The 57671-nt window shown below is 34.4% G+C and carries 48 protein-coding genes and 2 tRNA genes (1 of these 50 running past the window's edge); 26 read left to right on the top strand and 24 right to left on the bottom strand.

Annotated features, from left to right (window positions below):
* The 3 genes from dusB to PLJ10_06450 all read left to right on the top strand — a co-directional run.
* A protein-coding gene (dusB, locus tag PLJ10_06460) for a tRNA dihydrouridine synthase DusB (GenBank protein HOK09288.1) crosses the window boundary here: on the top strand, positions 1 to 798 show its 3' portion. It extends 201 nt beyond the left edge of the window; only the last 798 of its 999 coding nucleotides appear in the window; its start codon lies beyond the left edge, outside the window; it ends in the stop codon at positions 796 to 798.
* Between the two features lie 10 nt (positions 799 to 808).
* Positions 809 to 1489 carry an L-ribulose-5-phosphate 4-epimerase AraD gene (gene araD, locus PLJ10_06455; GenBank protein ID HOK09287.1) on the top strand — a complete coding sequence of 227 codons (681 nt, stop codon included), beginning with the start codon at positions 809 to 811 and terminating at the stop codon, positions 1487 to 1489.
* A gap of 80 nt (positions 1490 to 1569) precedes the next feature.
* Positions 1570 to 2349: an alpha/beta hydrolase gene (locus tag PLJ10_06450; GenBank protein ID HOK09286.1), complete on the top strand. Its 780-nt coding sequence runs from the start codon at positions 1570 to 1572 to the stop codon at positions 2347 to 2349.
* A gap of 11 nt (positions 2350 to 2360) precedes the next feature.
* Here the strand turns inward: PLJ10_06450 and PLJ10_06445 are convergent, their stop codons facing one another.
* Entirely contained in the window at positions 2361 to 2942 is a 582-nt protein-coding gene (locus PLJ10_06445) for an ATP:cob(I)alamin adenosyltransferase (protein ID HOK09285.1), read from the bottom strand.
* 14 nt (positions 2943 to 2956) lie between these two features.
* On the bottom strand, positions 2957 to 3724 hold the full coding sequence (locus PLJ10_06440; protein HOK09284.1) for an exodeoxyribonuclease III: 768 nt from the start codon (positions 3722 to 3724) through the stop codon (positions 2957 to 2959).
* Positions 3725 to 3896: 172 nt separating this feature from the next.
* Between PLJ10_06440 and PLJ10_06435 the strand changes: the two genes are divergently transcribed.
* Positions 3897 to 3970 (top strand) — tRNA-Met (locus PLJ10_06435).
* A 40-nt stretch (positions 3971 to 4010) separates the two neighbouring features.
* Positions 4011 to 4991 carry an aldo/keto reductase gene (locus PLJ10_06430; protein ID HOK09283.1) on the top strand — a complete coding sequence of 327 codons (981 nt, stop codon included), beginning with the start codon at positions 4011 to 4013 and terminating at the stop codon, positions 4989 to 4991.
* A gap of 24 nt (positions 4992 to 5015) precedes the next feature.
* Here the strand turns inward: PLJ10_06430 and PLJ10_06425 are convergent, their stop codons facing one another.
* On the bottom strand, positions 5016 to 5696 hold the full coding sequence (locus PLJ10_06425) for a hypothetical protein (GenBank protein ID HOK09282.1): 681 nt from the start codon (positions 5694 to 5696) through the stop codon (positions 5016 to 5018).
* 104 nt (positions 5697 to 5800) lie between these two features.
* On the opposite strand from PLJ10_06425, the gene ruvX reads away from it, so the two are divergent.
* Together ruvX and mltG are read left to right on the top strand one after the other, a co-directional pair.
* A complete protein-coding gene (gene ruvX, locus PLJ10_06420) occupies positions 5801 to 6229 on the top strand; it encodes a Holliday junction resolvase RuvX (protein ID HOK09281.1) in 429 nt (142 codons plus the stop codon).
* Between the two features lie 13 nt (positions 6230 to 6242).
* Positions 6243 to 7313, top strand: a complete 1071-nt coding sequence (gene mltG / locus PLJ10_06415) for an endolytic transglycosylase MltG (GenBank protein ID HOK09280.1) — start codon at positions 6243 to 6245, stop codon at positions 7311 to 7313.
* A gap of 2 nt (positions 7314 to 7315) precedes the next feature.
* Here the strand turns inward: mltG and PLJ10_06410 are convergent, their stop codons facing one another.
* Entirely contained in the window at positions 7316 to 13018 is a 5703-nt protein-coding gene (locus tag PLJ10_06410) for a DUF5011 domain-containing protein (GenBank protein ID HOK09279.1), read from the bottom strand.
* Positions 13019 to 13193: 175 nt separating this feature from the next.
* Positions 13194 to 14906 (bottom strand): glutamine--tRNA ligase/YqeY domain fusion protein, encoded by a 1713-nt coding sequence (locus PLJ10_06405; GenBank protein HOK09278.1) that lies wholly within the window; start codon positions 14904 to 14906, stop codon positions 13194 to 13196.
* A gap of 246 nt (positions 14907 to 15152) precedes the next feature.
* On the opposite strand from PLJ10_06405, the gene PLJ10_06400 reads away from it, so the two are divergent.
* From PLJ10_06400 to PLJ10_06385, 4 genes are read left to right on the top strand one after another with little or no spacing between them, the layout of a single operon-like run.
* A complete protein-coding gene (locus tag PLJ10_06400) occupies positions 15153 to 15344 on the top strand; it encodes a twin-arginine translocase TatA/TatE family subunit (protein HOK09277.1) in 192 nt (63 codons plus the stop codon).
* A gap of 24 nt (positions 15345 to 15368) precedes the next feature.
* Entirely contained in the window at positions 15369 to 15632 is a 264-nt protein-coding gene (locus PLJ10_06395; GenBank protein HOK09276.1) for a Trm112 family protein, read from the top strand.
* 13 nt (positions 15633 to 15645) lie between these two features.
* Complete coding sequence (locus PLJ10_06390) at positions 15646 to 16359, top strand: DUF502 domain-containing protein (protein HOK09275.1); 714 nt, start codon at positions 15646 to 15648, stop codon at positions 16357 to 16359.
* On the top strand, positions 16346 to 17017 hold the full coding sequence (locus tag PLJ10_06385; protein ID HOK09274.1) for a DUF502 domain-containing protein: 672 nt from the start codon (positions 16346 to 16348) through the stop codon (positions 17015 to 17017). Before PLJ10_06390 ends, PLJ10_06385 begins: the two co-directional genes overlap by 14 nt.
* A 12-nt stretch (positions 17018 to 17029) precedes the next feature.
* On the opposite strand, the gene tsaE is transcribed toward PLJ10_06385, so the two are convergent.
* Genes tsaE through amrB form a run of 4 tightly spaced genes read right to left on the bottom strand, consistent with a single transcriptional unit; the run spans position 17030 to position 20954 of the window.
* Positions 17030 to 17527 carry a tRNA (adenosine(37)-N6)-threonylcarbamoyltransferase complex ATPase subunit type 1 TsaE gene (gene tsaE / locus PLJ10_06380; GenBank protein HOK09273.1) on the bottom strand — a complete coding sequence of 166 codons (498 nt, stop codon included), beginning with the start codon at positions 17525 to 17527 and terminating at the stop codon, positions 17030 to 17032.
* Positions 17508 to 18956, bottom strand: a complete 1449-nt coding sequence (gene glgA / locus PLJ10_06375; GenBank protein ID HOK09272.1) for a glycogen synthase GlgA — start codon at positions 18954 to 18956, stop codon at positions 17508 to 17510. Before glgA ends, tsaE begins: the two co-directional genes overlap by 20 nt.
* A gap of 17 nt (positions 18957 to 18973) precedes the next feature.
* Positions 18974 to 20077, bottom strand: a complete 1104-nt coding sequence (locus PLJ10_06370; protein HOK09271.1) for a Nif3-like dinuclear metal center hexameric protein — start codon at positions 20075 to 20077, stop codon at positions 18974 to 18976.
* 52 nt (positions 20078 to 20129) lie between these two features.
* The gene (amrB, locus tag PLJ10_06365) at positions 20130 to 20954 is read right to left on the bottom strand and encodes an AmmeMemoRadiSam system protein B (GenBank protein HOK09270.1); all 825 of its coding nucleotides are present in this window, start codon (positions 20952 to 20954) and stop codon (positions 20130 to 20132) included.
* Positions 20955 to 21054: 100 nt separating this feature from the next.
* On the opposite strand from amrB, the gene PLJ10_06360 reads away from it, so the two are divergent.
* Genes PLJ10_06360 through PLJ10_06345 form a run of 4 tightly spaced genes read left to right on the top strand, consistent with a single transcriptional unit; the run spans position 21055 to position 25689 of the window.
* Entirely contained in the window at positions 21055 to 21582 is a 528-nt protein-coding gene (locus PLJ10_06360; GenBank protein ID HOK09269.1) for an ankyrin repeat domain-containing protein, read from the top strand.
* Positions 21572 to 22036, top strand: a complete 465-nt coding sequence (gene rnhA / locus PLJ10_06355; protein ID HOK09268.1) for a ribonuclease HI — start codon at positions 21572 to 21574, stop codon at positions 22034 to 22036. The genes PLJ10_06360 and rnhA overlap by 11 nt, the downstream gene beginning before the upstream one ends.
* 22 nt (positions 22037 to 22058) lie before the next feature.
* Positions 22059 to 24827: an ATP-binding protein gene (locus PLJ10_06350; protein ID HOK09267.1), complete on the top strand. Its 2769-nt coding sequence runs from the start codon at positions 22059 to 22061 to the stop codon at positions 24825 to 24827.
* A 4-nt stretch (positions 24828 to 24831) separates the two neighbouring features.
* Entirely contained in the window at positions 24832 to 25689 is an 858-nt protein-coding gene (locus tag PLJ10_06345) for a serine hydrolase (GenBank protein HOK09266.1), read from the top strand.
* A 9-nt stretch (positions 25690 to 25698) separates the two neighbouring features.
* Here PLJ10_06345 and PLJ10_06340 read toward each other — a convergent pair whose 3' ends face one another.
* The 8 genes from PLJ10_06340 to PLJ10_06305 form a co-directional block, all read right to left on the bottom strand.
* Positions 25699 to 29115 carry an SBBP repeat-containing protein gene (locus PLJ10_06340; GenBank protein ID HOK09265.1) on the bottom strand — a complete coding sequence of 1139 codons (3417 nt, stop codon included), beginning with the start codon at positions 29113 to 29115 and terminating at the stop codon, positions 25699 to 25701.
* On the bottom strand, positions 29097 to 30197 hold the full coding sequence (locus PLJ10_06335; protein ID HOK09264.1) for a formylglycine-generating enzyme family protein: 1101 nt from the start codon (positions 30195 to 30197) through the stop codon (positions 29097 to 29099). Before PLJ10_06335 ends, PLJ10_06340 begins: the two co-directional genes overlap by 19 nt.
* Positions 30198 to 30290: 93 nt before the next feature.
* Positions 30291 to 31451, bottom strand: a complete 1161-nt coding sequence (locus PLJ10_06330) for a hypothetical protein (protein ID HOK09263.1) — start codon at positions 31449 to 31451, stop codon at positions 30291 to 30293.
* A gap of 72 nt (positions 31452 to 31523) precedes the next feature.
* Positions 31524 to 32186, bottom strand: coding sequence for a ribulose-phosphate 3-epimerase (gene rpe, locus PLJ10_06325; protein HOK09262.1), 663 nt, complete (start codon positions 32184 to 32186; stop codon positions 31524 to 31526).
* Positions 32187 to 32211: 25 nt separating this feature from the next.
* Positions 32212 to 33198: a PASTA domain-containing protein gene (locus PLJ10_06320; protein ID HOK09261.1), complete on the bottom strand. Its 987-nt coding sequence runs from the start codon at positions 33196 to 33198 to the stop codon at positions 32212 to 32214.
* Positions 33199 to 33257: 59 nt separating this feature from the next.
* The gene (gene rsmB / locus PLJ10_06315) at positions 33258 to 34592 is read right to left on the bottom strand and encodes a 16S rRNA (cytosine(967)-C(5))-methyltransferase RsmB (GenBank protein HOK09260.1); all 1335 of its coding nucleotides are present in this window, start codon (positions 34590 to 34592) and stop codon (positions 33258 to 33260) included.
* Positions 34593 to 35543 carry a methionyl-tRNA formyltransferase gene (gene fmt / locus PLJ10_06310; GenBank protein HOK09259.1) on the bottom strand — a complete coding sequence of 317 codons (951 nt, stop codon included), beginning with the start codon at positions 35541 to 35543 and terminating at the stop codon, positions 34593 to 34595.
* On the bottom strand, positions 35543 to 35881 hold the full coding sequence (locus PLJ10_06305) for a YbaB/EbfC family nucleoid-associated protein (protein ID HOK09258.1): 339 nt from the start codon (positions 35879 to 35881) through the stop codon (positions 35543 to 35545). Before PLJ10_06305 ends, fmt begins: the two co-directional genes overlap by 1 nt.
* A 365-nt stretch (positions 35882 to 36246) precedes the next feature.
* On the opposite strand from PLJ10_06305, the gene PLJ10_06300 reads away from it, so the two are divergent.
* The 9 genes from PLJ10_06300 to PLJ10_06260 all read left to right on the top strand — a co-directional run bounded on the left by PLJ10_06300 (position 36247) and on the right by PLJ10_06260 (position 44606).
* Entirely contained in the window at positions 36247 to 38019 is a 1773-nt protein-coding gene (locus tag PLJ10_06300; GenBank protein HOK09257.1) for an NAD(P)H-dependent oxidoreductase subunit E, read from the top strand.
* Complete coding sequence (locus tag PLJ10_06295) at positions 38019 to 38735, top strand: 2Fe-2S iron-sulfur cluster-binding protein (GenBank protein ID HOK09256.1); 717 nt, start codon at positions 38019 to 38021, stop codon at positions 38733 to 38735. Before PLJ10_06300 ends, PLJ10_06295 begins: the two co-directional genes overlap by 1 nt.
* Before the next feature lie 19 nt (positions 38736 to 38754).
* Entirely contained in the window at positions 38755 to 39303 is a 549-nt protein-coding gene (locus PLJ10_06290) for an NADP oxidoreductase (protein HOK09255.1), read from the top strand.
* A 17-nt stretch (positions 39304 to 39320) separates the two neighbouring features.
* On the top strand, positions 39321 to 40766 hold the full coding sequence (locus PLJ10_06285) for a Ni/Fe hydrogenase subunit alpha (protein ID HOK09254.1): 1446 nt from the start codon (positions 39321 to 39323) through the stop codon (positions 40764 to 40766).
* Positions 40747 to 41241: a hydrogenase maturation protease gene (locus tag PLJ10_06280; protein ID HOK09253.1), complete on the top strand. Its 495-nt coding sequence runs from the start codon at positions 40747 to 40749 to the stop codon at positions 41239 to 41241. The genes PLJ10_06285 and PLJ10_06280 overlap by 20 nt, the downstream gene beginning before the upstream one ends.
* Positions 41210 to 41587 (top strand): response regulator, encoded by a 378-nt coding sequence (locus tag PLJ10_06275; protein ID HOK09252.1) that lies wholly within the window; start codon positions 41210 to 41212, stop codon positions 41585 to 41587. Before PLJ10_06280 ends, PLJ10_06275 begins: the two co-directional genes overlap by 32 nt.
* A gap of 95 nt (positions 41588 to 41682) precedes the next feature.
* The gene (locus PLJ10_06270; GenBank protein ID HOK09251.1) at positions 41683 to 43119 is read left to right on the top strand and encodes a HAMP domain-containing sensor histidine kinase; all 1437 of its coding nucleotides are present in this window, start codon (positions 41683 to 41685) and stop codon (positions 43117 to 43119) included.
* Between the two features lie 140 nt (positions 43120 to 43259).
* Positions 43260 to 43733 carry a hypothetical protein gene (locus tag PLJ10_06265; protein HOK09250.1) on the top strand — a complete coding sequence of 158 codons (474 nt, stop codon included), beginning with the start codon at positions 43260 to 43262 and terminating at the stop codon, positions 43731 to 43733.
* Positions 43734 to 43802: 69 nt separating this feature from the next.
* Positions 43803 to 44606 (top strand): inositol monophosphatase, encoded by an 804-nt coding sequence (locus PLJ10_06260; GenBank protein ID HOK09249.1) that lies wholly within the window; start codon positions 43803 to 43805, stop codon positions 44604 to 44606.
* Between the two features lie 49 nt (positions 44607 to 44655).
* On the opposite strand, the gene PLJ10_06255 is transcribed toward PLJ10_06260, so the two are convergent.
* From PLJ10_06255 to PLJ10_06225, 7 genes are all read right to left on the bottom strand, one after another.
* Positions 44656 to 45735, bottom strand: coding sequence for a hypothetical protein (locus PLJ10_06255; protein HOK09248.1), 1080 nt, complete (start codon positions 45733 to 45735; stop codon positions 44656 to 44658).
* A gap of 9 nt (positions 45736 to 45744) precedes the next feature.
* Positions 45745 to 46926 (bottom strand): MBOAT family O-acyltransferase, encoded by a 1182-nt coding sequence (locus tag PLJ10_06250; GenBank protein ID HOK09247.1) that lies wholly within the window; start codon positions 46924 to 46926, stop codon positions 45745 to 45747.
* A gap of 309 nt (positions 46927 to 47235) precedes the next feature.
* The gene (locus tag PLJ10_06245) at positions 47236 to 49020 is read right to left on the bottom strand and encodes a glycosyl hydrolase family 28-related protein (protein ID HOK09246.1); all 1785 of its coding nucleotides are present in this window, start codon (positions 49018 to 49020) and stop codon (positions 47236 to 47238) included.
* A 132-nt stretch (positions 49021 to 49152) separates the two neighbouring features.
* Complete coding sequence (leuS, locus tag PLJ10_06240; protein ID HOK09245.1) at positions 49153 to 51681, bottom strand: leucine--tRNA ligase; 2529 nt, start codon at positions 51679 to 51681, stop codon at positions 49153 to 49155.
* 120 nt (positions 51682 to 51801) lie between these two features.
* Positions 51802 to 54180: an endopeptidase La gene (gene lon, locus PLJ10_06235; protein ID HOK09244.1), complete on the bottom strand. Its 2379-nt coding sequence runs from the start codon at positions 54178 to 54180 to the stop codon at positions 51802 to 51804.
* Positions 54181 to 54273: 93 nt separating this feature from the next.
* Entirely contained in the window at positions 54274 to 55551 is a 1278-nt protein-coding gene (gene clpX / locus PLJ10_06230) for an ATP-dependent Clp protease ATP-binding subunit ClpX (protein HOK09243.1), read from the bottom strand.
* 149 nt (positions 55552 to 55700) lie between these two features.
* Positions 55701 to 55777 (bottom strand) — tRNA-Arg (locus PLJ10_06225).
* Positions 55778 to 55977: 200 nt separating this feature from the next.
* On the opposite strand from PLJ10_06225, the gene PLJ10_06220 reads away from it, so the two are divergent.
* Complete coding sequence (locus PLJ10_06220; protein HOK09242.1) at positions 55978 to 57252, top strand: AGE family epimerase/isomerase; 1275 nt, start codon at positions 55978 to 55980, stop codon at positions 57250 to 57252.
* A gap of 60 nt (positions 57253 to 57312) precedes the next feature.
* The coding region (locus tag PLJ10_06215) for a hypothetical protein (protein HOK09241.1) at positions 57313 to 57671 on the top strand (359 nt) is incomplete at its 3' end.

Here is a 57671-nt window from a genome sequence, read left to right as displayed (position 1 = left end):
GGTATTCAGTTATACGGTAATGCGGAATCATCAATGGCAAATGCGACCAGAACCGCCGAAAGTTTTAATCCAGATTTTATAGATATTAATGCAGGTTGTTGGGTAAAAAAGATAGTAAATAGGGGAGATGGTGCAGGATTGTTAAAAGACCTAAAAAAATTAAAACGGGTTTTGTCTGAGGTAAAGTCAAATACGGGATTGCCTGTTACCTTAAAAACACGGTTGGGTTGGGATGATAGTAATATTAATATCTTTGATGTTTTAGAAATTGCTTATACAATAGGTATTGATTTTATTACAGTACATTTAAGGACGAGACAACAAGGGTTAAAGGGGGATGTGGATTGGTCCTGGATACCTAAAATAAAAGAAAGAACGAGAATTCCTTTTGTTGCTAATGGAGATATAAAAACTCCACAGGATGTTGAAAAATGCTTCGAATTAGGTGCGGATGGAGTTATGATAGGAAGGGCTGCTATTGGTAATCCCTTTTTATTTAAACGATGTAAATTGTATTTGAAAAAAGGAGAATATTTGCCAGAACCAAATATTAAAGAACGAATACAGTGGTGCCTGATACATTTTAGAAAACATATTGAGTATTATGGTGAACAAAGAGGTGTTCCCATATTTAGAAAGTTTTATAATGGCTATTTGCATGGTTATCCTTATATAGGAAAAATACGCACAGAAATTATGAATCTTAAAGATGCACAAAAAATAGAAGACGTATTAATATCAGTTATGGAAAATCCAGAGAAGGCCAGTGGTATGGTTCTTTCTGATACAAATGAATAAAGGAAATGTTATGTTAGAACGATTAAAAAAGGAAGTATTTGAAGCAAATTTGCAATTGGTTCAGGAAAAACTTGTCATTTTAACATGGGGCAATGCCAGCGGAATAGATAGGGAACGTAATTTGGTAGTAATCAAGCCAAGTGGTGTGCCGTATTATAAATTAAAAGTGAGGGATATGGTTGTTGTGGATATGGAAGGAAAAACTATTGAAGGGGATTTAAAACCATCTGTGGATTTGCCTATTCATCTGGCTATATATAGAAATATCCCCAATGTGGGTGGAGTTGTCCACACTCATTCCCATTTTGCAACATGTTGGGCACAAGCAAGAAAACCAATTCCGTGCTTGGGAACTACACATGCAGATTATTTTTTTGGAGATATTCCACTAACTGAATTGCCCAATACGGAAGATTACGAAACTTCTATTGGAGAACAGGTTGTGAAATGCACTTTGCAACATGGTGTGGAAAGATGTAAGGCAGTTCTTGTCCCTGGACATGGACCTTTTGTCTGGGGAGAAAATGTAGAGAAAGCAGTTGAAACAGCCTTTGTTCTTGAACAGTTAGCAGAAATGGCGTACCATACAGTCATGATAAACAATGGGGATATAACAAAATTAGAGGACGAATATTTAAATAAGCATTATGAACGAAAGTGGGGAAAAGATGCGTATTATGGTCAGAAATAATGTTTTATATCGTTTATTAAATGAAATTGATTAAATACAAATATTTATATTTATTTATAATACTATTTATTGTTTTTATTATGTATACATTTTCGTTATTTGCTAAATATATCTTTCCAAATATACTTTATCAAAGAACATCTTATATTTATAGAACGCCTGCTTACTATAACTGGAAATATGAAGATATATTTGCTACTGTTGATAAAGGAAAAACACACGGTTGGTATATCCCTGTTGAAGGTTCAAAAGGGATTGTTCTTTTCTCTCATGGAAATGCAGGGAATATTGCAGACCGATTGGAATCGGTAGGTATTTTTCGCAAGTTAGGTTTAAGCGTTTTAGTGTATGATTATGGTGGATATGGTCAGTCAACAGGAAAACCTTCAGAAGAGAGATGTTGTAACGATGCATTAGCAATGTGGAGGTATTTAATAGAAAAAAAGGGATATTCACCAAGGAATATAATTCTTTTTGGCCGTTCTTTAGGTGGTGCGGTAACGGCAGATTTAGCGACGAAGGTAGGTTGTGCGGGGGTAATCCTTGAAAGTACGTTCCTTTCAACAATTGATGTGGCGAAAGATGTCTTTTCATGGTTTCCAGAGCGGTTTGCGAAGAGGAATGAGTTTTGTACGAAAAAGAAAGTGAAAAACATTAAATCTCCTGTTTTAGTTATACATAGTCCACAGGATACTATTATCAAGTATTATCACGGTAAAAAAATATTTGAATTATTGGAATGTGAGAAGGAATTTTTGGAGATTACAGGTGACCATAATGAGGGGTTTATTATAACGGGAGATAAATATATCAATGGGTTGAAAAATTTTGTAGAAAAAGTATTAAATTCATCGGTGTAAGAACAGGTTTTCTACTGGATAAGTGTATAGTCCACAGTATTGAAATTGTCGTTATCCAAAATTCGTGCAATGATAAACAAAAAATCACTCAAACGATTATAAAAAGGTACAAATACTTCATTAATTGTCTCGGGTTGATTTTTCTTTAAAGTAATCAATCTACGTTCAAATTCTCTTGCTACTGTGGTTACTATATCTGCATAAGCAGAAATAGGATTGTTAGCGGATGCAATAAACTTTCTTGGTAATTGAAGTTGTTCTTCCAATTGTGCTTGCCATTGTTCTAATTGATTTAAGTGTTTTTGACTTAATCGAGGATGGTTGGATGGAACTAATACACCAGAAGGGTCGGATATTTGTGTTCCAGTTATGAAACAGCAATGAATAAGCCATAAAAGTGTCTCAGAAAGGAATATTTTATGTGGATTGTCTGATTGTAAAATTTGCAATCTAAGATATGATAAGTTAACACGGAGACTGTCTAAAGAACCGAGACATTCAATGATTTCCGAATCCTTTAAAACCCAATGTCCATCAGGTAATTTTGTTTTTCCCTTGTCTCCTTGTTTTGTTGTAACGTAAGATTTTTTCATATTAAACCAACCTTTTATATAATCTCAACACCTATGGGACAATGGTCAGAGCCGAGAACATCAGATAATATCCATGACCGTTTAATTTGTTTCTTAAATGCTTCATTTACCACATGATAGTCAATTCTCCAACCGATATTCCGAGCTCTGGCATTTGTTCGATACGACCACCATGTATAATGTCCTCCTTCTTTGCAAAACATCCGAAATGTATCTACAAAACCTGCATTCAAGAATTTTGTCATGGCTTCCCTTTCTTCAGGATAGTATCCAGCATGATTTTCATTTTCTTTAGGTCGGGCAAGGTCAATTTCTGTGTGTGCTATATTAAAGTCTCCACATACGAGGATATTTTTCCTCTTCTTTTTAACGAAATTAAGGAGTGTTTTTTGTAATTTATCAATAAATTCAAGTTTGTAAGGAAGTCGTTTTTTTTCCTCTTGACTGTTAGGCCAGTATGAATTGAAGAGAATGAAATTACTGAACTCAGCTATTTGGAGTCTACCTTCATTTGTAAAGTCGGGGTCATCAATTTCTATTATTTGGATGGGTTTATTTTTACTGAAAAAAGCAGTTCCACTATAACCGGGTTTTTTTGCACAACTCCAATACGTGTGATAATGTGATGGTATAGGGAGAGTATTGTCATTTATATCAGAAGGTTTTAATTTGGTTTCCTGCAAGCAAATAATATCTGGCGATACTTTTTCAAGCCATTCAATAAATCCTTTTTTCAAGATGGAACGGAATCCGTTAATATTCCAAGAAAGTACAACTGTCATGTATTTACTCCTAAATTGTTAGTAAATTTACAATTAGTATAAGAAAAAAAATTGTAATAAAACGACTTTAAATTAACATTATCATTGGACACAATAAACATGTTGGTGAGAGTAGATATCTCTTGAACTGTTGTATAATAAAAAGCGTATTTGTTATAATTATATTCCTTACGGCGGCGTAGCTCAGTTGGTTAGAGCAGCGGAATCATAATCCGCGTGTCCGGGGTTCGAATCCCTGCGCCGCCACTTTCTCTTTATATAAGGTTATTATAAGGGAGATGGTTTTATGAACTATGTTCCATTAGGAAAATCAGGCTTGAAAGTTTCAGAAATATGTTTGGGGACAATGACATTTGGTAATGAGGCAGATAAAGAAGTTAGTTTCAAAATTATGGATTGTGCTTATGATATAGGTATAAACTTTTTTGATACTGCTCACAATTACAATAAAGGGGAAACAGAAAAGATTGTAGGTGAATGGATAGGTGACAAGCGTAAAGATATTATTATTGCTTCAAAGGTATTTTTCCCATCACAAAAAGGGATAAATAATGAAGGATTATCAAAAAAGAATATTATCCAATCTGTAGAAGAGTCTTTACGAAGATTGAAGACAGAATACCTTGATATACTTTATCTTCATCATTGGGATGAGGACACATCTATAGAGTATTCTTTAGAAGCGGTACATACATTGATTATGCAGGGGAAAGTTCTTTATACGGGCATTTCTAACTTCTCTGCATGGCAAATAATGAAGGCAATTGCAGTAGCAAGAGAATATCATTATGCGCCTGTTGTTTGTATACAACCTATGTACAGTCTTCTTAAACGGCAAGTAGAAGTGGAAATCTTGCCGTTGGCTAAACATGAAAACCTTGCAGTTGTTCCTTATAATGTTCTGGGTGCTGGCATGTTGACGGGAAAATATCTGAAGGGAGGTAAAGGCAGATTAGATGAGAATAAGATGTATCAGAAAAGATATGAGAATCCAATTTATGTAGAAATAACCAAGAGATTTGTTGAATATGCAGAGAAAAAGGGACTTTCTCCCGCTGTTCTTGCTGGGGCTTGGGTTAAAAGCCATCCATGTGTTACATCAATATTAGTTGGGGCAAGGACATTAGAGCAGTTTAAAGAAGTTGTAGGATGTGTTAATGTAAAGATAACAGAGGAGGAATGGACAGACATTTCTAATTTATCATATATACCACCTTCGGCGACAGATAGAGAGCCTCTGGAGATTTATAGAGTAAGAGGCTGGTAGGTAACAAGAAGAAGTGAGATGATTCTAATCGAATTGGGAAAGAAAAGGTTGAATTCTCTTTACCAGAAACTCTCTCATATCTTGCAAGTTTTCTAAAATTAGATGGATATTTTGATTTGTTACTATAGTTCTTCCGAAGATGCCACGAACTTCTACAAACAGTTCCTTTTTACTATGTCGAAAAGACTCAATAAGCACGTGGTAAATGCCTGGTGTGTCATTTGATTCAGGAAAAATCAATTTTACCCCGACAGCTGTGGTAGGTCTGCCAAAGTGGTCAATTATTAATTCTTGTTTTTGATTTAATAATTTTTCTAAGATTAAAATTTTTGAGTCCTCATATCTTGTCAGAGCATAGGTTGACCTTAGTGTCCCTGTATGAGCAAGGAAGACAGGTTGATTTCTTGCTGATAGGATACGAGGTGAAAGTTCTTTAACCTTATTTAAGAATTCATCAAAGGTAATAGATGCCCATTCTTCAATGATTAATGTGCGGTCGATGAGAAATAAGACAATGGATTGACTTCGATTCCCACGAGTTGAATAAAATCGTGTTTGCATCGGAAAACTGAAATCGATGCTGTCGTAAGAAACAGATGTTCCCACTAAGTCATAATAAAGTCGTTGTAATTGTTCTTTATTGATGGGAGTTGGATTGTGAATTAATTCGATGGAAAAATGAATAGGCCGATCTTCCTGATGCATATTATTCTCCAAAACATATTATAATTTATACTTTAATACAACAAGGATAGATAATTATAGGAAAAATAGAGTATAAATTGAAATAACAAAATAGGATTAAAATATTGAAAGAAGGTAGAGTATTAGCAATTGATTATGGAGAAGTAAGAGTAGGTGTTGCTATTAGCGACCCGTTGCGGATTTTTGCTTTTCCACTTTTAGTTATTGATTTAAGGAAAACGGAAGATTGTATAAAAGAGATACAAAAAATAGTTATAGATAAGGATATCAAAAAAATAATTATAGGATTACCATTACAATTAGATGGGAAAGAAGGGATACAATCTGGAAAAGTACGAGAATTTTATAGAGAGATAAAAGAAAATATACAGAATGTAGATATTGAACTTGTGGATGAACGATTGACGACCACATCAGCACAAAAAACGTTAACAAACATTGGCCTGAGCATAAAAAAACAACGGGGTGTAGTTGATAAGATTGCAGCGGCAAAGTTGTTAGAAATGTATCTTGAACGTGAAAAAAGAAGGTAGTAGTGTATAAAACATGCCAAAACATTTAAAGAAAAGAAATTGGCTGACAATTTTATGTTTATTATTGGCAATGTTTGTTTTTTTAATTTTTATTTCTGCTGGTATTAGTTTAAGTCTATATATTTATATGGTGAGAGATGCTGTCCCTGGTGAGCAAGTGGAAATAACTATTCCAAAGGGAAGTACAGCCAGAAATGTGGCTACTATATTGAAAGAGAATAATTTAATCCCACACGAAATATTTTTTTTGATTTTTTTGAAGTTAGAGGGTGAAGATAAGAATATTAAGTATGGGATTTATTCTATTCCCAATGGTGTTTCTATTCGCCAAATATATGAATTGATAAAAAAAGGGCCAGTTAGACCTATTTATGTTTATAAAATAACTGTCCCAGAAGGATTGACGAATAAGCAGATAGCAGATATAACACCCAATCCAGAGGAGTTTTTAAATCTTGTAAATTCAAGTGAATATGCAAAAGAGAAAGGAATACCTGGACCGACTGTTGAGGGTTTTTTAATGCCTGGAACATATATGTTTGAGGAAGTTCCAAGTATGAGAGAATTGGCAGATGCAATGATGAAGCAATTTAATAAAAATTGGGATAAATTATGTGAGGAATATAAAATTAATGTATCAGAAGAAGAAAGATATAAAACAATTATAATTGCATCATTAGTTGAAGAAGAGTCTAAGATAGATGACGAGAGACCATTGATTGCTCAGGTAATATATAACAGGTTAAAGAAGGGAATGTTGCTTCAAATAGACGCTACTCTTCAGTATGCAAATCAAAAGTATGGTGAATTACTTACAGAACAAGATAAATTAATAGATTCTCCATATAATACATACAAATATAAAGGGTTACCACCTACACCAATATGTAATCCAGGAATTCAAAGTATTCGGGCAGTTATATCACCTACGGATGGGGATTATTTATATTTTGTATCAAATGGTGATAATAGGACACATACGTTTAGCAAAACAATAGATGAACATATTACCGCCGTTAAAAATTATAAAAAGGAACTAAAAAATAATAATTCTTCAAACGTTGATAATAAGGGACAAAAGTAAGATTATAATCGTTTATTTTTCTTAGGTCGATACATTCCAAGCATTGAAATCGCTAAACTTATTATCGCTATTTCTGAAATGGAAGTTTTGTTGCCCTTTTGATTACAACCGCATTTTTTTACAGGTTTGGTTGGTTCTCCTTCATTTGTTTGTCCTTCGTTTGTACCATCATTAGAGCCATCATGTGTTCCGTCAACGGCACCTTCATTTGAGCCATCAACAGAGCCATCAGGAGAGCCATCATGAGTTCCGTCATTGGAACCTTCTTGTGTTGTTACAGGTTTTAGTGCAACAGACTCGGATTTTATATTTCCCGCTGGTACAGTTGTGGTTAATGAATGGTTTTGGAAACTGGGGGCAGTGATGGTAACATTGTATGTCCCTTCTGGAATAGAACTGAAGGTGTATACACCATTTGTATTTTGGGAGAGTGGTGGATATACAGAAGGACTCAATGAGATAGTAGCATTTTGTATAGATTGTTTATTTGAAGCATTCCAAACAACAAATGAAAGTGAAGAAGCTACAAGAGCAGAGCCTTTCTTTAATGCATAATTAATTTTGACATTTCCTTCAACTAATGAAGTTGTATCCTCTGTTCCCCAATCATTATTGTCCGCTATGATTGGAGTTGACCTTTCATTAATAATTGCTTTACCGGATTCTAACTCAAAAGTATTCCAGCCTGTATTAGGGTCATTAATATCACCTAAAGAGTTGGAAGGATTGGAACTGCCTTGATTATCCTTAATGTAGATACATGTGGGTGAAACAGTATCTATACTATCCGATGTCCTAAAGATGCATCGACGAATAATAGGTATACTGTCTCCTATTTGGATACCTATTTTTAGATTTTCAAAGGTGCATTGCTCAATAACTGTGTAATAAGGTTTATCTCCGTCTACAGATATTCCTATTTCTGTACCTGTTCCCAAGAAACGGACATTTTTAATGTGCATTATGTTATTTCCACAATTGAGAAGAATGTAATCCTGTTGTGATGGAGAGGGAGGTCTAATATCAATAGAAAAAACATCTGAGTTTTCAGCACCATTTATTGTCCCAAATATAGTGGGTTTTTCTCCAGAACCAGAAATAGTGATACCACGTAAGACCGTATTGGATTTCAAATTTATAATTTCATGATAATCCCCAGGTAGAAGAATAATCGCTATTTTCATAGTGGTTTGTGGAGTATTTGAAATTGCATAATTTATAGTTTTCCATGGTTTCATTAAAGAGCCATTGTTAGTATTAATATCATCATTTCCATCCGGTGAAACATAATAGGAAGTCCATGGAGAATTTGAATCTATAGGATTTGTCTTCTGTAAATATTCTTCTAAATTGGTATATCCATCTAAATCTGCGTCCTCTTCTGCATCAGGGCGAGAAGGATTAAGTGTATAGTTAATTTCAAAGTCGTCAGACATTCCGTCTTCGTCCGAATCAATTTTTTGGTCAGAAGTCCCGTAACAATTTTCTATGCATAAGCTAATGCCATCACCATCATTATCAATCGAATTTTCTGGAGAGTTGATACATCCACTTTCGCATTGGTTTAATGGGGTAGTATCACAGTCAACAACAACTATCCTTTGAACTGAAGAAGAGTTCCCCATTGTGTCAGTCGCTTCATAGGTAATAGTATATGTGCCCGTTTGTGAGGTATTTACAGTCCCAGTAACTTTTACAGGAGCAACGTCAGATATAGAATCAGAAGTTACATATCCAGGGTCGTTCCATACAGTATTGCAAGGCAACGTGATTTTAGAGCTTCCGATAAGAGTAATATTGGGCCCATCACAATCAACAACAACTGTCCTTTGAACAGTAATATGATTTCTTGATTCATCAAATGCAGTATAGGTCAGAACGTAGATGCCACTTTGTGAAAGATTTACTTCACCTTCATTTGTTACATCAACGGTTGATGAACATGAATCGCTTGCATCGTATCCCAGCTCTGTCCATACTGAGTTGCAAGGCAAAACTATTGTAGTATCACCAATGAGATTTATTTGTGGTGGTGTTGTATCTATTACTTGTACAGTTCGCGTCGCTGTTGCAGAAGTATATTCTTCGGTACCGTCTATACTATAGACGATTGTATATGAGCCAGGGTTATTAATATTCACGTTATTGTCAACTTTGATTTTGTCAGTAATGTCATTTCCAGATGGGTCTTTAGCCGTTGCTCCTGGATCATTGAAATTATTAATACCACATTCTAATACTACTTCAGGAGGACCGATAAGAGTTATTTGTGGTTCTCCAGTTGAAGAAATAACAATAACAGTTCTTGTGACTTTTATTATTTCACCTTGATTGTAGGGATTTATAATTGAATATGTAACTATATATTCTCCAGGTATACTCGGATTTATATTTGTACTATCTACATCTACGAGATCCGTTATATCAGTATTGCAACCATCTTTAGCTTCGAAACCAGGTTCTGTATAAGGTTCATTTACATTTAGATATAATGGATTATCGCCATAAAGCACAATTTTTGGAGGTGGAGCTGGAAATATTTCGAAGGCACCAGCATCAGGTTTACATTCCCCAAGATTTATACGGGGCATACGACGAATATCTTCATTAATTGCTCCGTATTCAATAGTTAATGAAATTGGGTCTCCAAGATTTACGGCAGGAGAGTCTAAAGTCAGATTTAAATCCCCAGGAGATGTTTCAGATGGATACTCCATAAAAAGAGGTTCTGTTTCAATGATATTAATTGAAGGGGGAGGAGATGCAATTTTATCAAAGTTTTGTATTATTGAATTTCTAAGTAAAAGATATTCAATATTAATGGTTTCGTCGTAATTTATTTGTGGTATATTATTTCCATTATATGCCCAAATAATTGAGTTTAAAATTTCCAATGCTGAGGTAGAACCTTGTATATCAACAGTACTAATGTCACCACTGGAAGTTTTGAAGTTATCAGCCAATGTGCAATGAGTTAATTGAAGACTTGATTCGTTTGCAAAAATGGCAGACCCATTTCCCGAACAAGAATTTTTAGAGAAAACACAGTTTGTAAAACTCACTGAAGAGTTATCTATATAAACTGCACCTCCGTTTCCGTAAGCGGTGTTAGTATAAAACTGAGAACAAGAGATATAAACCGATGAATTAGTTATGGTTAATGCTCCTCCATCACCAATTATATTATTTCCATTTTCAAAAATAAGCCCATATATAGCAATATCATAAGCCGAAGTAATATTAAGAATTGGAGTTCCTACGTTTCCTGAGGCTTTGGTCGGAAGAATAATTAATTTTGTTGGATTTAGCCAAGGATTAACATTATTAACATTTGTTTCAGTTCCTGAAAAACCACCTCGGATGATAATATTGGATAAATCAGTTATTGAAACCCTTTCATTATATTCACCTGCTTTAATCCAAATCTCATCATAATTGTTGGCTGAATTAATTGCATCTGTAATAGTATGGAAACCTGTCTCCCAAGAATTTCCATCGGGTGTGGAACTGTTAGGATTTACATAAATAATTTTGCCTGGGATATTAAACGCAGATAGATATTGGGTTGGTAGGGTTGGTAGATGTTCAGATTCGATGGAATGGCATCCCTGTAATGGAAAGTCTGTTGATTCTGTTATTCCAACAATACAGATATGAGTATCGCTTGCAGTTCCTATTGAGAGTGCAGTGTCGCTTAAACTACCGCCTAAAAATGTTCCCCATGTTGGAGTAATTGTAGAATTAGAACTATTCCATTGCAATCTCCAAATCATTGCGTCATAATAATTATTGTATAACCCATTATTTAGTAAAGTATTGAATGGATTTGAAGTGAAGGTAGGATTATCCCATGAAAAATTTTCAAAATTACTATTGGTATAACCTGCAATGAAAAATTCATTGTAAAACTTATCTGGTGTTTTTATATCAGTTAATATATCTGTTCCATTACCGAACACATAGTATGTACCAACAACTTTTTGTGTTAAATCAGGATTTATTACAGTTAGGAAGGGATGCGTTTGGTTATCTATCTTTTCAGGGACGGCTGACTTTGGGTTGGGTATATCATTAGAGTATGTATTACCTGCTAAACAAAGGGTATCATAGTAAATTAGAATACCTCCTTCTAAGATGTCGTCATACGAACCTCCAAAAAAGAAAGAGGATAACAAATTAACATTTGGATTAGTTGTTTCGGTTAAATATGAATAATGCTGAACAAAAATATCTTTTCCCTGAATTTGAGATTCAGGTATCGCTGGTGTAAAAACTGGATAGCCTATAGATGTGTTGCCACAAAGGTATACATATTCTGAGTTTGCTTCAATATCTTTGACTTCGAGTTCACCTGCATTTAACTTTGTCATATATTTACATTCTAATGGGTTTAGAGTCATTATTCCCCAAAAGCCATCAGCGGAAAGGACTTCTTTTGTTCCTGTTTGTGTAGAATTAACTAATTGTAAATCTGTAGAGCTTGTGTTTCCCGCAAAGAACAAGTAATTTTCGTTGATTGTTATATCCTCAATCGAATCATATCCTGTTCCGCCAATGAGTGTAGAAAATGTTATTTTTAAGTCTTTATCAAGTATAGTTAAGAAACCATCAAATTCGCCTGAAGTACCATTTATATTCAAATTGGTATTAAAAGGGGGAATAGAATTGCTGATGGGAAAGTTTGTTGAATTTGTTTTTCCAGCAACAATAATATGATTGTTTATAAAATCAGAGTGATGATTTATTGCATTTATATAATCATTGCTGTTCCCATTTAAAAATGTAATATCATGTGCCTTCCCTATAGTCGGTGATAACTTACATAAGAACACAGCAATATCAATACCTTCCGTTTTAGGTAATTCAGCAGATACACCAATTATTGAAATATCAGTAGTACTATTATAGTAATCTAAATATACTCTATTGAATAGTGATTGTGGTTTATTAGCATTGGGTACAAACATATAAGTGGAAAGTGTGAGAATTGGGTCTATCACCAGTTCTAAATTTTGGTCATATTTTTCAACAATAATCTGATATGTATTTCTACCTATATTGGAAAAGTAGGCGTTTTGTAAAGATGAGGTTTCTATGTTTTTATATGAAGATTGATAAATCTTAGGGATACTAAAACTAATTGTGTAACCAGTGTCGTTTGTTATAGTTAGATTATTATCTAAATATGTAATTACATTTCCCCCTTTAATTTCCCATGTTATTTGATTTAAGTCAGCTTGGGGGTTCACAATAAAATCGAATTCTAACTTTTTATTTTGGAAATAAAACTCAAGGTCAATTCCATCATACACATTCGGGGTGCAAATTTTTTCATAAGCACAACTATCAACTATCCACGTTTCAGGTTGATTTCCAGAGTAACAATTGTATTTAATGTCAGTTGGTTTACTCCCATAAATAATATCTGCATGACTGTTTAAGAATATTATTTCAATAGGGTCTGTAAACTTATTTTTTGATGAATCCCATATCCATATTTTCAAATTATCTTTTGAAATTTCAAAGTATTGATTATTAGAGAAAGCAAAATAACGATGAAAATTTTCTGATGGGAGAAAGTAATTATCAAGGATGGAGTTATCGGTTATATTTTGATAATTAATAGCAAAAGAAAAGAGAGGGAAAAGAAGTAAGATTATTGTCTGGTAAATTCCTATTAAAATCCATTTTCTTTTTGTACCCATGTTATATTCCATCATCAATTTTTATACCCTAATTATATCTTATTTCAAACAGTTTTTGTATACTATTATAATTATGCCACAAAATAAAATTATTTTCACTAAAAATTTTAAGGATAGATAATATTTAAATATACTATCTATCCTTAATTTTACCATAAAAAGTATAAAATAGGTATTATTTTTCTAATTTAGATTTAATTTTAGCCCATTCATCTTTAAGGGTAACTATTCTGTTAAATACCATCATTTCTGGTGTTGTGTCTGGGTCGACAGAGAAATATCCCTGTCGTTCAAATTGTATTTTATCACCAATTTTTAGTTTTTTTAGTTCAGGTTCTAACTTACAATTTGTCATTACAGTTAATGAATTAGGGTTTATATTGCTTCTCCAATCTAAACCTTCTGGGACATCGTTAGGGTCGGGTTTTAAGAAAAGATGGTCATATAATCGAATTTCTGCGTTAAAGGCATGATGTGCAGATACCCAATGTAAAGTTGCTTTTACTTTTCTACCGTCTGGTGCATTGCCTCCCTTTGTATTTGGGTCATAAGTACAATGTAATTCAATAATATTTCCATTTTTATCTTTTATTACATCTGTGCATTTTATAAAATAAGCATATCTTAATCGTACTTCTTTGCCAGGCGCCAATCTATAAAATTTAGGGTGTGGATTTTCCATAAAATCATCTTGTTCAATGTATATCACTTTTGAAAATGGAACTTTTCTTGTCCCCGCTGTGGGGTCTTCTGGATTATTTATTGCATCCATTTCTTCGACAAGATCATCAGGATAATTGTCAATAACTACCTTTAGAGGTTTTAATACAGCCATATATCTATTTGCTTTTTTGTTTAAGTCCTCGCGGATACAATATTCAAGTAATGCTATATCTACAGTATTATCTGCTTTAGCAACACCAATCAATTTGCAAAACTGGCGAATGGATTCTGGTGTATATCCTCTTCTTCTTAAACCTGATATTGTGGGCATTCTCGGGTCATCCCAACCCCGCACATATCCTTCACGCACAAGTTCAAGGAGTCTTCTTTTACTCATAACGGTATATGTAAGGTTTAGTCTGGCAAATTCAATTTGACGTGGAGCATATATGCCTAATTCTTTTATAAACCAGTCATAAAGAGGTCGATGGTCTTCAAACTCCAGAGTGCAAATGGAATGCGTAATTCCTTCGATGGAATCTGATTGTCCATGTGCAAAATCATACATAGGATAAATACACCATTTGTCTCCTGTTCGTGGATGTGTTGCCCGTATAATACGATACATTACGGGGTCACGCATATTTAAATTGGGCGAAGCCATGTCAATTTTCGCACGGAGTGTCCTTGAACCATCTGGAAATTCTCCTGCTCTCATTCTCTGGAAAAGGTCTAAATTTTCCTCAATAGACCTATTGCGATATGGGCTTTCTTTTCCTGGTTCGGTTAATGTCCCTCGGTAAGCCCTTACTTCTTCAGGAGATAAATCGCAAACATAAGCTTTTCCTTTTTTAATTAAATCGATTGCCCATTCATAAAGCTGTTCAAAATAATCTGATGCGTAATATTCGTGTTTCCCCCAGTCAAAACCTAACCATTTTACATCTTCACGAATAGCATCAATGTATTCTTGTTCTTCTTTTAGTGGGTTGGTATCGTCATATCGCAAATGACATCTGCCTTTGTATTCTTCTGCAAGTCCAAAATTTAGGCATATTGATTTAGCATGACCAATATGAAGATACCCATTGGGTTCAGGTGGAAAACGTGTAACAACACCTTTATATCTTCCTGTTTTTAAGTCTTCATCAATAATTTGGTGGATAAAATCTTTACCACCACTTTCTTTATTTTCTTCATTATTTGTATATGAATTATCGGACATAAAAAATACTCCATTAGTTATTTTTTGATTTTCTGTGACGGAAAGTGTGATATTAGAACAGAACTTGGTATATATTATCTCTTTTTACAACAATATTTCTCAACTACATAATTTATTTGAGATGTAAATTTATCTCAAAAACACACCGTTATAATTAGAAACTAAAAGGGAGTTAAGAGTATAATAATATATAGATGTAAATGGTCATATAAGAAAATATAAATTTTTATTAGAAAGGAAACATATATGTGGACACCAGGAATGGGTGAGTTATTTATAATCCTTATTATAGTTCTTGTCTTGTTCGGTGGAAATAAGATAGCTGGATTAGGACGTTCTTTAGGGACAGCCATTGCAGAGTTTAAAGATGCAGTAAAAGGAGGAGAGGAAACAAAAAAGGAAAGTATAGAAGAGAACAAGAAAGAGGAAAAATCATAAATTGTGAGTTTTGGGAGAAGAACTATGATTTCTGAAGAATTACTGAAAATTTTGGTTTGTCCTGAGACAAAGCAACCATTAAGTTTAGTTGATGATGATTTGTTGAAGAAGATTAATAAAGCAATTCATCAGGGAAAAGTAGTGAATAGGGATGGAAATCCAGTAAATGAAAGCTTAGATGGTGGTTTAATTAGAGAAGACAAAAAAATTGTATATCCAATAATTAAAGATTTACCTTTCTTAAGAATTGGTGATGGAATTGAGTTAGAAAAGAATCGTATATCCTAATAGACTAATTTTTATGACCCTGCCCCAAAAATCAAAATCTGTTATATTGCTAAGAAAGATTATCAATAGTTTTAAAATTTCTATAATCAATCGTATTTTTACGGGCTTAATAGTTATAATTCCTTTGGGCGTTACCTTTTATGTAGTGCAGTTTCTTTATTTTTTGTTATCTAACAAATTAGGCCCGCTTACAAAAAAAGTTTTTTACAATGTCCCTGAATATTTCGTTCCAGGTATTTCGTTAATACTTATAATATTGGGGATTTTCTTTTTAGGTCTATTGACTAATATGTATGTTGGGCGGAAACTCTTTTATTTGTTTGAAAGCATTTTGGAGCGGATACCATTTATAAAAACGATATATAATGCTACAAAACAAATTGTAGCAGTATTCACGAAAACAAAAGAAGAAAAAGATAAGTCAGGACCTGCAATATTTATTGATTTTCCCTTTCCAGGTGTGAAAAACATAGCATTGGTTACAAACAATATTGAGATTGAAGGTTTAGGTTCTTTTACGACCGTATTTGTTCCGACAACACCAAACCCAACGAGTGGATATTTTGAGTTAGTTCCTCAAGATAGTGTAAGTGGTGAAGTAGAAATCCCAATGGATGAAATTGTGACGATGATCCTGTCGGGAGGAGTTGTAACTCCAGAGATATTAAAAGCGAAATCGGATACAACCCAAGAGATTCAGAAAATAGATGAGTATGATGCAGAGTGACATACAAATAAAGAAGAAAAGGCTCCCTAAAATTATTGGGAGGATAAGGCGGTATTTTTTAGCTGGAATATTAGCAATAGTTCCATTAGGTTTAACATTCTTAATTTTAAGATTTATATATTATTTTACTGTAGGCAGGGTTACACCTTATGTAAATCAATGGTTTCCAGAGTATCCGCATTATTTAATTGCACCTATTTCAATTATATTAATTTTCATATTTGTTTATTTAGTTGGTTTGTTTTCAAGCTTCTTCTTGGTTCGCCAGTTTTTAAATCTATTTGAGATGATTATTAAGAGAATACCGTTTGTAAAAACTATCTATAAATCGGCGAAACAAATGACAGTAAGTTTTATAGAACAGTTTTCATCAAATTATACACGTTCTATCGTTATTATACCTTTCCCTCATGATAATATTTATACAATGGGACTTTTGTTGGGGAAAATCAAATTGCCTGAAGGAAGAGAATATTATAGGGTGTTTATTCCTACTACACCAAATATTAGTGTTGGTATTTTACAGTTTTATCCTTTGGAAAAAATTTATAAGTGTCCTATTACTATGGAACAAGCTATTGAAATCATTGTTTCTTCAGGTGCATCTATTCCTGTTAAACTTTCGGTACAACCTCTCCAGAAAGAACAAAAACATTAAAATAATAGTTTGTTACTTTTCTAAAAAGTAAGACGGTAGATGTTGGAGTAAGTTATTTATAAAATCATGATGTGAATGATATATATCTATTTTCCGTTTATCATTTTCTATATGATAAAAATACATAAAGATGGTTTCAGGGGGAATAATATTTATTATCCTGTCTGCCCATTCTATGAGACAAACTAAATTATCACTTAACCATTCTTCAGAACCAATATCAATAATTTCTTTTGCATCTTTTATCCGATAACAATCAAGATGTAGGACCTTCGGTGGGTTCCCATACTGATTCATAATTGTGAATGTAGGACTATGAACCCAACAATCGCCACATAGTGCTTTTACAACCCCTTTCACAAAGCACGTTTTTCCAGTAGCTAAATCTCCAATAAGTGCAACTTTTGAGTTTGAATTTAAGCATTTGGCAAAATGATGTCCTAATTCTTCAGTCTGTTCGGGGGAAGAAGTAATTATTGTGATATATGCATTATTGGAAGAGGTTATCATACAGCTTTTGATATAACTTTGCTTGTTTATCCCAAGAGAAATCTTGTTTCATTCCGTTAATTCTTATACTACTTAGTATATCTTTATTTTGGAATAGGTCAATTGCATTTTTTACACTTCTAATAATACTTTTCGGAGTAAGTGCTCTGAAAGTAATACCTGTTGCACATTTATTTCGAATGTTATCTGATGTTATATTTGTAACAGAATCTGCTAATCCACCGACTTTACGAACAATGGGAATAGTACCATATGCAAATGCATATAGTTGAGTAAGTCCGCAGGGTTCATATCTTGATGGCATGAGGGTAAAGTCACTACCTGCAATAATTTGATGAGATAATTCGGTGTTGTAACCGAGGACAGTTCTTATTTTTTTAGGGAATAATGATGAAATTTCTTTTAGCTGTGTTTCATATTTTGGGTCTCCTGAACCGAGAATAATCATTTGTAGGTCGAGTTGAAGTAATTCAGGTAGAGATTGAATAAGTATATCAATCCCTTTTTGCCAGTAAAGACGGCTTATAATTCCAATAAGAGGGACATTTTGTTCTGGAAGGTTGACTTTTTTCAATAAAGAGGATTTACATATTTCTTTATTTGCAAGAGTATCTTTAGAATAGTTAGTCTCAATATATTTATCATTTTTAGGGCTCCATATGGAATAATCAACACCATTAAGGATACCTGACAAGTCGTCTGACCGGAACCGAAGTATATTATCCAATCCGAAACCATATTCTAAAGTTTGTATCTCTATTGCATAAGTTGGGCTTACAGTATTTATTTTATCTGCAAGAAGTATCCCACCTTTTAATAGGTTCATGTCTCCATAATGTTCAAAACAATTGGAGTTAAAAAATTCGCCAGGTAGTCCTGTAGAAGTGTATCTTGAGCCTGGGTATCTTCCCTGGAATGCAAGGTTATGGATGGTTAAAAGTGTGTTTGTGTTTTGCCAGAAAGGATTATGTTCAAGTTGAATAAGGAGGAAAGGTAATATAGCTGAGGTAGCCCAGTCATTACAGTGAATAATATCTGGTTTCCATTGTATTTGTTCCATGGCATCTAATACAGCATTGCAAAAGAGAGAGAATCTCCGTGGGTTATCTTCATATTCCCAGTCACCATAGCCGTAAACATAATCTCTTCCGAATAGTTCTTCGTGCTCAATTAGATATAAGGGGATAGTTGTTCCTGGAATGTTTGTTTCTAAAAGTTTGGCTTGATAGGAATTTTTTGATACATCAAACAAACATGGTTTATTTTGGGTAATTGTTTCTTTGATATTAATAGATTTGTATTTAGGTAGTGCTACTCTAATATCTATACCTATGTTATTTAATGTTTTTGGAAGTGCATAAGCAACTTCAGCAAGTCCACCAGTAGAAACTAAGGGACTTAGTTCAGCTGTAACGTATAAAACACGCATTACAAATCCTTTAATATTTATTTAATGAGGAATGGGTCTGTTTCATTAGTGATAATCGTTTCAAGTAAAGGTAATCGTTTATTTAAATATTCCTTTATTGCTTGTACAATAGGATATTCTGTGCCAAAATGGCCAGCATCAATTATAGCAATTTCTTTATCGAGGGCTTCTAATGCTTGATGGTATTTAACATCTCCCGTAACAAGGACATCAATGTTCTCTCGTAGTTTTTGAATTTCACTTCCTCCACTGCCTCCAATCACCGCTACTTTTTTTATCTCTTTATTTGGATTCCCGACAATGCGTACAGAGTTTAATCCTAATTGATTTTTGACAAATGTAGAAAATATTTCTAATGTAGTAGGTGTTTCTAAATCACCGACAATACCTAATGATATTTTAGGATTTTGATTATGAACAGGATAAATATCATAGGCAACTTCTTCATAGGGGTGAGCATCCAATAATGCTTCAATGACATTATTTAGATGTTCTGTCGGTACAATAACTTCAAATCGTTCCTCTGCCTCTTCATTTATTGAACCTACTTTACCGATAAATGGATTTGCTTTATCAGACGGCAAAAACGTTCCTGTGCCAGAAGTACTAAATGAACAATAAGCATATTCGCCGATTACTCCTGCTCCATGAGAACATACCGCTTCTCTTACTATTTCAAGATGAGTTTTTGGAACAAAGGTGACTAACTTAAAAATAGACGCATGTTCTACGGGAAGTAATCCTCTGGTATTGATAAGATTTAATTTCTGGGCTAATACATAGTTTAAACCTTTATTAGCAACGTCGAGATTTGTATGGCAGACATAACAAGCAATGTTATTTTGGATAAGTTGGACAATTCTTTTTTGATAAGGGTGTTCCCAGATAATTTTATAAAGAGGAGTATGGATAATTGGATGGTGTGAAATTATCAGATTTACTTTTTGTCGAATTGCTTCTTCAACAATAGTATCAGTAATAGTTAGGCATATGAGAACTTTATTAAGTTTCCAGTTGGAAGAACCTAAAACTAAACCTACGTTATCATTAGGGTACGCAAGTTTTAATGGAGCCCATTCTTCCATGAGTTTGCAAATATCATAAATATAAATACCTGACATATTCAGATTCCTCTCACTTATCACTCCTATAAATAAAATGTATCAAATTATTTTAATTGTTTTGTTGAGATAACTCAAAACTGATAGCGGTATAACCTACGACAGAACTGTAATCTCCTGATGTTTTTCCGCTCGTAGAATAATCGAGAACGTTAACAGAATAATTTCCAAAAGTAGAAGCAAATCCCATAGCTAAAACAACTGCTGAAGAACCACACATGGAGCATAATCCATCTTTGATGCCATTTATAACTTTATTAGGGTCTTTACTTGCAATAGATTGAATTGTATTATTATCTATTTCATTTGCTTGAGGTTCTGGTAAATAATGGGATAAATCTGTTGAAGCAATAAGCAAATCTTTTTTATCGGTTAGAGAGGCAAGTATCTCACCATATTCATAATATTCCTTAGAGCATTCGTTCCCTAATAAAATAGGAACAATTGGTACAATACCATTACTGACGAAGAGGAAAGGGAGCATGACTTCAAGGCAGTGCTCATATAAATGCGAGTAATTAATTATACATGGCAATTTTTCTTTCATCTCTTCATAAAAGGAAATGTCAACAGGAAATTCTCCTAATGGTGTGGTAAAACACTCATAATCACAAATAGCAAGCCCATCAAATAAGTAGCGATGAGACCTGCCAATAATAAGAACGCGATTAATTTTTTGCTCGCGTATTCTTGCAAAAGCAAAACCCGCAGTGGGTCCTGAGTACATATACCCTGCATGAGGTGCAATAATAGCTAACACTTTATCTGTTGAAGGCTTTGTCTTTGCTTGTTCTATGTAAAGACTTGCTTGTGCTAAAAGTAATTTTGGGTCTTTAGGATAAAACTGACCACTGACCGCAGGGGCTCTTTTTGACATATATTATCCCTCAATTTACACTTTTATATAGTAATTATTATACTATAATTAAATAAAAAAAATAGCCTAGTTTTATAGTAGTGTGAGGTTTATTATGTCAATGTATAACAAGATGTTTTTATTTGCGTTAGTATTATTTTCTGGTTGCAGTGATTCTTGTTTTGACCTTGCAATGAAAGGTGATTATTTAACATTAGAAAAAATGTTATTGAATGAACCCAAGATTATTTATAGCAAAGACACGTTAGGCAAAAATCTGTTACATTATGCTGTTTGTAGCGGAAGTAAGAAAACTATGGAACTACTTTATAGATATGGTATTGACATGAATGTGCAGGATAAAACGGGAATGACACCTCTTCATGTATGTGCGATGTGGGATTTAAAAGGACCAGCAAGATGGCTGGTACAGCATGGTGCAGATATTAAGAAAAAAGATAAATTTGGTGATACCGTTTTACATACTTCAGCAGTATTTGGGGCGGTATCGGTCGGAAAATACTTTTTAGAAATAGGATTGAGCAACGACGAGAAAAATAATCAAGGATTTACAGCAATGCAATTAGCAAATGAATATAGAAATAGTGATTGGTTAAGGGAATTAGTAAAAGACAATAATGAGCAATAAAGATAATAATAGTAAAAATAATTTGCCACATGTAGAAATTTATACCGATGGTGGATGTATTCCAAATCCAGGTAAGGGTGCTTGGTCTGCTATTTTGATATATGGTGATAAAGAAAAGGTTATCAGTGGAAGTGAAGAAAATACGACAAATAACCGAATGGAATTGAGAGCTGCGGTAGAGGCACTGAAAGCCTTGAAACGAAAATGCGAAGTTATTGTATATACAGATTCAGAATATTTAAAAAAGGGGATGACAGAATGGTTGCCTAAATGGATGGATAATGGATGGAAAACAACTAAAGGTGACGTGAAAAATGCTGATTTATGGTTTGAATTGAAATCGCTGATAGATAGACATATTGTAACGTGGAAATGGATAAAAGGTCATAGTAAAAATGTACAAAATGAGAGATGTGACGATATCGTTAAAAGAATAATAAAAAATAAAGAATGATGAACTAATAAGGAAACAATAGATGAAAGAAAGAACAGCAGTAATTAAGTCTCGTGAGCGACTTTTATCATTGGTTTTACCATTTATAGTTGGTTTTGGTGGATTATTTATAACTCAAGAGATTATAACTTCGGAGTTGATGAAATATATTGCGGGTGCTATTTCTATTGTCATTCCTCCTTTCTTTACCATCCTTTTTTTAAGTAAATACCATACAACATTTATAGAAAGAGTTTTTTTAGTATTAGGCATAATATTATTGGTATCAGCAGGTTTTTGGGTACTTACAGGCACTACATTAAATCCTTATTGGTATGAGTCATTACCTGAGGGAATACGTAGGATATCTGAAATGATAGGGATTGGCAGTTTCCTTTTAGGGATGTTAATGTTTGCAATTATATTAGTTCGTCGAAGTGAAAATATCGAAGAGATTGCTGAACGGTTTAAGGTGTTGACGGAACATATCTCAGAAGGATTTGTTTTAAGCAGTCCTGATGGCACCATCGTAGATGTAAATGAGCAATTTTGTAGATTCTTATCGGTATCCAAGAAAGAAATTATTGGGATGTCTGTGTTAGAAATGGCAAGAAAGTATAATGTGCAGGAAATAGGTAGAAAATGGTTAACAAGAGGATATGGAATTAGTGGAGAGTATGAGATAGAAATAGATATTAACCAGCAAAGAAAATATTTCTGGATTCATGGAACACCTATTTTTGATAGAAAAGGTCGACACAAAGCAATTCTTGCCACAGTAAAGGACATAACGGAGTTGAAAGTATTGTCAGAGAAGGTGCGAAAGCATGCAGAGGAACTGGAAAAAATAGCGGAGGAAAAAACACGGAAATTAAGAGAATCCGAAGAGAATTTGAGACAACTTATATTGACAATGAATGAGGGGTTTGTATTGCTTGATAGTCAGCACAAAATAATAATGGTGAATGACTGTTTTTGTTCAATGCTCAATAGCGAAAGAGAACAGATTATAGGAAAGAGTATATATGAATTATTAGATAAAATAAATCTGGTCAAATTACTATCTATACTCGATGCTTCTGGTGTCGAACGACGAAAAGAAGTCAATTTTTTATGTTGTGGGTACAAAGAAGTGCCAACCTTAGTTTCTGTATCCATAATTCCAGCTGACAATGAGAATGAATACAAGTATTCTTTGGTTATTTCGGATTTAAGACAGCAAAAGAAGATGCAAAGTGAGTTGGAAGAAAGGACAAAACAATTAGAAAAACTTAATGAAGAATTAAGACAATATGGGAAAAACAAAGATGCTTTCCTTTCAAATGTTAGTCATGAATTAAGGACGCCCATAAGTACAATTCAAGGTTACATAGAAATGCTATTATCCTCTTCTTTGGGTCCATTAACTCCAAATCAGGAGCATTCTATAAAAACAATGCAAAGGAATACCCAACGATTATTAAGAATGGTAAATGAGATGATAGAGTTTAGCAGAATGGAGATTAAAGGACTCCAAATAAGAAAGAAACTATTTTCTATAAATGAACTTATGGAAGAAAATATATCATTTATTAGACCAAAAGTGATTGCTAAACAGCTGGAATTAAAGTGGTTAAATGGAGATAATGATATATATGTATGTGCAGATAGAGAAAAAATAAGTCAGGTTATCGGTATATTATTAAATAATGCAGTTAAATTTACAGAAATAAGTGGTTGTGTAGAGATTTCAGCTAATATAAGGGAGGGCACAACATTAGAAATATCCGTTTCAGATACAGGAATTGGTATTCCACCTGAATTCCACGAAAAAATATTTGAAAAGTTTTTCCAGGTGGATAGTTCTCCTACACGAAAGTATGAAGGAACAGGAATTGGTCTGGCAGTTGCTAAAGGAATTGTAGATGCTCATCACGGGAAGATAGAAGTTTATAGTGTCCCTGGGAAAGGAAGTAAATTTACAGTAATTTTACCTGATAGTATTTTTAATGTTATGGAAGAAATAAAAGGAGAACAAATTACAAATAAAATAATTTTAGTAGACAATGAAACTGCTTTATATAACGCTTTATCAAGTATAGATGTCAAAATACAAAGTAAAATGGAAAGAGTAAAAAATATTTATGAATTAACACGTATGGTTACTGAAAAACAACCAGATTTGATTTTAATAAATACATACGAACAGGAAGCAGAACATATTTTATCCTTGGTACATAAGATTGAAGAAGAATATGTTTTTGAAGGTATTGACATAATAATATTAATTGACGAAGCAATAAAGATTAGTACTGATTATGTAAGGCATATAAATGAAAAAATATGCTTTTTAGAAAAGCCATTTTCTGCAAAATTGTTAATTGAATTAATAAATAGAATATTATCGGGTGAAAGAGTAGAAGCACTATCACTACCTGACAAAACAGATCATAAAAAAGAGAGGTTGATTTTAGTTTATGAGCCTGAAAATATGTTGAGAGAATTTATAAATTGGGCATTAAGTGATAACGACGAGAATTGTATCTTTTTAGAAAAATATATCGATATTGTGACGTGGATAGAGAAGTTTAAACCTTATGCAATAATTATAGATTTGGACGACTTAACGAAAGAAGAAAAGGACAAGTTACACGATTTAGAAGAAAAGAATGGATTTAAACTTATATATATTTTATCAGGAAATAATTTGAGATTTGAAGATTCACCATATCAGCTAAAAGGTAAAATATTGAATAAACCGTTTCTTATTGGAATGTTGATGGAATTGTTAAAAAAAGAAAACACTGAAGAAATAACGACAAGTAAGAATTAGTTATATGCCGAGAATAAAGTTAAAAAAATATTCAAGAAGAGATTTTATAACTCATTCTTTTGTAATGGTAACTGGTGCAACAAGGATAAAGAAAACAACACCAAAAAATGAGGATACAACACCGATTAGTGAGTTATGTTTAGATGTGAATAATAATAAGATATTATTACAAGAATATGCTGATTTAGTTCGTTCACCTGCCAGTTTAGTAAAGATGATGTTGATGTATCTTGTAGCACAAAAAGTTAATACAGGTAAAGTTGAACTTAATGAGATAGTCAAAGTAAAGAAAACTATATATCCACAGAACATGATGGATATTATTATAGCCTCTGATAAGGAATATCAATTGTCTTGGTTAATGGATGCGATTGCTATAATATCCTCTAATACATCAGCAGAATTGATAGCACAGACATTATGGAAATCCAAAGAAGAATGTATTCAAGAGATGAATGATATGGCAAAAAAATTAGGTATGAAATCGACAGTATATCACACTGTTAATGGTTACCCTGTTAAATCTGGTCTCGATTTAGACAAAACAACAGCCAATGACATTTCAATACTTGCCAAAGAGTGCTGTAAATATCCATTAATTTTGTCATGGACATCAAAGAAGAAGCTTATTCTCGAAAAGGAAGGAATTGAGAGAGATAATACGAATGAGTTGTTATTTTTAACAGTCGGTTGCGATGGGATAAAAACGGGATATACGAAATCTGCTGGGCACTGTATCGTTGCTACAGCAAAAAGAGCAAATAAAAGGTTGATAAGTGTTGTATTAGGGGCTAAAAAGTCTTCAGAAAGGTTTAGGATTGCAAATAACTTATTGGAAATAGGTTTTGCTGAAATTGAGTAGTTTATTTTCTTACTCAGGCAAACAAAAACCATCTTCACTATCAGAGCAAACACGATAACCGCCGACATTAAATAGTTGTATAAGTCGTAGTAACTCTGGTAGGGTTATTGTCCAATAAGGGGGGAGGTAATCAGAAGTATGCCTAACACAATTTTGGTCTCCAGTACCTAATCCAAAAAAGTCTTCTCCTGTTATGTCACAGTGATACGAACCAGAGTTGAATATCTGAATAACCCTTAATAGTTCTGGTAATGAAATAGTATAGTCATGGTTTATGTCCGCAGAATGATAATCGTTCATTTCTCCTTCTGGATTTTGTCCTTCGGCATTATTACATGAATATGTGTTAAATATTAGTTTCCACGATTCAAGATAACCTCTTCCACCCGTTTGTGAGTCCACGATACGCAATGTCCACATCCCGTAGATATGTTCACCTTTTAAAACGCCCAGAAATCCTATAGGTTTATAACTTCCAGCGAAAGGATTTGTTCCTTCAGTAATGCTAATTTCTGCATAATCATCAAAAAATACATTGTCTAATATGGTTCCTCCTTGTGAAGGATAAATCATTAAAAATAATTCTGTTCCTGCTGGGGAAATAAGTTGAATTAATATTTGTCGTAAATCATCATGGGTAAGGGAAATGTTAATGATAATATCGTTTAATGTGCCTTCAATTGGTACAAAAATATAGTAAATATTTTGTGCCATGTCCATTAGAAGACTGTGGGTTTCTAAACCCTGAATTTCCAAGTTACATGGAGAATTTAGACTACCTTCACCATCACCTTCTCCTTCAATGTTACCTTCGGATGCGTTCCCTTCACCTTCTGCGATTATTCCTTCTGTTGTGCCATCAACAGAACCTTCAGTTATCCCTTCTAATATACCTTCATTGTTGCCTTCTATATTTCCTTCTCCTTCTATATTTCCCTCTTCATTCCCTCCTTCTGTTCCTCCTTCAAGAGTCCCTTCCGTTTGAGAAATTACATTTAATTTAAATGGTGAAGAAAAAACAGTTCCTTGTGAATCAGAAACTCTACAACGATAGAATCCAGCAGAGCTTAAATTTATATTTCTTAATGTTAACATGGGGCTATTAGAGTAAAGAATGGGGGTATATTCTTCACCTGAAGAACTCTTAAATTGCCATTGATAGTTAACGGTGCCAATGTATCCAGAAATTCCAATAACAAATGTTGTGGAACTTCCTTCATTTAAGGTGCGTTCAATAGGTGCAATTAACCAGACGCGCAATCCTTCACCTTCAAAGGAGCCTTCAGGTGTACCTTCTATATTTCCACCTTCTGTTTGTCCTTCTCCTTCTGTTAAGGGAGATGAGACATCGATACTTGCTAAGAAACCATCTGAACTACCACCAGCAAAGGTCGTCTGATATGTTCCTGATGTTATAGGTAAAATGGTAGAGGCAGTTTCACCGACCATATACATTACATTAGAACTTGTAATAAATAGTGCTCTTGCTTTTTCTTCATTATTTCCTCCGTAGTATGTGCTGTATTGAAGCAAACTTCCGTTTTGATTAAAGCATGAAAAGAAAGCATCTTGATTCCCTCCATAATTAGGTTGTAAAGTTCCATAAATTACGGGGAAATCTCCAGAATATGTATATCCTACAACATACACACGAGAGGTACTATCCAATGAAATGCCAAGACTTGATTCTGTTTTGCTACCGCCTAAGTAACTACTGAACACGATTTGATTTAGTGACGGATTTAATTTTGTTACAAATGCATCTTTTTCACCCCCTCCATAACTTACTTGGAATGAAGAAATGGTAACAGGAAAATTTGATGATGAGGTTTCTCCTGTTATGTATATGTTTCCATTGGAGTCTAAACACAAATCATTACATAAATCAGCTAAATTTCCGCCGATGAACGTTGAGGCAATGAGAGACGTATCTTCAGCGGATAATGTCATAATAAACGAATCATAATATCCCCCTCTGTAGTTAGGTTGTATTGTTCCTGAAGTAGTCGGGAAATTCTGAGATGATGTATATCCTCCTAAAATAAATGTATTGTTATAATACCTTACTGTTTTACATAAATCTATTCCAGAAGTGCCAATGTAACCACTCCATAATAAATTTAATGAAGAATCATATTTCACCAAAAAACCATCTAAACCACCTCCGCCGAATGTTAAATTTAAATTAGAATCTCCTACGACAGGAAAATCATTGGATTGTGTCCAACCTGTTAATATCACTTGCTGATTTGGCAAAATATCAAGAGACATGATACTTTCATCTACACTTCCACCGATATAGGAACTATATATTAAATTTTGTCCAGTAGAACTTAGTTTTACAAAAAAGCTGTCACGATTCCCTCTTTTTTGATTTTGATATGCATTTGCGGTAATAGGAAAATCCGAAGAGGATGTAATACCTGCTATGTAAATGTTGCGATAAGAGTCAATTTCTAAACATGTTGGACTGTCATCACCAGAACCGCCTAAAAATGTGGAGAATAAAATCTGGTTTGCAGTAGGGTTCATCTTTGTTACAAATATATCTCCTGTTATATCACCACCTAAAAAATTACTTTGAAACACCCCATAACTTGTTGGAAAATTAGGAGATTTAGTTTCACCAATTAGATATATATTCCCTGCGGAGTCTACTTTTACATCAATAATTTTATCGGTATTATTACCACCAAGATATGTTCCAGCAAGCAACGTAGGGTCTAATATTAGTGGATAATTGGGGTTAAAATTTGAGTCAGATAGATTAAAGTTAATTCCATTATCATTGAGAATTTTAATTGGAATAGTTCTTTTTTGTCCATTAATCCATTGAAAAGCACAAGGAGCAAAAAACTCAAAGTAAGAGTTGTTATAAGTAATGATAATTTTATTATTAGATAATTTTGGTATAACTGGAACCCATGTATTTTGTGACAGTACATCAAAGTTTAATGAAATTTGATTCCAATTAGCATGGGGATAAATGATGAAATCAAACTCAAAATGTTTACTATTTTCATAAAGATATAAGTCGATATTCGGATATATTTCTTTGTAAATAACTGCTTTGTAATGTGGCGATATAATGGGAACATTTTTAGAATTGAAATATTTGTCGAAATAACATGAATATGAAGGTAGGGATATGCTACCAGAGATTGATTGTGTATTGCTTTTGTTAAAACTCACTTTTAAATATATATTTGAGTATATGTCGTGAAAGATAATGGAATCTTTATAACATGCGACAGAAATAGGTGTTGATGAGGAATAAAACAGGACATCAGATGAGAATCGATGCAAGTTGGGTTCAAAAAATAGGGGAGTAGTAGTGAGAGATAATCCATAAATATATGTAGTAAAAAAGGAAGGCACAGTGAGTAATAAGATAAGAGGCAACAATTTTAATCTGGCATTTTGCATATTCTAAATCCTTGGTCTGGCATAGATAAGTCTGGGGCATTCCATGAACGAAAAGCAGAACGACAACGAGCAGATGTTCGCAAACAAGTACCACCACGTAATACTTTATATTTGCCTGATGCAGGACCATTTGGGTCAATAGATGGAGAGTATTGATAATAATTAGCATCATACCAATCTTGACACCATTCCCATACATTCCCATGCATATCGTACAATCCCCATGCGTTTGGGAGTTTTTGGCCTACAGGGTGTGTTTGGTAATTACTGTTATTGTAATGCCAACCGTAGTTATCTAATTGTGACGCATCGTCACCAAAATAGAATTCGGTAGTGGAACCTGCTCGACATGCATATTCCCATTCTGCTTCGGTAGGTAAACGGAATGTACCTGAACCCATAGTATTTATTTTATCAATAAATTTTTGGCATTCTTCCCATGTTAGATTTTCTACAGGTAGATTATCTCCTTTATTATTGGAATTGTTATAACCCATGATATTTTGCCATTGTTGTTGAGTAATCTCTGTTTCACTCATCCAGAATCCGCGAGATATAACTACAAGATGTTGAGGATATTCGGAAGTGTAAAGTGAAGCGGTTCCACCATAAAGGTTTACTAAGTCATTTGGGGATTTGGTTGTCCCCATATAAAATGAACCTGATGGAATCCAAACAAACGTTATCCCTAAAAATTGAGACTTTGTCCCTGGAGTTAGTTCAGTTGCTGTGCCTAATTGGAAACCATCCTCACCTGTACTATCTATTTTGTATGAATCGCTCTTATAAAGTTGTACTAATCTTAAAACTTCATCAAAGGATATTTGCCAGTTTTGAGGATTATAATCCGAATTATGAGGTTGGCAACTGTTATTGCCTGGACCTAAGGCATATCCATCTTCAGAACCAGGGGAACAATGGTATGAACCGTAATTGTATATTTGAATTACGCGAAGTAGTTCTGATAATTGAATAACATAAAAAGGCGGTTTGTAATCTGCAGAATGATGTTGAGCATATAGATAGGGGGTTAAAAATAATAAGGATATAGTAAATATTGCCACATTTTTTCTTAGTGTCATATTTATATAAATACCTTATTTTTTTCGAGTGAATAAAAAATGTGACCTGAACATATTGTTCAAGTCACATTGGTTAATGTCTATTAATTGATATTACCACAAATCAATCGAACCGCTTGTCCATGGTAATGGGTCTGAATAATCTTGGACACCTCTATACAATAATTTGCTTGGGCCATTCCAGTAAAAACTTTTACCTACGATATTATGTCCCAATACACTTAACCCAAGATATGCACCTCCATCAAATCCACCAATAATTTCGATACTTGCAGGTGAAGGGAATACATGAATATTTGAGGTTAGATAGGGTTTTCCAAAGAGTTCTGCTTCAGCAGATTCATATAATGTAAGTTCGACAATCGCTTTAATATATGCTTGTGCAGTTCCACCAATATCTATATTCCAGGTTAATGGATGGCCATCGAATGTAAAGTTAAATAAATCCGCTTTAGAATTGTTCCAGTTACCTGATTCATATACTGCTTTTAATGTAAATGTATCTTTTATATCAAAGCCTGATTTTACACTTGTATCTCCTGTCATCTGGGCTACCAATCCGAATGGGAAACGTAAAGTAACTCTACCATATATGGGAATTGGACCAATATTGGCTACAAAAGGATGGACAATAGGCGGGATTATATCCCACTCTTGAGAAATTGGTGTTTGATTGTCAAGGGCAACTTTGAGGTCGATGGTTAGTGTAATTGTTCCTGTTGTTGTTAAGTCAAGTTTGTTTAGTTGAAATGCTTTATAATCGGCAATCAATGCAACTTGTGGTGTGCAATCTAAAATACCTTTATCAACAGTTATTAATATACCATTACCGCGATATATCTCTTTTCCACTAAAGTTTACTATAGTTGCTTTTGCGTCATTTGGTAAAACGCCTGCTTTCTTAAAATCATTTATATCAAACTTAACGGTTGTCATTAACATACCTTCTTGTACTGCATCTTCCAGTGAGGCTGGCTCTGTAATTGCAACAACCTCATTACCTTTTTGTCCCACCGCCGTTACTTTTCTTAGATAGCCCGTATCACCATTTTGTCCAACGACAATATCCCCTGTTGTTATTGGGACGGCACCCTGTGATGTTAGTGAAATTTGATCTGGTGTCACAGAAGTTACAGTTACACCAGGTAGTTTGTCCAAAATGACCACACCATCGCTAACCACGCCATTGTTGGGACAGCCCATAAAAAGGCTTAATACAACGGTTACTGAAATTAGCAACACTAACTTTCTCATATCTATCACCTCTTATTAAGGTTAAATTTTATAAACTCCATAATATTACTATACACAAATAAATTTAAAAAGTCAAATAAAATTTACACTTTCTTTTAAGTTTTTTATTGCTGTTTTATAAGAGGAATTTGAGAAAACATAAGAGCCTGCCACCAAAATATTAGCACCTGCTTTTATAACTTCTCCCGCCGTATATTGGTCTATTCCACCATCAACTTCCAGATCTTTATCTCCAATCATTGCCCGTATAGATTTAATTTTTCTAAGCATATCTGGAATAAATTTTTGTCCCCCAAAACCAGGATTAACAGTCATAACTAATACCATGTCTATATCTTCTACTAAAAATTCAATTCGACTTTCGGGTGTTGCTGGATTGAGGACTATACCAGCTTTACACCCGAGGTCTCTTATCTGGTTAATCAAACGATGTGGATGATTTGTCGCCTCAATATGAATAGTAATAATGTCAGCACCTGCATCTGCAAAAGTTTCTATGTATTCTTCTGGATTATCAATCATAAGATGTACATCCATCGGAACGGAACAATAACGACGTAATGATGCTACAATTGGAGGTCCTATGGTAATGTTAGGCACAAAATGTCCATCCATAACATCAAAATGAATATAGTCAGCCCCAGCATTTATCAACTGAGTTATTTCTTCTCCTAATTTACTAAAATCACATGAAAGGATGGAAGGTGCTATTCTAATTTTTTCTTCTTTTTTCATTTTATCTATACTCCATCTTGGTTATTTAGTATTTGGGTGATATCAAACGAGGTGGATTGCCTCCTTCTAATTCATAGGAAGCTACATTTATATTGTCAACAAAAATTTCAACAGTTGCTTTGCTGATATATGAGACCTTTATATTTATAGGGGTTCCGCGAACATATCTTATTTGAGATAATGTGTCGTAGAGTCTCGGTTTATACCAAACAAGTTCACGGTTCCCGTGTCGGTCGATAAGTTCAACGCGAACTTCTTTTACAGCCCAGTCCTCGTTCATGGTATAAGTCACTTCTGCTTGATAGCGAGCATCTGGGAGCGAAGTAGTTCCAGAGAGTTTTATTGTGTATATAACCATTTGGCCACGGACAATTGGTGTGTCTGGTGCTGGGTCCTGTTCAAGAACGATATCTGAAGGTGCCTCTGGAGAATCTGTGATATTTGGAACAAGATTAACGTCATAAGGCTTTAATAGTTCTTCAACTTCCTGTATAGGTTTACCTACAATATTAGGCATAATATATGTTTCTAATTGTTTTCCAGTACTAATAAGAAGATTTATCATAGTACCTTGACTTGCATCAGTATCTGGAGGTGGGTCTTGTGCAATAACAGTTTCAGGAACTTCATCCCTTGGAATCCTTGCTATGTTTCCTAATTTAAATTTACTGTTATATTCAATAATCTGTTGAGCCTCATTTAATAATTTTCCTCTTAAATCGGGAATTTTTTCAGTTGATGGACCTGCACTCACGACTGGAAACACTTTTCTACCGATACGAACGACCTTTCCAGCTTCAGGTTTTTGGCTGATAATGTAATATTTTGGGACAGTATCATGAACTACGGGTATGTACGGTCCTAATTCAAGACCCAATTCTGTTAGTTTTTTGGAAGCTTCCATTACAGGGATATCGGTTATTTTAGGGACAATGATATATTTTCCACCACTCAATGCTTGGGTATAAACATAATAACCTGTTCCTGCAATGACAGCGGTAAATATTATCAAAGCTAAAGACCACTGGATGAGCCATAAAATTAAACTAAAGAAAAATAGGACAAAGTTAATTATGGCTTTTGAAAGACTGTCAAAAAGAATCCGTCCCAAAGATTTTTTAGTGGTAGGGTTTGATATTGTCCTGTCTGAATTTTCCACGAATCAAGCCACTCCGGTGCATTTATAGGTATTAATTTTTTTTCTTTTATAAATTCATTCACTACTCCAAGAGTCTCATCTTCAGTAAACGTACATACAGAATATACAATAATTCCACCTTTTTTACATACTCGAGAGGCTTCTTCTAAAATCTCTTTCTGCAAATTAGGTAGTCGTTTTAACGCATCCTTTTTTATAGTATATTTAATATCTGGATTTCTCCTTAAAGTTCCCAAACCTGAACAAGGAGCATCTACGAGGATACGGTCGAAAGTTTCATTTGGGAACGGTAAGAATGTTCCGCTGGAACATATAGGGTATATGTTTTCACATTTTAATCTATAGATATTCTCAAAAATCCTTTGAATTCTTCCTGGATGAATTTCAACTGAAAAAATCTTGGATCTATTTTTTGTTAATTGGGCAATATGAGTTGTTTTGGTACCTGGGGCTGAACAGATGTCTAAGATAATATCCCCTGGTTGTGGGTTGAGGGCATGAACGCTTAACATAGATGCAGGGTCTTGAATTGTATATAACCCTTGTCTCATTAGAGGACAATTTGTTAATAAATATGTTGAATTGAGCGATAGTTCTTCAGGAATTGGGGTTAGGTGTTGTGCCTCAATACTAATTTTTTTTAATCGTATTTCTAACTCTTCACGTGTAATAAGCATTGTATTTGTTCTTATTGACATGAAGGGAATTTCAGAAACAGAAATAGCAAATTCTTCAACGTTCTCTTCACCAAATCTTTTTATAAATTCCTCTAAAATCCAAATGGGGATTGAATAACGAATGGATAGGTAATCTAAGAAATCGGTTTCCTTAGAAGGTAATTCGATATCTTCAAACTTTTCAGGTAGTTTTCTCAATACAGCGTTAACCATTCTGGCTAATCCTGCATGTCCAAAAATATGAGCAAGGTCAACCGATGTATGAACTGCGGCAGGAATAGTTACCTGAGAACAAAAATAATATTGAAAAACAGCAATCCTTAAAATATATAGAATAGGTCGTGGTAAAGTATCCAAAGTACTATTAAAGAACTGAGAGATAATGTAGTCCAATAAATCAAGATTGCGAATGGTCCCATAAACAATATGCGCAAAAAATCGACGACCTCTTGAACTATAAGCTTTCCTTTGAAGCGTTCTTGATATACATTCATCAATGGGTAATTTTGAGGTTTCCCATCGTAACAATGTATTGATTATTCCGGCTCGTACAATGTCGGCCTTTTCCATTTATACTATATCCTCAAATAGTTCGCCTACTTGTAAGTGATTTCCTTTTATATATTCATTAAATGGTAGAGGTTTTCTATTTGGCGCTTGTAGCATACAAATTCCAATAACTCCTTTGCCTGTGTTAACTAAACATTTATCCTTTTTTATTTCTAATATTGTCCCTGGTTTTTCACTATTATATATATTGTGATCATAATGTACTATTTCTGTCTTATGGATTCGTATGATTTCACCGTTTAATTTCGTAAATGCTATGGGCCAGGGAATACAACCTCGGACAAGGTTATGAATTCTTTGTGCATCCCATGCCCAATGAATAATACCATCTTTTTTCTCAATAAGATGACAATATGTTGCTTTTGATTCATCTTGTGGGATAAAAATAGCCTTTCCAGAATTAATTAGATGGATCGCTTCAACCATTAAATCAGCACCAATATGGGACAATTTTTCGGAGAGTTCTAAAGCATTCTCATTTTCATCAATCGGGACTTTTCTTTGAAGTAAAATATCTCCTGCATCCATCTTCATGGAGATTTTCATTACAGTTACACCAGTTTCTTTGTCTCCTTCTATAATTGCAGTTTGAATAGGAGAAGGTCCTCTCCATCGTGGTAATAAACTTGGATGTAAATTTATCATGTAACCAACTGTCGGAAGATTTAACAGGTCCTTTTTAAGAAAACTTCCAAAAGCGAATACAACACCAAGGTCAGGTTTTAAGTCTCTAAATATATCTAATGCTATAGGGTCATTTACATTCTCGGGTTGAAAAACAGGTAACCCCATTTTTTCAGCAGAAACTTTTATCGGGGGAGGAGTTAAACGAAGATGACGTCCACTGGGTCTGTCTGGCGGACAAACAACGCCAACCACCTTAAAGTTTGTGCAGACTTTTTCTAAGCAAGGTATTGCTATTTCAGGTGTTCCAAAAAATAATATTCTCACTAATCTAACAATCCTGGGATTTCTATTCCACCTGCGATTTCTTTCATCTTTTCTTTCGCAAGAACACGCACTTTTTCTGATGTTATGTTAATTGCTGATAGGACCATGGCTTCTATGAGGGATTTGTCTGCAAAGGCTTCTGAAAAAAGCTCTTCTGAAATTGATAAGTTTAATACCTCAAATTTTCCATTCATTTTTACTTTTACCATACCACCACCCGATTCTCCTTCGACTTCAACCTTTGCAAGTTCTTCTTTAAGTGTATCAATTTTTTGCTTTACTTGCATGGCTTCTTTTAATAAGCTTCCTAACTGCGAAAAATCCTTAAAATCAAACATAAAATGTCCTCAGCATTTAGCTTTAATTTAACAAAATAGGCTTATATTTTATCCCATATATCTAATATAAAGCAAAAATGAAAGTAAAAGTTTAGGATTAACTTATGTGTTAAAAAATAAGTAACAGTATTACCATTTTAATTTATCGTAATAACAAAACAAAAAGTTGTAATTTCTTCTTTTTGCTTATTATTGCCTTATAGACTTAATTTATAAGGGTTCTGAGTTGGTTTAATATAATTATCAATATAAGAGAATAGTAACTAATCCAATTTGAAATATAATGATAAATATGATAGAGTAATATAGTTGTATACTTAACGGTAAGTTAATACAAAAAACAAATTTTTAGGAGTAAGATTGTTATGAGCCATCATTACCGTGAAAAAATTAAAGAAATAGCCACAAGATATGGCTGTGACCGAGGATGCCTCATGAATATAGCCAAAGATGTTGTCAAAGAATTTGGTTATATTTCTGAGGAAATGGTCGAAGCCATGGCAATGTCGCTGAACATACCACTTGTTCAGGTTCGGGACATGGTTAGTTTTTATTCCTTTCTACCAAAAAAACCTTTAGGAAAGTATGTTATTCGACTGTGTAATGCAGTAGTTGAACGGATGAAAGGAGCCGATGAAGTAGGAAAAGCCTTTGAAAAAGAATTAGGAATTAAGTTTGGAGAGACAACTTCCGATGGGCTGTTTACTTTATTGCACACATCATGCATCGGATTGAGTGACCAGGCACCTGGAGCACTAATTAACTTTGTCCCGTTAACCAATTTAAAACCATCTGATACTAAACAGATTATTAAAGAGCTTAAATCGGGGAAGGATGTATCTGAATTACCGCAGGCAAGAGTTCAATTAAACTTAAAAAAGGAAGGCGACGTAATTTGTGCTCCATTGGAAAGTGGAATAGCGGTAAGAAAAGCATTAAATATGAAGCCTGAGGAAGTTATTGCAGAGATAAATAAATCACGCCTTCGTGGACGAGGTGGTGCGGGGTTCCCAACAGCAATGAAATGGGATTTTTGTCGGAAACAGAAATCGCCTATCCGATATTTGATTTGCAATGCAGATGAAGGCGAACCTGGGACATTCAAAGACCGTGTTATTCATACAGAATATCCAGACCTCGTTTTTGAAGGCATGACCATTGCAGGATATGCCATAGGAGCGAAAGAAGGAATTATGTATCTCCGTGGGGAGTATGCATATTTGTTAGAAAGTTTAGAAAAGGTATTAGCAAAAAGAAGACATTTAGGGCTTCTTGGAGAACATATTTGTGGTAGAGAGGACTTTAATTTTGATATTCGTATTCAATTGGGGGCAGGTGCTTATGTATGTGGAGAAGAATCGGCACTGATAGAATCGCTCGAAGGAAAACGTGGTGCTCCAAGAGATAGACCTCCATTCCCTGTCCAAAAGGGATATAAGAATGAACCTACCTCTGTAAATAATGTAGAAACATTATGTTGTACAGCACGTATTTTAGAAAAAGGTGGTGATTGGTTTGCAAAGATTGGTACAAAAGACTCTACAGGAACAAAAATGCTCAGTGTTTCGGGTGATTGTGAACATCCAGGAGTGTATGAGGTCGAATATGGAATAACAATAGAAAGCTTATTGGAACTGGTAGGAGCCAAAGATACCCAAGCAGTTCAAGTAGGTGGTGCATCTGGTAAGTGTGTAGCTCCGAAAGATTTTGGTCGGAGAATTTCATTTGAAGACCTTCCTACAGGTGGTTCCATTATGATTTTTGGCAAAAATAGGGATTTGTTAGAGTGTATGTATCAGTTTATAGAGTTTTTTGTAGAGGAGTCTTGTGGTTGGTGTGTGCCATGTCGTGCAGGAACCACACTACTCGAAAAGAAGTTAAGGCAAATTCTTGACGGTAAAGGCACAGCTCAAAGCCTTGCTGACTTGAGAAGAATAGCACAAACAGTTAAGGCTATGAGTCGTTGTGGATTGGGACAAACATCTGCAAATCCAATATTAACAACCATTTACGACTTTGCAGATCTGTATGCAGAAAAAATTAAGGAAGAAGATGGGAAATTGTTAACCTTTGATTTACAAAAAGCCATGAAAGTAGGAATAGAAGCAAGTGGAAGAACTATGGAAGGAGTAAAATAATGAGTAAAGAATTAGTTACTTTTACAATTGATGGTGTTGAGGTTAAAGCCTCGCCAGATAAAACCATCATTCAAGCGGCAGATGACGCCGGAATTTATATCCCGAGGCTATGCTATTTAAAAGACCTTCCTCCTGGAGGGCATTGTCGTGTTTGCACAGTAAAGGTAAATGGAAGGCCTGTTAATTCGTGTACATATCCGGTCGCAGAAGGGATTGTTGTAGAGAATGATACGGAAGAATTAAATAGTTTACGAAGAAACATTATTGAGATGTTATTTGTAGAAGGAAATCATTTCTGTCCATCATGCGAAGTTGCAGGAAAATGTGAGCTACAGGCTCTGGCATATCGTCTCGGATTATTAACGCCCCAGATGCCTTACTTATATGCTCAACGAGAGTTGGATGCTACCCATCCAGATGTCTATTTGGACAGGAATCGCTGTGTTTTATGTGGTCGTTGTGTAAGAGCATCTATGCATCTGGATAAGAAAAATGTATTTGGTTTCGAGAATCGTGGTATTAACATGCGTATTTCGGTGAATTCCAATGATGGACTAAAAGATACCAACTTGACCAAAGACGACAAAGCAATGTCTGTTTGTCCTACAGGATGTCTTGTAGTTAAACGGCAAGGATATTTGACTCCTGTTGGAAAAAGACCATACGACAAAAAACCGATTGGTTCCGATATAGAAACAAAAAAAGTGAAATCATAAACAGGAAAGGAATGGAGTTATGAGTAAACCTGTTATAGCAACAGCCCATTTTACAGGGTGTTTTGGATGTCATATGTCTATTTTAGACATTGACGAACGCATTTTAGACCTTGTTGAATTAGTGGAATTTAACAAGTCCCCTATAAATGATATAAAAAATTTTACTAAACCTGTGGATATTGGGATTATTGAAGGTGGTATAAGTAATGATGAGAATGCAGAGATACTGATGGAGTTTAGGAAACATTGTAAGATTCTGGTTGCCATTGGTGCATGTGCTTTAACTGGGGGAGTCCCTTCTATGAGAAATTTAGTTCCGTTAAAGGAATGTCTGGAAGAAGCCTATCTGAATGGACCCACAGTAAAGAGTGAGAATACAGGTGTTATTCCTAATGACCCAGATATCCCTGTTTTATTAGATAAGGTGTATCCCTGTCATGAAGTAGTCAAAATTGATTATTTCTTGCCAGGCTGTCCACCTTCAGCGGATACAATTTGGAATGCACTGGTTGCCCTATTAAAAGGTGAACCGTTAAGTCTTGATTATGAACTAATAAAATTTGATTAATTTCAGGAGGCAGTTCTATGAGCACAAAAACAACAGGAAGAAAAATCGTAATAAATCCCGTTACACGGGTAGAAGGACACGGGAAAGTTACTATCCTTTTAGATGAAAAAGGAAATGTGAAACAGACCCGTTTCCATATTATAGAATTTCGTGGATTTGAACGTTTTGTTCAAGGAAGGTTTTATTGGGAAGCCCCAACTATCGTTCAAAGACTTTGTGGAATTTGTCCTGTAAGCCATCATCTCTGTGCAGCAAAAGCAACTGATGTTATTGTAGGAGCAACAACGCTAACTCCTACCGCAGAAAAGATGAGAAGGCTTATGCACTATGGACAAACTTTACAGTCTCATGCACTACACTTTTTCCATCTTTGTTCTCCTGATTTATTATTTGGATTTGATGCACCGGTTGAACAAAGAAATGTGATTGGTGTGATAAAAGCGGACCCGGAAACGGCAAAAAAGGCCGTGTTATTGAGAAAATATGGTCAGGAGATTATAAAAGCCACTGCGGGGAAGAAAGTGCATGGGACAGGTGCTATTCCCGGTGGCATCAATAAAAATCTATCTATTGAAGAAAGAGATGGCTTTCTGAAGGATATTGATACCATTATAAAATGGTCTTTAGAGTCCGTTGAATTATGTAAAAAAATAGTAAAAGAGAAATTAGACTTTTTCCTTAAATTTGGGTATTTTGATTCCAATCATTTAAGTATAGTTCGTAAAGATGGCTGTCTTGACCTGTATGATGGTTTATTAAGGGCTAAAACAGCAGATGGAAAAATAATCTTTGATATGGTTAAGCCCGAAAATTATCTTGATTATATTGCTGAAGAAGTTCGTCCGTGGAGTTATATGAAGTTCCCGTTTATTCGTTCTTTGGGAAAAGAAAAGGGATGGTATCGTGTAGGGCCATTAGCAAGAATTAACAACTGTGATTTTATTGATACGCCATTAGCAGAGAAAGAACGACAGGAGTTAATGTCATTGACAGGTGGAAAGCCTATAAATGCTTCTATGGCATATCACTGGGCGAGATTAATTGAAATGTTACACTCTGCTGAGAAAATAAAAGATTTGTTAAACGACCCTGATTTGCAGGGGACAAATCTAATTACTCAGGGAACGAAACAGAAACGCGGTGTTGCATTGATAGAAGCTCCACGTGGAACATTATTCCATCATTACGAAATTAATGACAATGACCAGATTGTTCTTGCAAATCTAATTGTATCTACGACCAATAATAATGAACCTATGAATCAGGTTGTAAATGTTCTTGCAAAGGATTATTTGCAAGGGAAGTCTGAAATAACGGAAGGGTTGTTGAATACTATTGAAGTAGGTATTCGTGCTTATGACCCATGTTTAAGTTGTGCAACCCATGCGTTAGGACAGATGCCATTGCATGTGCAAATAATGAACCATGAAGGTGAGGTTGTTCATGAACGTATCAGAGGATGATAAAATACTTATCTTCGGATATGGGAATCCTGGGCGTCATGATGATGTGTTAGGACACTTATTTGTCCAACGTATTCAACAGATGACCCAAGTCAATATTGATACCGATGCAGATTACCAGTTAAATGTCGAATTGGCTGCTGAACTGGCAAACTATGATAAAGTAATATTTGTAGATGCAACGAAAGAAGGTGAAGAGCCTTTTTACATAAAGAGAGTATTCCCTTCTAAAGATATAACCTTTACAACACATTCTCTGAATGCAGAATCAGTAGTCGCTATTTGTGATGAATATTTTGGTTCTGCACCAGAAACATGGATGTTAGGTATTAGAGGTTATGATTTTACGATAGGTGAAGGGATTACTGAAGAAGCAAACGATAATCTTGAATTAGCATGGCAATATCTAAATAAAATATTAAATCAACAAAGGAGAAGGGAACATGGAACAAAAGAAAGTTATTCTTATTATTGATGATGACCCTGATATTCGTTCTGCATTAAGAGTTATGTTAGAATCCGCCGGATTTGTTGTCGGAGAGGCGGCTAACGGAGAAGAAGGTTTAAAGGCAGTTCAAAGGATACAACCAGATGCGGTTATCATCGACTTGATGATGGAAAATGTAGATTCAGGAAGTCAAGTTGCAACAAAACTTAAAGAAGATAAATATCCCGGACCGATGTATATGTTGAGTTCCGCAGGTGATGCGGTTCGATACAACATAGATGCCCGCGAGTTAGGACTGGCTGGGATTTTCCAGAAGCCTGTTGACCCGAAGGTTCTGATTTCGACATTAAAAGCAAAACTGGGTGTAGCATAATAAATAGCCCCTTTCTGACTAATATTAAAAACGGAGCTTTGCTCCGTTTTTTTATATAATAACTATTATATGAATTCATATTCTGAAGGAAATAAATGACAAATTCGACTGGGAAATATTCTCAATCGATATTATCTAAACTAATTCGTTTTTTTCTTCGTGATGAAGAAGGTTCGTTCCCTGTTTTTTTACATAGCCTTCGATTAGAAGACCAATTATATGACTTTACGATTGTTCGATTTCTTGTTTCCTTTTTAATTGTTGTAGGTTCACTTTTTGCGAAATATGTGTTAAAAATTTATGAGTTAAATCACAAGGCTTTAATTCTGTTAGCGATTCTTCTATTTCTTGTGAATACAGTAAACTTTGCAATTGCATTTCCAGCAAGAAAGAAAAAGGAAAAATCAAAAAAATATCATCTTTTGCTTGTTGTTATTTTACATTTATCAATAGCCACTGATTTTTTATTTCTAACAATTGCTATATGGTTAATTGGGGGTGTATATTCTCCTTTTCAGACATTTTTTATTTTTCATGTAATCATAACCAGTATTTTGTTTAGCCCTTTAATTGCGTTTGTTTATACAGCTTATGGGTATTTACTTTTTTTAGCATTAGCAATTGTTAGTTGGCAACAATGGATTCCCCCTATTTACCCAATAGGAGCAGTTCCATCAAATGTTCCACCTACGGGGACATATATCATAACGGTGGCTGTTGTTCAAGGGTTGTTATTCTTTTTGACCGCATCACTTACAACTCATTTGATGTATTTCCTGAGAGAAGGGCAAAGACAAATTGTAAGAATTAACAAAGATTTGGAAAGGTTATGTGATCAGAGAAAAGGATTTTTGCAAATAGCCTTACATAATTTAAGGGCTCCCATTTCTGCAATAGCCATGCATTTGCAGAATTTACTTTATGGTTATGGAGGAGAACTAAATGAAACGCAACAATCTTGGGTTCAACGCTCACTAACACGAATTGATGAATTGGTATCCTTTCTACATGACTTAGAAAATCTTTCTGTAATGGAAAATGCTGACTTATTAAGAGAAGCAAAAGAATTTGAGTTAAATAGCCTCATTGAAAAAATTCTTGAAGAAAATCAAGATTTAATAGCAAGTAAGAAACATACAATAAAAGTGGATTTGCCTGAAAAAAAGATATATATATTAGGTATTCAACGGCTAATACGTGAGGCTATTCTTAATTTTTTAACAAATGCTATCAAATACACTCCACAGAATGGCAAAATAATTGTTCGAGTATTTACTCATTCCTCTTATGTGAGAGTTGAAGTTGAGGATAATGGGATTGGTATATCACAAGAAGATATACCAAAACTATTTAAAGAGTTTGTTAGGTTAAAACAACAGAAAATTGAAGGAGTTGATACTACGGGTTCTGGTTTAGGCTTATATATCGTTCGTCAGGTTATCGAGAGCCATGGGGGAAGGGTGTTTGTAAGAAGTCAGCTCGGCAAAGGAAGTATTTTTGGCTTCGACTTACCTATAGCACGAAGAAAATGAAACATTCTTGTGATTAATGAAGTCTACAAGCACCAAATAATCTACAATAATCAATTGTTGATTATAAAAATGTTGTAGAAATCTGTCACAGAAACTTTTTAATCCAATACAAATTACACGATATATAATAAGGTAGTACAATGGTGAATTATTACAAAAGAATGCTTGTTCGTTTTATAATTTTTGCATTATTTGGTTTAGTTTTAGAAGTATTTATGTCGAGTATTGATGGTTTGATTTTTAATAATAATGTGAATTTAAGAGGGCATACATCCCTATGGATGATATTTGATTACGGTTTGATAGGAATTTTAACTCCATGGCTTAGGAATCCTATGAGAGCAAAAGGTATTCCTTTCCCCTTTAGGGCATTTGTTTACATGTTGATAATTTTTATTGTGGAATATTTCTCGGGTATTCTATTTCATAAAGTTTTAGGTTTAAGTATATGGAGTTATTCACAATTCCGTTATAATCTTCATGGACAAATCACATTAGAATTTGTTCCTGTATGGTATACATTAAGTTTAACAATAGAAAAACTATATGAATGGGTTGATAAAGCCTCCTGGACTATACTCACAAAAAATCCCGAAGGATATATATCTGATTAGGGAGGTACTTTTATCTATAATAATAGTAAAACCATTTTTTATGTATAATTAAGGCAACAAGGGTGGTTTATGAAGAAAACAGAAGTAGAAATTATAAAAGAGTTTTTTGTTGAAATAGCGCCTTATATTGTTGATAGTTATAAAAGGAAAGAGGAATTAACTATCTCAACGAAAAGAGATGCAACAGACTTTTTGACAGAAGTAGACCTCTTTGTTCAGAGCTCTTTTGTGAAAAAAATAAAGAAGATTTTTCCTGAAGACCTTGTTATCGGTGAAGAGGCTGGTTTCTCACAATATAGTGAAAATTGTAAAGAGCGTGTTTGGATTATTGACCCTATAGATGGAACTGCAAATTTTGTAAGGAGTTATTTCCCAGCATTTGCAGTAGCGATTGCATTTGCAAATAAGGGTGAATTGGTTTGTTCTGGTGTTTTAGTACCTATTACAGGAGATGTATTTATTGCTGAAAAGGGGAAAGGAGCATGGCGTAATGGACAAAGGATAGAGGTTTCTACCAAGAAAGATTTAAATGAGGCATGTGTCCAATTGGATTTTGGTAGAAAATCGTCAAGAAAAGAAAGACTCCCTTTTTTCATAAATCCATTGCTTTACTTTGGACAGGTTCGTTGTATTGGCTCTGCAATATTAGCGTTAATACAGGTCGCTATGGGAATTGCAGATGCTTATGTTCATGCTTCATTGCAACCGTGGGATTTTTTAGCTGGCAAATTGATTTTGGAAGAAGCACATGGAAAAATTACACAAATAGATGGAACGCCTGTTCATTTATTTTCAAAAAATAATGGAATTATTGCAACGAATGGTTATATTCATGAAGAATTGCTAAACATTTTAAGTGAAACCTTAAAATAGTTTCCTTTTTAGGCATGAATTTAACTAATGAGTTTTTATAAGAGGTTTATTATTGATAAAGGGATAGTATTCGTTTAATTGCTTCAGGTTTGGCATGGACTGCATCATAAAAATCTGTAGAATTACATCCACATTTTGTCGCATCGAAACTACCGTAAACAGGTATATCAAATGAACTAAAAACTTTCCTCATATATTTTTCTACATCAATGATGATTTTATATATTTTATTTTGAGAAAGAATCTCATACGAACGTGGATGAATAGGGATAAAAATTACTTCTATTTCAACGCCATCTTTTTTTACGATTTTCAAGAAATTTTCAAAAATTTGTTTTCGAGTTGGGTCTAATATCCTGTAATTGATTAAACCTTCGGGATGTTTAAAGGCATAACGTTCCGCTTTTAATTCAATTTCCTGTTGTGTCCTTTGACGGCGTGAGGATTCATAAATAATGCTACCATCTGGTCGAATAACCTTTTCTTCTGTTTCATAATGTTCAATAGGCTTAGGACGAGGAATTTTACCTACTACCCATGCAGGAAGAAATCGAATAGATTCTTGAAAATAACCTGGAGAAAGTATCTGAAAATACCGTGGGTCTATCCATTTAACAATAAGGTCTTTTAACGTAGTATTTTGGACTATTTCCATACGTTCCATAGCATTGTCAAACTCTTGAAATAGATGAAAGTTACTTTTCGCATACGCATTAAAATAATGAAGGTCAGGGCATAAAATAAGTTTTTCAGGAAGTTGTTTAGCTTCGTAAAGTACCTGATAATTTGCAATAATATCTTCTAAATTTGCGGAAGGAAGACTACAATTTAAAATATGTTTGTTTGGGAAGAAAGAAGAATCAATAATCATTGCACGACTCGACCCCATTATAATAATGTCTGGTTTTCCCTGCATTAATAAAATTCGTTCTTTAATAATTTTACGATAATCTACGTTAATAGCATTTATAACACCATAACCCTCATTAAGCCATTGGGCAATTTGTTTTTCCTGACTTTTTCTCAACAGTCCTGCAGGGTCAATTAGAACATTTACGGAAATAAAGAAAATGAAAAAGGGAATTAGGAGGATAATTGGTAGTATTTCTTTGAACAAAGCATGTCTCATAAATGTCCCTTAGAATTGAAAATATATAAAGGGTGAACTATTCCAAACACCATAAAATGCAATTAGAAAAAGGAAGATATAATAGCACGTCCATCGCAATACCATATTCCGTTGTTCGAGTTTTTCTCGCAATGAAATACCATAAGATTGAAATGCTTCAACTACTATTAAAAATAGCAATGATACTATTGCGGTATTAAATTCTTGTTCCGTAGGCATACCTAAACTAACGACAAAATCATCAAAATCCAATCCACGGGTAGGATTAGTCCAACCTGTTAGGAGGTGCGACCAGATATAAAATACATCACCTATTTTTTCCGCACGGAACGGAACTCCAAAGAACAAAAAAATAGAGTAGGTCATTAACATTTGTATTCCTTGATGTATTTTAGGGAAGTGGGTCAAACCAATTTTTTCAATAATGATTTTCCGTATATCACGGGTCAAAAGGGATAAGACAAGGCACACACCCATTAAAAATCCCCAGAAGATGTAAGTCCAATTTGCTCCATGCCATAAACCACTTAGAGTAAAAACAATGATTAAATTTCTACATGTATTAAGAGTGCCATATCGACTACCTCCCAAAGGGTAAAAGACATAATCTCTAAACCAGTTCATTAGGGAAATATGCCATCTCCTCCATAGTTCAGGGAAAGAACGAGAAAAATAAGGTCGCTCGAAATTTTGTATGAGATTAATTCCCAATATTTTTGCTGACCCTACTGCAATGTCAGAGTAACCAGAAAAATCACAATATATTTGCCAACTGGAAAAAATCATTGCAAAAAGGAGTCCTGGTCCTTGATGCGATTGTGGATTAGCAAAGACATAAGCGGACATCATACCTAATCTGTCTGCCACTACAACTTTTTTGAAAAGTCCCCATGCCATCAATTTTAAGCCATCACTTACACGTTTTATATTAAAATCGTGAGATTGTTTAAGTTGTGGGATTAATGTATCCGCTCTTTCAATCGGACCAGCCACTAACTGAGGAAAAAAAGTAACATAGAGGGCAAAAATACCAAAATGTTTTTCAGGTTTTATTTTACGTTTATAGACATCAATTGTATATGCTAAAGTCTGGAATGTATAAAAAGAGATACCAATCGGTAGCAGAAGGGAAGAGTAATGCATATTTATAGGGATATTTAGAGAAATGGACAATTTTTCGATGCTGTCCATAAAGAAATTATAGTACTTGAATGTAAAAAGTATTCCCAAATTTACAATAAGACTACATAAAAGGATTAATTTTCGTTTATATTCAGTTTCGGTTTTTCCCAATAATAGCCCACTAATATAATCCACAATAGTTGAGGCAAACAATAATAAGACATAAATGGGTATCCAGGCCATGTAAAAGTAGTAACTTGCGATAAGCAATAAAATCCAACGGAATTTATGAGGTAATAGAAAGTAGAGGGTAACTACAATAGGAAAGAATATCGCAAAATGAACAGAATTAAAAAGCATAGTATTATGTATTTATGATTAATTGTTTATATATTTTTGTGTTGTTATTTGTATTGTTTCTTCTATGTCTGGGTAAATTTCTAATATAAATTCCCACTTTCCACCTAAATTTTCAATTTTCAAAAGAAGGGTATTATAACCATTCATTAAATCCGATGTAAAAGAATCTGTTCCAGATTCACACGTCATACCTTCTTTAGTGAATCGTGAATAGACCTCTTTTCCATTCAAAAACACTTTTCCACCATCATTCATACCTAATTCAAACAGTGCATTTTGTTTTTCTTTTGAATAAATATACGTGAAAGCATAAACAATACCTGGTTCTAAACCAAATATTTCATGAAGTTTAACCTTCGTAGATTTATTTTTTGATGAATTGAAAGGAACAATTTTAATATCGTTATATATTTTTTTAAGTTTATTTATATCTGTATTTATTGGTATTTCTGCTTTTTCTTCTCCACCTAAAACTTCTAAATAGTCTTTATTGAAGCCTTCACGAGAAATTTCGGGATTGGTTGATGTATCTATCGGTGGGTTTGGGAAAGGACCTAACAATGTCCAATCTAATACAAAATTAGTTTTCGGTGTTCCTACATTGTCTCTAATGATAATGTTGGCAGATTTTAATGTGTTATTTGTGATTTCAAAATTACCATGACTTATATTAGAATTAATAATTCCTGAACGGATTCTGGGTCCTAATTGAATAATAGGTTTTTCAATAGAGGTTCCAATAAATTCGCAATTAGATATGATTAGATAGCGATTATTAGCGCTGATACATGGAAATCCTTTAGAGATACGGTCCCAACCACTGAAATGACAGGCATCAAAGGTAACACTTCCGTGTCCTTCGGTGAGAACTTGATAATCTAAGTCTTTTGTACCCCAGAAACCACAGCCAACAAATTTAACGGGACCTCGATTAGAGGGACTTACTACAACCTTTGCCATAAAAGATGAGTTTAGAAAGGTTATGCCTGCATTTTCCATTGCATTCTCTACTTTTATAGCACATGGAGTAATATCCATATAACAATGGGTATATGTCCCACTTCCAGGTAAATATTTTGTTATATTTCTATTTTCATCGTATATAGGTCCAGCAATGAATTGCATACCAATTGAGTAAAAGATACTAAAAAGGTTATAGCCCATTTCTCCATCGGTTTTGCCTATAATAAAGGCAATTCCTTCTCTTTGAGTAAATTTCCAGAGAGGGCTATTTGGATTTAAATCCCAGAATGGCCAAAAATGAATATCTTCGATTCTACCTACATCATAACATTGATTGATGTAAAGGCCACGGTATAGGGGATATGCATGTATATTTTTTATTTTATGTCTACCTGCTGGAAATGTTCCGAAATCAATGGCTTTATATGGATTGATAAGTGTTAAATCTAATAGAGAAACATCATCGGCAGAGCCATTACATTGTATTGTCCATGGGTAGGGGATAGGTGGGTCTGTTTTTGTTTGTTCGGGATAAAAAACCGCAAAACCTTTCAATATAGAACTTGTATTAACCCGAATAAAAGGTGTTCCATCGGCTTCTCCTTTACCAGCAACAGCAAGTAAAACGCTACCTGCTTTTGTTGGTTCTCCACGGAAAGGAGCACGCCATATCCCTTCAAGGGTTACATTTTCAGGTATAATCAAATTCCCTTTAATGAGATATGAACCAACAGGTAAGAACACTATTCCTCCATTTTTTTCACCAGCCACATTTAGAGCATTTTGAATGGCCTCTGTATCGTCAGTAATCCCATCACCTTTTGCACCTAATTCTTTCACGTTATAAACATCTGAATAAGAAATTTTTTCTCCGTATGATAAAAAGGAAGATAGAGTAAATATAATAAAAGGGATTATGATAATAGTTAGTTTTTTTGTAAAGGAAGTGAGCACGTCAAAATGTCCTTTGAGCTATCCTTTAACCACAAAATTTATTAATTTTCCTGGAACATATATCTCTTTAACTATTTGTTTGCCTGTTAAATGAGGCAATATCTTTTCCTCTTTACGGGCTTGTTCCAGAATTTCTTTGTCGCTCGAATTTACAGATATTGTAATTTTCCCTCTTAATTTTCCATTTACCTGAATGGGTATTTCTATAGTATCTTCTTTGATAAGGTTTTCGTCATATTCGGGCCAGGGTTCGTATGCTAATGTCTGATTATGTCCTAACTTTTGCCATATTTCCTCAGCGATATGAGGGGCAAATGGTGAGAGAATAAGTATAAATTTTTCACCAATATGTTTATCAATTTTCTCTGTTTTGTTTGCGGAATTTGCAAATTCCATCATTTTAGCGATAGCGGTGTTGAATTGGAGGTTTTCAATGTCTTCAGATACAGCCTTGATTGTTTTGTGCAGTTCTTTTTCGATAGTAGGGTCACCGCCAGAAGAAACAAATCGTGTGGAAATATTCCCGTTATCATCGACGAAAAGTGTCCAAATTCTTCGTAGAAACCTATAAACACCTTGAATTCCTTCATCTGTCCATGGTTTGTCTCTATCTAAAGGTCCCATAAACATTTCATACATTCGCATAGCATCCGCACCGTATTTTTCAATAACTTCATCTGGATTTACCACATTGTAGCGGGACTTGCTCATTTTCTCGATTTTTGTTTCCACAGGTATATCTGTGCCTTTAACATACCATTGACCGTCTCTTTGTTCGACCTGATGAGGATAGTAGTATTTTCCATTTTTATCCTGATATGAATAGGCAAGAATCATCCCTTGATTAAAGAGTTTTTTAAAGGGCTCTTTAGTAGAAACATAACCTGCATCGTAGAGTACTTTATGCCAGAAACGTGAATAAAGTAGGTGCAACACTGCGTGTTCTGCACCACCAATATATAGGTCAACAGGCATCCAATATTGTTCTGCTTCTTTTGACCATGCTTCCTTATCATTTTGAGGGTCAACGAATCTGAGGAAATACCAGCATGAACCTGCCCACTGTGGCATGGTGTTTGTTTCACGTGTAGCAGGTTGACCTGTTTCGGGGTCAATAGTTTGAACCCAATCTTTGGCACGTGCAAGAGGTGGTTCTCCTGTTTCTGTTGGTTTGTAATTATCTAATTCAGGGAGGAGGACAGGTAAATCTTTAAGAGGAACTACTTTAACTGTTCCATCAGCAAGTCGAATAATCGGGAAAGGTTCTCCCCAATATCTTTGTCTTGAAAAGAGCCAGTCACGAAGTTTGTAGTTTACTGTTGCTTTACCTAAACCCTTTTCTTCTAACCATTTTGTGATTTTTTTCTTTGCTTCTGGGACTGTAAGCCCATTGATTAATGGTGAATTGACAAGAATTCCATCGCCTGTGTATGCTTCTTTTGAAATATCACCGCCAGAAACGACCTCAATGATAGGAAGGTTATATTTTCTTGCAAATTCGTAGTCACGGGTATCGTGAGCAGGTACAGCCATAATTGCACCGTAACCGTATTCTGCTAATACATAATCAGCAATCCAAATAGGTATCTTTTCATTATTTACTGGGTTTATAGCATAGGCACCCGTAAAAACACCTGTTTTTTCTTTCTCATCTTTCATCCGTTCTTGGGCACTTTTCTTTGTAGATTGTTCTACATATTTTTTTACTTCTGCCATATATTCGGGCTTTGTTATTTCTAATACGAAGGGATGTTCTGGAGCCAGTACGCAATAGGTAGCACCAAAAAGGGTATCAGGACGTGTAGTAAATACTGTAAATTTCATATTGGTTCCATCGATACCAAAGTCTACGTCTGCTCCTTCACTTTTCCCGATCCATTCTCTCTGCATGGCTATTATTCCAGGTGGCCAGTCTAATTCATTAAGGTCTTCTAATAATCTCTCAGCATAAGCGGTAATTTTTAGCATCCATTGTCTCATCAGTTTTTTTTCGACGGGGTCTCCTGTTTCAACGTATTTGCCATCTTTAACCTCTTCATTTGCTAAAACAGTTCCCAAAGCAGGGCACCAGTTCACAGGGGCTTCGGTTTCATAGGCAAGTCCCCGTTCAAATAAGACAGTGAATATCCATTGTGTCCATTTATAATAAGAGGGGTCAGTGGTGTTAATTTCACGGTCCCAATCATAAGAAAGGCCAAGTGCCTGAATTTGTCTACGGAATGTGTCGCAATTCTTTTTTGTTACAACTGCTGGATGTTCTCCTGTTCGCACAGCATGTCTTTCAGCAGGCAAACCAAATGCATCCCAACCCATCGGATGTAATACATTAAACCCTTTCATTCTTTTATATCGTGCCACTATATCAGTAGCAGTGTATCCTTCAGGATGTCCTACATGGAGCCCATCTCCACTGGGATAAGGAAACATGTCTAAAACATAGTATTTAGGTTTAGAATAATCAATAACAGATTTAAATGTTTTATTGTCAAGCCAGTATTTTTGCCACTTTTTTTCTATCTTAATGTGGTTATATATGCCTTCAGACATAAAAAACACCTCCAATATAAATATGATTAACAAAGGAATAAAAAGAAATTAAATAAATTATAGCAATTTTTATATAGTTTTACATAAAAGGGAATATGGGTTTTTAACTTAGTTAGATAGTTATGCAAGTTGTTTCGGGAAGACTACCTCGAACACCTGTTTCATGTTCTCGACGAAAATGAATTTTAGGCTTTTTTTGATTTCATTCGGTAGTTCTCTAATGTCTTTTTCATTTTCTTTTGGAAGGATAACTTCACGAATACCTAAGGTGTGCGCCGCAAGCAATTTTTCACGGATTCCGCCTACAGGCAATATTCTGCCTGTAAGAGTAATTTCACCTGTCATAGCTACCCCTTCTTTTATGGATTGCTTTAAGAGTGATGACAAAATAGATACTGCTATAGTAATGCCAGCAGATGGACCGTCTTTTGGGATAGAAGCCTCAGGTGCGTGCACATGAATATCTAATTGCTTATAAAAATCAGGGGAGAGTTTAAAATGCGAGGCATTGGCACGAATATATGTTAAGGCAGTTTGTGCTGATTCTGTCATAACCGAACCTAATTGACCTGTGCAAAGAAGGCTACCCTTCCCTTTCATGATGCTTGTCTCTATAATTTGAACTATTCCACCGTATGGAGTCCAAGCCAATCCTACTGCAACGCCACTGCTTAGATTTTTTATTGTTTGAGAACGTGAATATATAGGTGGTCCTAAAATGTTTTCTACTTCTTCTTGTGTGAGGATAATTGGTGGCTTTTTTACATTTGTTACAATCCAGCGAGCCACTTTTCTTATGATTCCTGATATCTGACGTTCTAATTCACGAACCCCAGATTCTTCTGTATATTTAGATATTAAATAGCGAATAGTATCAGGTTTAAAAACAAGGTCCTTTTTATGTAATCCTGCTATTTTTATTTGTTTCGGGATTAAATATTTTATGGCAATTTCAAACTTTTCATTAGGAGTATAGCCTGGAATTTTAATAATTTCCATACGGTCATAAAGAGGAGGAAGAATATCATATTCGTAATTTGCAGTGGCAATGAAAAAGATTTCTGATAAGTCAAACTCAACATCGAGGTAATGGTCCATGAAATATTTGTTTTGTTCAGGGTCTAAGACTTCAAGTAATGCGGAAGCAGGGTCACCACGAAAATCGTTCCCAATTTTATCAACTTCATCTAATACAAAAACAGGGTTTATTACATTTGCCTTTTTTATATTCTGAATTATTCTGCCTGGCATAGATGCTACGTATGTGCGCATATGTCCTCGAATTTCTGCTTCGTCACGAATACCTCCTAATGACATACGAATAAATTTGCGGTCTAATGCTGATGCAATTGAATTGCCGAGGGAGGTTTTCCCAACACCAGGAGGTCCCACAAAGCATAGAATAGGACCTTTAGTTAGGTTTCCACTTAATATTCGAACAGCGAGAAAATCAAGTATGCGGTCTTTAACTTTGTCTAATCCAAAGTGATTTTTATCCAAAATTTTTTTGGCACGGTTAAGGTCCATTTGGTCTTTTGTTCGTTTATCCCATGGAAGACTGCATAACCATTCTATATATTCTCGAATAGTTGATGATTCAGGGCTAAATGTTTGTAGTTTTTCTAATCGTTTCAATTCAGAGTTGGCTTTTTCTAAAACATGGGGAGGAAGATTTGTTTTATTTATAAGTTGTTTTAATTCTTCAGTGTCTGAGAAATAATCAGAAAGCCCTTGTAAATCAATACCTGATTCGGTTTGATTATCTGTGAGCCATGGTTCCGAGCCGTCATCGGTGTATTCCTTTATACTTGTGGATAGCAATTTTTCTTCTTGTGATAGTCGATTCTCTCGGATTAAGTATTTTGCTATTTTTTTGAGAAGAGAGGTCAATGAAAGTGTTTCCAACAAATTTTGTCTTTCTAAAGTATGAATATGTAAATGAGTACAGATAATGTTGGAAAAGTCTTCATATGACTCACATTCTCTAAGGGTATTTAGTACTTCGATAGGTATTTTTGTGTTTTCTGTAATATATGTTTTAAATTCTTTTAATATAAGAGAACGAAGAGCTCGTAATTCTTTATTACGATTAAGATTTTGTTGTGGAAATTCTAATGAGATTTGTTCAATTTTTGCTGATATGAAGGGTTCGAATTGTTTCCATTCTTTTATGTGTCCTCTTGAAAGTGTTTCAACAAAAATTTTTAGAATCCCATTAGGAAGTGCAAGCGTTTGCTGGATTTGTGCAATAACTCCTGTGTTGTGGTAGGCTTCTTTTTCTTTTGTGTCATCTGCTTTTTCTTTGGATAAGACGATAAATATTAATTCAGAAGAACGAATAGACTCCTCTATTGCACAAACGGAGGTCTCTCTTGAAACCAGTAATGGTGTTGTTGTTTTTGGGAAGAGGACAATATCATGGACAGGAAGGACAGGTAGTTCGAATATTCTGTTTGCGTTGATTATGGTGCTTTTACTCTTTTGTTTTTTAGATTTCATAAAAATAACCCAGCAGATAAAATAAATTATATCCAGATTTGTGTTTGTGATAGTTGTGAAATATAACAGTGAAACGAGATATTATACTAATCTTTAAGCTGATGCGGTGTTCTTTTTAATATCTTCTTTATTGTGAATATCACTTTCGTATACGAAAAGAGGTTCCTCAGACTTTGTAATAACTCCAGGAGTAATGATGCATTCACGAATATCTTTTCTCGATGGAAGTTCAAACATAACGTTAAGCATAATCTCTTCTAATATACTGCGAAGACCACGTGCTCCCGTTTCTCTATTGATTGCATAATCAGCAATGGCTTCTATTGTTTCTTCAGGAAAATGTAATTTAACATTTTCTAATTCAAAAAGTTTTTCATATTGTTTTGTAATCGCATTTCTTGGTTCGACAAGAATCTTTTTCAAGTCGTTTTTATTAAGTTCGTGAAGAGTTGCCACTACAGGAACTCTACCTACAAACTCAGGTATCATACCGAATGCAATTAAATCCTCAGGCTTTACCATGGATAGCAGTTCACCGATACTATAATCTTTCTTTGACTTAATGTCTGCTTTAAATCCAATGATATTTTTGCCGACACGTTTTTGAATAATCCGTTCTAATCCATTGAATGCACCACCACAAATGAAGAGGATGTTTTTCGTATCAACTTGAATGCATTCTTGTTGTGGGTGTTTTCTACCACCTTGTGGTGGAACATTTGATATAGTTCCTTCTAAAATCTTTAGTAAAGCCTGTTGGACACCTTCACCAGACACATCACGTGTAATTGATGGACTATCACTCTTTCGTGCTATTTTGTCAATTTCATCGATATAAACAATGCCTGTTTCAGCACGAGCAATATCAAATTCAGCATTTTGTAGTAATTTTAGAATAATATTTTCTACATCGTCACCTACATAACCTGCTTCAGTTAAAGTAGTAGCATCAACAATCGCAAATGGGACATCAAGCATGCGGGCAAGAGTCTCTGCAAGTAATGTTTTTCCACTTCCAGAAGGACCAATAAGTAAAACATTGGATTTTTGTATTTCTACACCTTGAATTTCACCACCGTAGGCAATTCTTTTATAGTGATTATGAACAGCCACTGATAAAATGCGTTTGGATTGCTCCTGCCCAATAACATACTGGTCTAAAAATTCTTTAATTTCACGAGGTGTAGGTACCTTTACTGTTCGTCTGTGTCTTTTTCTGTTTTGGTCATCTCTTATAATATCAGCACAAAGACGAACACACTCGTCACATATATTAACATCAGGTCCAGCGATTAGTTTAGAAACTTCATTGTGTTTCTTACCACAAAACGAACAGGTTGGAATCTCCGATTTGATACGTGAATGATTCATAGTATAACTCCAAACAAATCATTTTAAGTTACTTATATATATAATACCATAAAATTGATATTACGTTTACATTACATTGTCAAGAATAAATATTATATACTATTTTAACACTTTTGTCAAGAGTTTACTGATAGAATTTAAAATAAAAATGGCGTTCCCGGAGGGAGTTGAACCCCCAGCCTCTTGGTCCGTAGCCAAGCGCTCTATCCAATTGAGCTACGGGAACACCGTATAAAAACATTATTAAATTGAGAATAAAAGTATATCAGTTTTTATTAAAATATTTCAAGCGGAAGGATGTTTATTTTTTTTGGTCAAGTCTGACTTGTCTTGCTTCTTATTGAAGTGATTTACATTTAAACTTCATAATATAATAAACTTAATTGGTGCAAAATAACGAACAATAAAAAATAAGGATATATGAATATGGTTACAAAAGAGCGTGTTGAAAAACTGTTAAAAGAAATGCAAAATCATTTATTTAATGAACTACTCCCTTTCTGGGAAACGCATGGTGTAGATGAGGAACATGGTGGTTTTTTGACATATCTTGACCGTGAAGGCAGACCTACAGGAGAAACAAAGAAGACGCTTATTTGTCAAGCACGAATGATTTATACTTATTCATCTGCACATCGAGCTAATTTAGGTGATGGAAAATACCTGAAAATAGCAGAGCAAGGGGTTGAATTTCTAAAGAAACATTTTTGGGATAATCAGTATAAGGGATGGATTTGGATAACAGAAAAGGATGGAACTCCGATTGATCAGAGCAAAATTATGTATGGACAGTCTTTTGGTATTTATTGTTTGAGTGAATATGCAATGGCATCGGGTGATGAAGAAGCCCTTGAACTTGCGGAGGAAACATGGAGAACGATTAAGGCTCAGGCTGTAGATATTGCACACGGTGGATTTGGCGAATTTTTTGAGAGAGATTGGACACCTAAAAAACCAGGTGTATATGGTGGAGATAGAAAATCATTTGATGTTCACATGCATCTAATGGAAGCATTTACAAACTTATATGAAGCGACAGGATCACCAAAACATAAACAAGATACCATGAATGTAGTTAAATTAATTTTTGATAAAATGGTTCATCCTGAATATGGAACAGGAATGGCACAGTTTAGTTTTGATTGGAAACCTTTACGGGCTATTATATTTAAGAATGTTTGGGGTTCTGACCGTGATGCTGATGACCCTGAAGGCAGGCCTTTAAATAATACCAGTTTTGGTCATAATGTAGAATTTTGTTGGTTGTTAAATCATACATTGAATATTCTTGGTGAGGATGTAGAACCCTATAAAGAAAAAATGAAAAAGATGTTTGACCATTGTATAAAATATGGAATTGATTGGGAAAAAGGGGGTGTTTATTGTGAAGGTCCTAATGATGGTCCTGCACGAGAAAGAAATAAAGAATTCTGGCAGCAAGCGGAAACACTTGTGGCTATGTTAGATGCTTACCTGTTATTTGGTGATGAAAAATACTTTGACGCATATGAAAACGTTCATCGTTTTGTTATGGATTATGTTATAAATCATGCTGTTGGGGAGTGGTTTCCATTATTTGATGAAAACAATAATCTTTTGTGGGATTATATGGCACATGCATGGAAAATCAACTATCATACTGTCCGTTCTGCTATACAATCGGAGAGGAGATTAGCAAAAATCCTCGCAAAAATTAGTTAAGTTAATATATATCTAATTTGCCAATATTTTGTTAAAAATTATTTGCAAAGAGTTTGTGCATTGAACAATTATATATCCAAATACAGAGAATATTTCCTTATATCTTTTCTCGTCTTTGTTGCTTTTGCTTTACGTTTATACCGTATTACAGAACAGTCTATATGGCATGAAGAGTATGTCTATATAGCAAATATAAAAATATGTGATCTGTGGACAAATATTAAATTACTGTTTATAAATGTTCCTGAATATGGACTCTCACCTGCAGGATTAGTTCTATATTTCTTTTGGGTACGTATTTTTCCGAATACCATTTGGATTTGGAGACTTTTACCTATCTGTTTTGGAATATTATCTATAATTCTCCTTTATTTTTTGGGGAAATGGGTAAAAGATTGGAAGGTTGGCTTCCTTGCAGG

This window comes from Candidatus Hydrogenedens sp. (assembly GCA_035361075.1).
Classification (GTDB): Bacteria; Hydrogenedentota; Hydrogenedentia; order Hydrogenedentales; family Hydrogenedentaceae; genus Hydrogenedens.
Note: the sequence above shows the minus strand (reverse complement) of the source record. Positions and strands in the feature narration are given on the sequence as shown.

Bases quoted from the DNA above. Each gene is read 5' to 3' on its own strand.
- araD (HOK09287.1), top strand. From the start codon at position 809: ATGTTAGAACGATTAAAAAAGGAAGTATTTGAAGCAAATTTGCAATTG.
- PLJ10_06450 (HOK09286.1), top strand. From the start codon at position 1,570: ATGTATACATTTTCGTTATTTGCTAAATATATCTTTCCAAATATACTT.
- PLJ10_06445 (HOK09285.1), bottom strand. From the start codon at position 2,942: ATGAAAAAATCTTACGTTACAACAAAACAAGGAGACAAGGGAAAAACA.
- PLJ10_06440 (HOK09284.1), bottom strand. From the start codon at position 3,724: ATGACAGTTGTACTTTCTTGGAATATTAACGGATTCCGTTCCATCTTG.
- PLJ10_06430 (HOK09283.1), top strand. From the start codon at position 4,011: ATGAACTATGTTCCATTAGGAAAATCAGGCTTGAAAGTTTCAGAAATA.
- PLJ10_06425 (HOK09282.1), bottom strand. From the start codon at position 5,696: ATGCATCAGGAAGATCGGCCTATTCATTTTTCCATCGAATTAATTCAC.
- mltG (HOK09280.1), top strand. From the start codon at position 6,243: ATGCCAAAACATTTAAAGAAAAGAAATTGGCTGACAATTTTATGTTTA.
- PLJ10_06410 (HOK09279.1), bottom strand. From the start codon at position 13,018: ATGGGTACAAAAAGAAAATGGATTTTAATAGGAATTTACCAGACAATA.
- PLJ10_06405 (HOK09278.1), bottom strand. From the start codon at position 14,906: ATGTCCGATAATTCATATACAAATAATGAAGAAAATAAAGAAAGTGGT.
- PLJ10_06400 (HOK09277.1), top strand. From the start codon at position 15,153: ATGTGGACACCAGGAATGGGTGAGTTATTTATAATCCTTATTATAGTT.
- PLJ10_06395 (HOK09276.1), top strand. From the start codon at position 15,369: ATGATTTCTGAAGAATTACTGAAAATTTTGGTTTGTCCTGAGACAAAG.
- PLJ10_06390 (HOK09275.1), top strand. From the start codon at position 15,646: ATGACCCTGCCCCAAAAATCAAAATCTGTTATATTGCTAAGAAAGATT.
- PLJ10_06385 (HOK09274.1), top strand. From the start codon at position 16,346: ATGATGCAGAGTGACATACAAATAAAGAAGAAAAGGCTCCCTAAAATT.
- tsaE (HOK09273.1), bottom strand. From the start codon at position 17,527: ATGATAACCTCTTCCAATAATGCATATATCACAATAATTACTTCTTCC.
- glgA (HOK09272.1), bottom strand. From the start codon at position 18,956: ATGCGTGTTTTATACGTTACAGCTGAACTAAGTCCCTTAGTTTCTACT.
- PLJ10_06370 (HOK09271.1), bottom strand. From the start codon at position 20,077: ATGTCAGGTATTTATATTTATGATATTTGCAAACTCATGGAAGAATGG.
- amrB (HOK09270.1), bottom strand. From the start codon at position 20,954: ATGTCAAAAAGAGCCCCTGCGGTCAGTGGTCAGTTTTATCCTAAAGAC.
- PLJ10_06360 (HOK09269.1), top strand. From the start codon at position 21,055: ATGTATAACAAGATGTTTTTATTTGCGTTAGTATTATTTTCTGGTTGC.
- rnhA (HOK09268.1), top strand. From the start codon at position 21,572: ATGAGCAATAAAGATAATAATAGTAAAAATAATTTGCCACATGTAGAA.
- PLJ10_06350 (HOK09267.1), top strand. From the start codon at position 22,059: ATGAAAGAAAGAACAGCAGTAATTAAGTCTCGTGAGCGACTTTTATCA.
- PLJ10_06345 (HOK09266.1), top strand. From the start codon at position 24,832: ATGCCGAGAATAAAGTTAAAAAAATATTCAAGAAGAGATTTTATAACT.
- PLJ10_06340 (HOK09265.1), bottom strand. From the start codon at position 29,115: ATGCAAAATGCCAGATTAAAATTGTTGCCTCTTATCTTATTACTCACT.
- PLJ10_06335 (HOK09264.1), bottom strand. From the start codon at position 30,197: ATGACACTAAGAAAAAATGTGGCAATATTTACTATATCCTTATTATTT.
- PLJ10_06330 (HOK09263.1), bottom strand. From the start codon at position 31,451: ATGAGAAAGTTAGTGTTGCTAATTTCAGTAACCGTTGTATTAAGCCTT.
- rpe (HOK09262.1), bottom strand. From the start codon at position 32,186: ATGAAAAAAGAAGAAAAAATTAGAATAGCACCTTCCATCCTTTCATGT.
- rsmB (HOK09260.1), bottom strand. From the start codon at position 34,592: ATGGAAAAGGCCGACATTGTACGAGCCGGAATAATCAATACATTGTTA.
- PLJ10_06305 (HOK09258.1), bottom strand. From the start codon at position 35,881: ATGTTTGATTTTAAGGATTTTTCGCAGTTAGGAAGCTTATTAAAAGAA.
- PLJ10_06300 (HOK09257.1), top strand. From the start codon at position 36,247: ATGAGCCATCATTACCGTGAAAAAATTAAAGAAATAGCCACAAGATAT.
- PLJ10_06295 (HOK09256.1), top strand. From the start codon at position 38,019: ATGAGTAAAGAATTAGTTACTTTTACAATTGATGGTGTTGAGGTTAAA.
- PLJ10_06290 (HOK09255.1), top strand. From the start codon at position 38,755: ATGAGTAAACCTGTTATAGCAACAGCCCATTTTACAGGGTGTTTTGGA.
- PLJ10_06285 (HOK09254.1), top strand. From the start codon at position 39,321: ATGAGCACAAAAACAACAGGAAGAAAAATCGTAATAAATCCCGTTACA.
- PLJ10_06280 (HOK09253.1), top strand. From the start codon at position 40,747: ATGAACGTATCAGAGGATGATAAAATACTTATCTTCGGATATGGGAAT.
- PLJ10_06275 (HOK09252.1), top strand. From the start codon at position 41,210: ATGGAACAAAAGAAAGTTATTCTTATTATTGATGATGACCCTGATATT.
- PLJ10_06270 (HOK09251.1), top strand. From the start codon at position 41,683: ATGACAAATTCGACTGGGAAATATTCTCAATCGATATTATCTAAACTA.
- PLJ10_06265 (HOK09250.1), top strand. From the start codon at position 43,260: ATGGTGAATTATTACAAAAGAATGCTTGTTCGTTTTATAATTTTTGCA.
- PLJ10_06260 (HOK09249.1), top strand. From the start codon at position 43,803: ATGAAGAAAACAGAAGTAGAAATTATAAAAGAGTTTTTTGTTGAAATA.
- PLJ10_06255 (HOK09248.1), bottom strand. From the start codon at position 45,735: ATGAGACATGCTTTGTTCAAAGAAATACTACCAATTATCCTCCTAATT.
- PLJ10_06250 (HOK09247.1), bottom strand. From the start codon at position 46,926: ATGGACAGCATCGAAAAATTGTCCATTTCTCTAAATATCCCTATAAAT.
- leuS (HOK09245.1), bottom strand. From the start codon at position 51,681: ATGTCTGAAGGCATATATAACCACATTAAGATAGAAAAAAAGTGGCAA.
- lon (HOK09244.1), bottom strand. From the start codon at position 54,180: ATGAAATCTAAAAAACAAAAGAGTAAAAGCACCATAATCAACGCAAAC.
- clpX (HOK09243.1), bottom strand. From the start codon at position 55,551: ATGAATCATTCACGTATCAAATCGGAGATTCCAACCTGTTCGTTTTGT.
- PLJ10_06220 (HOK09242.1), top strand. From the start codon at position 55,978: ATGGTTACAAAAGAGCGTGTTGAAAAACTGTTAAAAGAAATGCAAAAT.